This window comes from Parvularcula maris, from assembly GCF_024505085.1.
Classification (GTDB): domain Bacteria; phylum Pseudomonadota; class Alphaproteobacteria; order Caulobacterales; family Parvularculaceae; genus Parvularcula; species Parvularcula maris.
Genome location: NZ_JANIBC010000016.1, coordinates 1 through 57,671, shown reverse-complemented (window position 1 = coordinate 57,671; position 57,671 = coordinate 1). Strand labels below are relative to the sequence as shown.

Sequence of the window (57,671 nt, the reverse complement as noted above, 5' to 3'; positions counted from 1 at the left end):
GTTCTTTTCAAGAACGGTCTAGGCATTGGTCACCTCCATTTTCCAGGTGACCACGAGTAGGAGAAGGAAGAACGAGTGAAAAGGCCGCTAATATATGGAAAGGTTTGCAAAGCCTGCAAAAAACGGAATCGGCCTTCCGTTACCGCATCGCAGCAGAAGGAAGGAACCGGTAGCGCTGGCGGAACCCGGCCTCGGCCTGCAGTTGGTCCGTCTTGCAGTCCCTAGGAAGGCGTCGGGCATCTGCTTCAAGCGAGGAGATGCGGCTCGCCCTGGATAGGCCGAACCACACCCCGACGAAGCGCAGAAGCGTTGAGACCATCACGGTCCGCCCCAATCGCTCCAGCCTCAAGCCGACGAACTCAGCTATGCCTGAGCGCGCGCTTTCCGCACCAGGAAGGCGAGGGCAGGGGCGAAGAGCAGCGCGCCCGCTGGCAGCGGTACGGCGTCGCCGGGTGCTTCGGCGATGCTGAGGGTGAAAGATGGGGGCGTCCCAGCTTCGACCGCGCTGCCGAGAAGCGTGAGGAAGAACCCTACCGCCGGTGACAGGGCGACATCGGTCGTGCCTGCCGCTCTGACGACGAACTCGAGATCAACCAGCGTCAGCGCGCCGCTCAGCTCCTGGAAGATCACACCGCCCGTGATGTTGCTGACGGTGGTCCCGCCCGTTGCACCCGGAGGTTCCTGCTGTGCGTTCGTGAAAGTGAAGGCGGGTCCGAAGGTTCCGCCCAGATAGCCGATGATGCCGGCATCGAAGGTGAGGTCGAACTGGAAGCTGTCGAATGCCGCCTGGGCGTCATCGGTTGCGACCGTGACGATGAAGGTATCACCCACCTCGAGATCGTTCGTGTCGCTCGTGTCCAGAACGACGGCGGCTTGAGCGGCTGAGCCGAGCAGGAACGCCGCTAGGGCGCCCATCCATGTCTTACCATGCTTGATCATCTTCATACTCCCAAATCGGGGCTTCTGACCCCTCTGCTGAAGGTCACTCTACAAGGTCGATATAGGACGGACCCGGAACGCTCCCGAAGAAGTCGGCCATGATGCCTAGGTCCACGCCGTTGACGGCGCCGTCACCATTGAGATCCGTATCGAGACTGAAACTCGGGTCGGTCTTACCGAAATCGGCCGCAAAGATGCCCAAGTCCACGCCGTTGACGACGCCGTCTGCGTTGAAGTCGGCATCGACCACATTGCCGTAGCCGTCTCCATCCGTATCGCGCTGGTCGGCATTGGCGACGAAGATGGCGTTGTCCTCGAAGCTCGCGATTCCATCGGCGTCGTGGTCGGCGAACACGGTCACCTGCGCCGTCGTACGGCGGCCGGCAGCGTCCTCGACCACATAGGTGAAGCTATCGGTGACACTCTGCGCGTCAGAGACGATGTCGAAAGCGCCCATCGCGTCGTAGGTGATCTGACCATCGGGGCGGAGGGTGACCATGCCTCGAGTGTTCTCGGTACCAACCGACACGATACGGAGGGCTTCCGGTGTGTCGTTTGCGAGAACGTCGAGGACCTGCGCACCGGTCCCAGTGACGTAGTCGAACCCGTCATCCACCGCTTGGGGAGGCGGGGAGGCCGAGCCTGCAGTCAGAACCGTATCGCCGCCCTCTTCTGATAGCTCAAAAGAGAACTCTCCCGTCAGTACCAGGTCAAAATCCGCAGTGCCGTCGCCGTCGAGGTCGATCGCGAGGTTGGTGGTGCCGCCCGTCGCCCTGACTTGCACTTGCCCTGGGTCGCCATTGAAATCGGCCGAACCAATGAGGCTCAGGAGCTTCGCGCCGCCTGCGAAAACGAGGAACTCGCTCTCTGCGAGGTCCGTGACGCTGTCGGACTGACCTTGAAGGTTCTCCGTGTCCCAAACGAAGCGGTCGAGGCCCGCACCCCCGGTGAGAAGATCATCGCCGAGACCGCCATGGATGAGATCCTCGCCGTCGCCCCCCATCAGGGTGTCGTCCCCGCCCCAGCCGTAGAGGCTGTCCGCGCCGCCGCGGCCGTCGAGGACGTCCGCATCGCCCAGCGTCTTGTCGCCATGGCCCGATCCTTCGATCCGCTCGCCGATGCTCGTTCCGCGGATCGTATCGTTGCCGATGCTGCCGAGAATGACCTCGAAGTCCGGTGTGACATAGGCGACGTCGAGAGGCTGAGAGGGGTGCGCGCCAAAGACGCGCATGTTGCTGCCGGAAGTCGAGGCCGAGGGGTCCTCGAAGTCGAGCCTGATACCGGTGACCGCTTCCCCCCATACAAGGGTGTCCTGGTCCCCGGTGAGGTCGAGGGTGTCCTCGCCGCTCCCCCCGCTGATGACCTCGATCCAGGCGCTAGTATAGGTGCCCTCCGCCTCGTTCAACGTGTAGACGATGATGTCGTCGCCGCCCTCGCCGTAGAGACGGTCCTGCCCGTTGCCGCCGACCAGGATGTCGTCTCCGGCCCCTCCCCAGATCGTATCGTCGCCGTCCCCGCCGATCAGCAGGTTCGCCCCCTCGTCCCCCCTCAGCGTGTCGAAGCCGTCGCCGCCGATGACGTTCTCGACGTTCGAGATGAAGTCCGTGTAGCGAAGGCCGGTGGCGGGCTGCCAGGTCTTCGCGGTTCCCGCCGCTAGGTCTACCGAGACGTTCGCCCGCTCCGAATCCTGGCCGAAAAGGCCGGGGATCGAGAAGTAGGCCTCGCGCCAGGTGTAGGAGATCGTGTCGATGCCTGCGCCGCCGTCAAGGGTGTCCTGCCCTGCGCCCCCGATCAGGAGGTCGTTGCCGTCGCCGCCATAGAGCTTGTCGTTGTAGAGGCCGCCCCAGAGGGTGTCGTTGCCGCCGCGGCCGTAGAGGACGTCGTGGTGATCACGCCCGGCCAACTCGTTGGCGCCTTCGTCCCCGGCCAGCGTGTCCTGCAGAAGGCCGCCGACGACCACCTCGAAGTTGCTGATGGAGCCGCCAGCGAGCTGGAAATTGGACGAGCTGGCTGCAAGGTCTACGCTGACGCGTATCTGGTTGCGCAGGTCGCCGACCGCGTACCAGAGGACGTCGATCCCGTCCCCGCCGTCGAGAACCCCTGTCCTAGAGAGGACCTGGACGGTGTCGTTGCCCGCCCCGCCCGAGACGGTGTGGCTGATGCCGCCGACCTCTCTCTGCTCGACCACGAAGGCGTCGTCGCCGACCCCGCCGAAGGCCTGGACCCGGTCGCCGTCGACGAGGATGAAGTCGTTCCCTTCCTCACCGAAGAGGAGCTGTTCGCCGCTCTGGTTGCTCGGGCCGCCGATCGTGTCGTCCCCCGCGCCGCCATAGACCGCGAAGTTCCCTGTCATGAACTGCCGGAGGACGTTCGCGTTCACCTCGTCCGCGAAGTCCGTCAGCCGCAGGACTTCGAGGCCCTTGGCCAGAATGGCCGTCTCTGCTTCTCCTGCGGCGCCGAGGCCGTAGCCGGTCCAGGAGAAGGCGGGGATCGGGTCAAAGACCGAAACGACGCCGCGGCCGAAGCCCGAGAGATCGAGCTCGTCCGTGCCTGAGCCGCCTTCGAAATAGAGGGTGAACAGGGCACCGGGGACCGGCTCGCCTAGAACCTCAGTCCGGTCGTTCCCTTCGTGAGCATAGAAGTAGTGGATGCCCAGGGGGGTGATGAGGGCAGTATCATCGCCGGCGTCGCCGTAATAGCGGTCGATCACGCCGCTCGCTCCGCGCGAGACAAAGGTGTCGTTGCCCGCGCCGCCGCCGAGATAGTCGTCGATGTCGCTACCGCGGATCGTATCGTCGCCGCCGGTTCCGGCGATGCCCTGGATGTCAGAGATGGTATCGGTACCGATGACCGATCCGTCCACGCCGTACTTCCTCACGAACCCTTCGTGAAGGTCGGCTTCGATCCGGCTGATGACCCCCTCGACATCGGGCGCCGTGCCGTAGCGGATATCGTCGCGGAGGCGGAGGCCGAGCGCGTTGAAACGGTCCATGAAGGACGGGGAGTAGTCGCCGTAGAAGATCTGGTCGAGGCCCAGTCCGCCCGCGACCGTGTCGCTGCCGCCCCCGGTCGTGATCAGATCGGCGCCGTCCCCGCCGAGGATGAGGTCGTTGCCGAGATCGCCGAGAAGGACATCGTTGCCGTCCCCGCCCTTCAGGGTGTCGTGACCTTCGAGCCCGCGAAGGGTGTCGAAGCCCGCCCGGCCGTCGAGGCTGTTCGCGCGCTCGTCGCCGTAGAAGATATCGCTGTAGAGGCTGCCTCCTACCTTCTCGATCGAGCGGACGATCACGTTGGTCGTGTAGAACATGTGAACGCTTGGGCCGTCCTGCGACAGGTCCAAGAGAAGCCGTGCGGTGCTACCGAAGTCGAGGAAATCTGCGGCGTCGTTCCCCTCGCCGCCGTCCAGGAACTCGAGCCCCACCGCGCCCTTCGCGCCTGCGTTGAGGACATCGTTCCCCGTGCCGCCCAGTAGCGTGTCCGTGCCTGCGCCGCCGTAAAGGTAGTCGTCGCCGCCAAGGCCATCGAAATAGTCGTTGCCCGACGATCCGAACACGAAGTTCCTCTCGCCGTCGCCCGTAAAGGTCTGCCCCTGACTACCGGGCAGTCGGACGATCTGGTCGAGCTCGTCGATGCCGATCGGGTTCTCGAGGTCGGCGAAGCTGAACTTCTCGACGTCGTAGAGGGTGTTCGTTCCCTCGTCCCCCGAAGGGGTGATCGGTGAGAGGTGGTCGACGACGACGACACGGCCTTCTGGGTCGTTTTCAGGGCGAGAGATGTCGTACTGGGCGAAGGAGCCGGTGAAGATCGCCTTGTCCTCACCCGAGAAGTCAACGTCGCCAGGGGCCAAGGCATCCCTATAGTCCCCATAGATCGTATCGTCGCCGCGATTGGCGATGAAGATGTCGTCGCCGCCGTTGCCGATGAGCGTCTCGCTCTCGGTGGTCCCGGCGATGAGGTCGGCGGAGTTCATGCCCTCGCCCGTCCCGTCGCCCTTCTCCATGAAGATGATCAGGTTGGGGTCGGAACTCTCGTCGCCATCGTCCTGGCCGTCACCGGTCATGTTGCGAACTTCGAAGAGGGTTTCTGTGACCTTCGCGTCGAAACTGTCCAGGAACTCAGGCGCCTCCAGCCAGTCCGGTTGGTCGAGGCCTGAGAGAAGATCGGCGATGCGCGTATCGAGGTCGGTGAGCGTCAGATCGAACCCGGACGGAAGGAGTTTTTCGAGCTCGGCCCTGATCGTGTCGAACAGCTTCTCCACCCCTAGAGCGTCGATGACGGGGTCGACCACTGGAGCGACGACGGTGTTGTAGACGAAGTCGGCAGCCGAGAGGATCGGCTCCAGCGGCAGCATGACCTTGCGCAGGATCTCCGTGGGCTGCTGCAGTACCTCGAGATAGCTCTTGATCTCCTGCATATCCGCCTGAACGGAGCGCGCCTCGTCCACCAGGCCGGAGATCTCGGAGATGCCGTCGACAATGCCGAACATGTCGGCAACGGTGGCTTCGAGCTCCAAAAGCCCTGGGAGCGTGGCATCCCCGGCCGCGTTCAGGACATCGAGCGCTTCGTTGGCACCGGCAGCGCCCGTGTCGAGCAGTTCGGCGAGCTTCGCCGACAGGTACTGAATGACGATGAAGTTGTCATCCGCCGCCTGGGTCGCGTCGGAAAGGTCGGTGACGCCTTTGCTTGTCTTGCTCAGCTTGCCGATCAGCTCGTCAAGGTCGCCGATGGCATCGGCTACCTTGGCGCTCGCGGGCTCCAGCCGATGGTCGATCTCGGCAGCTTTGTCCTCGATCTTTTTGATCTGGTCTTCGATGTCGTCGAAGACGTCGTTGAGGCGACGCGCTATGGTCTTGAGAACCGGGTGCTTCGCGAACAGCGTCATCGCTTTGCCGACACCGTCGATGATCTCGCGCACGCAGCGGGCGGTGTTCTCGACGTCTTCGAAGAAGCCGAGGATGTTGTCGATGTCCTCGGCAACGGCCTTGGCCCTGGTGAAAAGACCTCGCACGGAGAGGATGTCGTTGTTGAGCTGTCCCAGGCCATCGACCATCTCGGCGAGTTCCTGGCCTTCGGCAGTGAAGCTCGATGTGGACGCAGCGGCGTTCGGCAGAGAGGCTGCGGTCAGGAGCCAGTCGCTTTTCTGTTCGTGCCAAGCGGGAGAAGAGAGGAGAAAGGGAAGGTCTTCTTCTTCGTCCTCAAAGATCTTTGTTGCGAAGCTCTTCGGCTCTGACATGGTCTTCTCTCCCTGGTGACGGGAAAGCTACAGAGCACCTCGGTCTATGCCATACCGGGATCACACCATTCGTCAGAGCTATCGCTGCGTCATCGGCTCGAGCAGCCCCTCGCGGATCGCGACTGCCATCAGTTGCCCCATGGAGTGAACGTCGAGCTTCCGCATGATGTTGCTGCGGTGCTTGTCCACCGTGTGAATACTGATGCCCAGGCGCCCGGCAATCTCTTGGGGAGAGAAGCCGGAAGCCAGGCCATGAAGAACCTGCCTCTCCCGACCGGAAAGCTGCTTCGCTATGCCTTCGGCGTCCTTGAGGAGTGCGGCCACTTTCGGCGAAGCCACGCGCTTTCCCGCCAGAACTTCCGGCACGGCGTCGGACAGAAGCGACGTCTCCTCCGACTTCAGGAACAGACCGGCGACCCCGGCCTTCCACGCATCCAAGAGGAGCCCCTGTGAAGTCATCCCGGTTAGGATGATGGCGCGCGTATCAGGGCACCAGCGCTTCAGTTCCTCCACGACTTCGATACCGTTGGCATAGGCCATGGACAAATCGAGGATCACGAGGTCCGGCGTGTGCTTTTTCGCCTGAGCCAGAGCCTCGATGCCGTTGGAGGCTTCTCCCACGATCTGGATGTCAGGAACTACTGCCAATACGTTATTGACGCCGCGGCGGACCAGTTCATGATCGTCCGCAATAACAACAGTGTGGACCATCGGTTCTAGTTTCCTACGCCTGCTTCAGCCTTATAGGCAAACAAGAATGCGAACAAGCATCTCGGTCTTTCTGTTCTTCGCCTTGTCTATGCTGATCTGCGCTCATGCAGAAGGAGCCGTAGAAAAGAGCCTCGATATCTCCGAAGCGCGCAATCTGGCACAGCTTCGTCCTTTCATGGCCGGATATCTGGAACCGGGCACCGACATGGCGGCGTCCGACATCGCACGGCTGCCCCTTTCCCGGTTCCAGCCGATCGAAGGCCCCGAACCGGAGTTCGGTTTCACCGACGATACGATCTGGCTTCGGCTTCCGGTTGCAAACCCCGAGCCTGCCGACATCGAGCGGGTCCTATGGCTGCACACGAACTTCATGTCCGAGCTATCGGTATGGAAGGCGGCGGGCGACACGACCGAACTGCTGCTGGAGCAGGGCAGGAACAGCGCCTTCTCCACCAGGCCTATCCGCCTACCGAACCTGGTCGTGCCGTTCACCCTGACGGTCGGGGAGGAGGCCGTGCTTCTCATCCGCTACCGATCCGATGGCAACAGCCACCTTCCGATGAGCATCGAGACCTATGAGGGCTTCGTCGAGAAACACGAGCGGCGAGGCGCCCGCCTCTTCATGTTCTACGGCGCCGGAGCGATCTTCGTGGTGGTGAGCTTCGCCGCCTTCGTCTTCCGGCGGGAATCCGTCTTCCTGTTCTATGCCCTCTACGCCCTGACCGTCATTCTCTACATCATGCAGCGCGACGGCTACGCCTTCATGCTGTTCTGGCCCGACGCACCGGTCGTCAACAACTTCATCAGCCTTCCGCTCGGTTGCGCGCTGATCGGCTTCGGGGCTCTCTTCGGCCGGGCTTTGTTCAGGACCAGGGGCCGGTTCGAGGTCGTCGACAGGGTTCTCCTCGGGATAGCCGCTATCTCGCTCGCGATACCCTTCACTCCCCTCCTGATCGACCAGAGCCAGGCGAAGGCTTACGCCTTCATGTGGTTCTTGATAGCGGCTGTGATCATCATGGCCTGCGCCGTGTTCTGCTGGCGGAAGGTCGGTGAGCGTACGATCTTCTTCGTGATTGGATGGTTCGGTCTGATCATTGCCTCGTTCGCCACGGTCTTCATCAACTTCACCGACATGGCCGGGTCCCGTCAGGTCGTCCTCAACATCATGCGCGGAGCGCTCCTGTTCGACGCGACGATGATGGGGTGTGCGCTGGTCTACGGCTACCTGCAGGTCTGGCGCCGTAGCGAGGAGGCCGATCTAGCGCGCCTCGAGCTTGCGGAAAGACTGGCGGGACTGGAGCGGCGCTACAGCGACCTGAAAGAAGCGGCCGAGGCCCGAGGGCAGCGTATAGCCGATGCGACCCACGACATTCGCCAGCCGCTCTACGCCCTTCGCAGCTCGATCGGGAACCTGCTGAGCGGCCCCCGCGCATCGGCGACCGAGCTGACCGCGGTACGGTCGAGCCTCAACTACCTCGAGGAGCTGATCGACAACCAGCTCACCGACCCCGCGTCCTTCGTCTCGCTCGGCAGAACCGATAGCGAGGAGCATCCGGTCAACTTGATACTGGACGCCGTGGCCTCGATGTTCCGGTCGGAGGCCGAGGGCAAGAACCTCCGCTTCCGGATCGTTGCATGCGGCGGCTCGATGAAGGGCGACCCCCTCAAGCTGACGAGGATCGTTGCGAACCTCGTGGCCAACGCGATCGAGTACACGGACGTAGGGGGCGTCCTCGTAGGCTGCAGGCAACGTCGGGGAAGGCTCGGGATCGAAGTCTACGACACCGGGCGGGGAATCGAGGCCTCGAACCTGCCCCGCCTCTGCCTTTCAGGAGAACGTGGGCAGGAGGACGATGTGAGCGAACCCGGTCGCGGCCGAGGCCTCGCCATCGTCCGTCAGCTTGCGGTTCAGGAGGGGATAACGGTCTCCGTCAGGTCCGCAGCAGACAGAGGAACCCTGTTTCGCATAGAGCCCGATGCCAGCGACCGCCCCCTGGCCCTAGGACCAGGCGCCATGCTGCTTCGTTAGAGCGGTTCGCGGCCTCGGCGGTTCGAAGCGGGATGGAACTCATATGTACGTACAGAAAAGCCCCTACCTTTCCCTCGCCGCGGCGCTCAGCCACTCGCTGCCGCACCAGTTCGTGGTGATGGCAGCTAGGGTGCGCCTGGCCTTGTTGGCTTCGTTGTCGGTGACGAGCATGAAGCGTACCCGGTCGCCTGGTCTCACTTGACCCATGCGCCAGAGGTCGGCGGTGATGACTGAGGCGATGCGCGGGTAGCCGCCGGTGACTTGCGCGTCGGGACCGAGCATGATCGGTACGCCTCCTACCGGGCACTGGATCGTACCGGGAGCGACGGCGGCGCTCTCTATCTGTGTACATTCTTCTTCTAGCTGCAGAGGGTTCTTGCTCAGCCGAATGCCCATTCGGTCGATCTGGCGGTCGGCGAAGAACGGCATCTCGACGAAGCGTCGATGGCTGAGAGGGGTGAGGCTTTCCCATTCGGGTGCCGTGGTAACACGGAGTATATGGGAGTTGGAGAGCGTCGGTAGGAGCTCTTTCGGGGTCGAGGTGTGCTCTACGTTCCGAAGGAGCTCGTTCACCGTCAACTGATCGTTCTTGCGAAGCGCCCGCCCTTGAAGGCCGCCGAAGGACGCCGGCAGGTAGGTGGAGGCGGATCCGAAGAGCTGGTCTGCGTGAAAGCCGCCCGATGCGGCCAGCATGATACGGCTGCCGATCCGTGTAGGGTTGATCTCGAGTATCTCGCCCGCCTCGGCGGTGAGCGTACGGTGCTGCTCAGCGGACCTCCCGCCCAGTACCAGCGAGGCGGGGGCTCCGGTCACGCCGATGACCTGGCGCTTGTGGAACCTGCAGGCGAACGGGCTGAAGGTGATCTCCAGCGCAGGAGCGTCCCAGATATTGCCGCAGAGGCGGTTGGCGAGCGCGAGGGAGAGGGGGTCGGCTGCCCCCGACCACGGCACGCCCTGGTGGCGGTAGCCCAGGCGAGGCCCCGCCTGGATCGTGGTCTGAAGACCTGGGTTCAGAACCTCGATCATGGGGCGCGATGAAAGTGGATGGTGGCGCCGGGAGACAGCAGGAAGGGTTCGTCGGAGCCTCTATCGAAGAGTTTCTTCTCGGTACGGCCGATGATGGGCCAGCCCCCCGATCCGTCCAGGGAGTAGATGCCTGCCTCGTTACCGCCTATCCCGACCGAACCCGCGCGTACGCGCATCCGCGGCTCATCGAGCCTCGGGGCTGCCAGGGCCGGGTCGAGGCCCGACAGATAGGCGAAGCCCGGAAGAAAACCCATCAGGGCGACCTCGTAAAGGGGTGCGGTGTGCTTCTCGATGAACTCTTCAGGAGAAAGACCGTTTCTTTCGCATAGAAGTAGGAGGTCCGGGCCGTCCTCCCCGCCGTAACGGACGGGAATGTCGATATGCGCGATCTGCGCCGCGGCGCGATAGGGCGGCATGCTTTCCGCAGCCTTCAGCAAAGCCTCCGCCACTGCTGCAGCGGTCTGGGACAGGGGGTCGTAGAACACCGCGACGGAACGCAGACCCGCCACGACGTCCTGCCAGTCTCCCTCACTGCGCAGGTGCTCTGCAAGCCGCCTGGCCTCACCGGCATTTTTCGTCGCTATACTGAGCGCTCGGTCGGAGAGGGGTTTGATGTCAGCATGCATAGGGTTCGACGCTCACTCCCGACTGAGCTAGCCCGGCTCGTAACCTCTGAGCCACCTGATCAGCACCAGGACCGTCACCATGGATACAGAGTGTTGCTGCTTTGAGACGGAGCATGCCGCCATCCGCCTCGAGGGGTTTTTCTGTGGCGAGGGCCAGCGCTTGGCTGAGCTGCGCGTCAGGCTCGGAGACGAAAGCGCCTCGTTCGGTGCGCGGAACGAGTGTTCCGTCCTGACGATAGCCGCGGTCGATGAACCCCTCGGCTAGGAAAGCTAGGCGCCCGTGTGATGCTCGCTCGAGAGCGCTGCCTGGTGGTCCGAGAAGGCTAGCGCCTGGAAGAAGGTTCTCGATCAGACGAACGAGGAGCTCGGCTTTGACCTCGTCACCCGTAGCGTCGTTGTAGAGCGCGCCGTGGGCTTTGAGATGGGTGAGCGTATATTCTTCGGTGTCCGCGATCCTGCGAAGGGCGGTGATCTGATCGGTCAGGCTTGCCTCAAGCTTGGCTTGGTCGATGTCGAGCGACCGCCGTCCGAAACCCTCTCGATCGGGGTAAGAAGGGTGAGCGCCGACCCGTACGCCCGCCACTTTCGCCAGCTTCAGTGTCCGCCGCATCGAAACCGCATCCCCGGCGTGACCGCCGCAGGCGACGCTGCAGCTCGTCACGAAGCGAAGGAGCGCTTCGTCATGCTCCATTCCTTCTCCGAGGTCGGCGTTGAGGTCGATCTTCATGGCCATAGGCCGAATGCCCTGAGCAGGCCGCGAAGGCCAAGGAAGAGGGCCGTCAGAACGACGAGCCCGCCCGCTATGTTCGACCACAGACGGTTGCGGTGGCTGCCGAGAAGGTCGCTTCGGTTCATCAGAGCGAGGAGGAAGACGGCCACCACCGGCAGAAGCAATCCGTTGGCGGCCTGGGCGAGAAGGATCAGCGCCTCGGGACGTAGGCCGAGCGCGGCAATCACCGTCCCCGTCAGCAGCACGGTTAGGGAAGCGAGGCGGAAATAGCGCACCCTTTCGGCCTCGCTGCTCGCGAACAGCTCGCCTGCGACGAACCCGGCGGCCATAGGCGCCGTGACGGCCGAGCTCAGACCCGCCGCCAGGAGGCCCGCTGCCATCACGTAGCGGCTCAGCCCGCCAAAGCTCTCGCGAAGAGCGTCCGCCAGTCCGGTCTGACCCTCGCCGTTCCCGGAACTGGCAGCGACGATCAGGATGGCCGCCGAGACGAGACCGCCCAGCAGGATCGCTGCCACATTGTCTCTTCTAGCGGCCGGAACCGACCCGCCGCCGGGCCACCGCTCCTTGGCGGCTGCGGCGTGCAGGAAGAGGTTGTAGGGAACGATCGTCGTGCCCAGCAGCGCCAGAACGGTCAGCAGGCTGCCCTCGGGAAGCTGCGGGCGCAAACCTGCGAAGAGTGCCGCGGGGTCGGGCCTAGCCAAGGCCAGCGCGAGGAGGAACGCGGCGCTCATCAGGGCGACGATCCCCACCAGCACCCCCTCCAACAGCCGGTAGCGCCCAGGCAGCAGCACACTGGCTGCGAGGACGGCAATGAGCACGACGACTAAGCGGCGGCCGATGGTGACCCCTGTAGCTTCGGCGCCTAAAGCTGCTCCGGCGAGGTTCCCCCCCTGATAGGCGGCGTTGCCGAGAAGGATGGCGATGGAGACGAGAGCCAGCGCCGTGTAGCGTAGCATGGGCGTCCGCAGCGAAAGCCTCAGCGCCTCTCCAAGGCCTCGCCCGCCACCCGCCCCAAGGCGCGCTGCCATGTCCTGCAGGACGACGGCTGCTAGAGTAGCGAAGACCAGAGCCCAGAGAAGCGCCATGCCGAAGGTCTGCCCGGCCAGCGTGGCCGTGGTGACGGTGCCCGGCCCGACAAACGCGGCGGCCACCAGCATGCCGGGACCGAACCCCCCGCGCCTCTTCTGCGCCTCCATAGACGACGTCCCCGCTGAAAAGGGCGCCGTATCAGATGCGCCCCCAAGGTTTCAAATAGCAGGCGTGCGATCTTCCAGGCACCGCTAGTCCTGCAGGCAGCAATGCATTGTTACTCAATGTCACCTGAGGCGGCGGGGCCGCGCCCCTTCCGCGAACGCCCCGATTCCCGCCGCTGGCGGCGCAAGAGGCGGCGGCGTACACTCTGAGAAGGGGACGCTCGGCCCCTGCAACAATCGGTCCGAGAGAACATGACTTGCAAAATGACCAACTTCGCTCGACTGTCATGGTTTAGTCATGGAAAACCGGCGGGCAGAGTTTGAGTGTTGGTGACGAAGATCGCAGCGTAGGCGCCAATGGCGAGCGCTGGGCGGTGACAGGCGGTACCGGTCTGGTAGGCCGGGCCGTGCTTCGCTGTCTGGGCGGCAGCCCCGCGACAGCGCTCTATCGCAGCTCTCCCGGCCAAGCCTCCGCCGATTGGATGCGAGGCGACCTCGATGATCGCGATGCGCTGTCTGAGCTATGTAGAGAGGCCGATCGCGTCGTCCACATCGCTGGGTTGACCGCCGGATCCGATGAGGCGCTTCACCACGTCAATGTCCGCGGGGCCGAGAACGTCGCTATCGCAGCCCGTGAGGCGGGCGCCGGGCACTTCGTCCTTATCTCCTCTCAGGCGGCGAGGGAGCCTCAGCTTTCGCCCTATGCCCTGTCGAAACGTCTGGGGGAGGAGGCGGTCCTGCGTGCGGCAGGCCCGGACATGGCGGTCACCATCGTCAGGCCTCCTGCCGTTCTCGGTCACGATGACGAGGCGATGAGACCGATCCTCGCCTCGCTGGGCGCCGGTCTTCTCCCTGTCCCCAGCCTTCGCCGGTGGAAGGAGAAGCGCCTGTCGCTCGTCACGGCGGACGATCTGGCGCGGTTCGTCGTCAGCCTGCCGAAACAGCGGTCGAGCCATCCGGTGGAGCCTGCCACTATCGCCTCCACGAGCTGGTCCGACCTTGCCGAGGCTACAGCCCGGCTCTCCGGGCGCACCGTCAGAACCGTTCCCGTTCCCTCACCGATCCTCTATGTCGTCGGCGCCGCTGCGGAGCTTGCACGGGCCGCGGGGATAGGCGCCGGGGTCATGAGCCGCGGCAAGGTTTCCGAGATGCTGCACCGCGACTGGTCCGCGCGCTCTCCTGGCGAAGGCAGGACACAGGACCTCGCTTCGGTGTTGGCACCGTTTTTATGTCAATCGAATGTATCTGAGCTAGCGGAGATGACCCTCCGATCCGAAAGGCCGCACGCATGACCATCTTCGACAAGTTTCGTCCCTTCCTGGATCGGTACACGCTTGCTGAGCAGATGGAGACCAACCCTTTCGGGATGCCGTTCTCGGCGTTCACCTCGCCGACCCGCGCGGCGGGCAACGGGAGAAGCCTGGTCCTCGCGGGAACCAACAACTATCTCGGCCTGACCTTCGACCCGCGTGTGAAGCGCGCCGCGAAGGACGCCATCGACGCCTACGGCACCGGCACCACGGGCAGCCGCATGGCCAACGGCTCCTACCGCGACCATGTGAGCCTAGAGGAGGGCCTGGCCGACTGGCTCGGCATGCCCAGCGTCGTCGTCACCACCACCGGCTACCAGGCGAACCTAGCCGCCATCGCGACGCTGGCCGGTCCCAAGGACCTTCTGGTCATCGACCGCGACAGCCACGCCAGCATCTACGACGCCTGCACCATGTCTCGCGCGAAGATGGTGCGCTTCGCCCATAACGATCCCAAGAGCCTCGATGAGAAGCTGGCCAAGTACAAGGGCAGCGTCACCGGCTCCACCATCGTGGTGATCGAGGGGCTCTACTCCATGTTCGGCGACGTCGCTCCGGTCGCGGACTTCGTCGAGGTCTGCAAGAAGCACGGCGTCTATATCCTCATCGACGAAGCGCACTCCATCGGCGTCTTCGGCGAGGAGGGCAGGGGCGTCGCGGACCAGGCCGGGGTCCTTGACGAGATCGACTTCTTCACCGGCACCTTCTCCAAAAGCTTCGGCTCGGTCGGCGGTTTCTGCGCCTCCAAGCACGAGGATTTCGGCCGTCTTCAGCCGCTGATGCGCTCCTACACCTTCACCGCGGCTCCCTCGCCGGCGGATGCGGCTGCCGCCAAGGCGGCGCTGCCGATCGTCCGCGACGGCGATGATCTGCGCGACCGGCTTTGGAAGTCCGCACACCGCGTCCACCAGGGCCTCAAGCAGCTCGGCTTCGAGCCCTGCTCGCCGCCGAGCCCCATCGTGGCGGTGGAGATCGGCAGTGACATCGAAGGCATCATGTCGTGGACCCAGCTCATCGAGAGCGGCCTCTACGTGAACCTCGCTCTGCCGCCGACGACGCCGCAGAACGCCTGCCTCCTGCGTCTCAGCCTTTCTGCAGCGCACACAGAGGAGGATATCGAGACGATCCTCTTCGCCTTCGGCAAGCTCGCCGCCACCCGCGAGTCCATGGGCCAGTCCCACGCTGCCGAGTAGGCGACTGCTTTAGCGCCAGGCCCCGCTGCGGACGGCCTTCCACAGGAGGACCGGGGACCATAGAAGCGGTCTCCTCCTCTGGGCATCGGTGAGGTGCAGCCTGACGCCTGAATGCTTCTCGAGCTTGTCCAGCGCGTAGTCGACAGCGTGCTCGAAGGTCAGCGCCCCCTTGATCACCCGCAGGACTGTGATCGGTTTCCCCGTCAGCCTTCGGAGGAACCACCAGCCCCTCGCCGCTCTGCTGCGGCGACCCTGGGGAGAACGATACTGCCCGTCTTCATCTGGAGAGCCGTAGACGGAGGACACCATCCTCTCGAACCAGCCTGGGTTGCTGGCGACGATCTCCTCTGCACGCGCGTAGGGTCGCTCAGCGCGGAGTTCCGTGCGGTAGCACTGCGCCAGACCCTCACGGCAGAACTCACGCGCGGTGAAGGACGGCCCCATGAGCCCTTCGGTGGCCAAGCAGAAGCTCTCCATGCACTGGGCGAGGGCTGTGAGGATGCGTGTCCGTGTCTCCTCGTCACGGGCCTTCACCACCTGGACCGGCTGGCTGAAACGCCCCCAGATGCTCGTTCCTAGCTTGCCTCTCGATAACCGCTCGAAGGCCGAAAGGGTGATGACGGAGTACTTGATCGACACCGTTCTTCCGAGATCGTCCTCGGTGGTCAGCATGAAGACGTCAGGCGGCACCAAGCGAGAGGCCAAGCGGCGGAGAGGGCTTTCGTGAAAGGCTTCGTAGCTGTCGATCAGCACGTAGAGATCGACCATCTTCCCGGCATCGCTGCTGGCTCTGAGGCGCGAGCCGTAGAACAGCATGCCAAGGATCACCGCGTCGCTTTTCTGAAACACAGCCTCGATCGCCGCGGCTGCGGAGGCGGCCACTTCCGGCCCGCCGTCCTGCTGCGACCGCACGGCGCGGTAGATGGGCTCCAAGCTGCTCAAGACGAAGTACGGAAGATCAGGGGGCGGCTCGTGGTCACCTGGAGCGTCGCACTCTCGAACATCTCCCCGTCCAGAAGATAGGTGCCGTCATGCTCGATGGCCGCCGCCTCGACACGTTCACTGACATAGCCGTACTTCTCCAGCCCCGGCCCCGCCGCGCCGACGGCTGCCTTGGCCAGGGCGCCTGTCAGGTTGCGGCTCTCCGCCTTCGCCATCAGCATGTTGATCGGCCCTTCGCCGCTTCCCCAGAACGGGGCGAACTTGCCCGTCAGATGGGGGAGGGTGGTGAGGATCGAGAACCGGTGCTCTGGACCCTCGCTTGTGCTGTCCGTGTCCATCCGAAACGGCGTCGGGGCCAGAATGCGCCTGCGGTGCTCCTTGCTGCCGAGGACGGAGGATAGGACCGCAAGCGCGACCGAGCCCATTCCCGTCACGCCCCGCTCGTGAATGACCTCGCGGCAGTAGATGGCAGCCCGCGGGATCGACCCGCTGGCCAGAAAGAACCCGGTGCGCGTCTCACCGCTCGAGAGCACCAGGCGTAGGGCGGGAAGGTTTGTGTCTCTCCCCGTGCCGGCGATTAGCTTGGCGATTTTCTCCTCCGAACGGGACATGCCCAGGACGGAGGCCACGAGATCGGTGGTGCCGCCCGGCACGATAATCAAGCGGGGTAGGGGCTCGCCGCCGGGTACCCCTTCGAGGAGCGCGTGGGCGACGCCGGTCACGGTCCCGTCCCCGCCCTCCACCGCGATCGTCTCTACACGTTCCAGATACGGCCGTAGCTGCTCGGTCAGCCGGGAGAAGTCGGGCTCGATGATTTCGTCCTTCCTGCCCTTCAGCGCCGCCAGAAGGCTGCCGCCGCGTGCCACCCGCCCGGCGAGCGGGTTGATGACCATGAGGGTAAGGCTCATCGCTCGAGCGTTTCCTGACCGAGCCAGGCATAGAGCCCGCCAAGCGTGAGAAGACCGACGAGGATGCCGATGGTCGGCAGCACAGGCACGACCCCGGACTCGGCAAGGGACAGAAGCACCCCCTCGGCGATCATGTACCCGAAACCCACCGTCAGTACGCCCAGCATCGCGCCGTAGCCGCCATCGCTACGCCCAAAACGCTGCATCAGCGATACGGTGAGCAGTAGGAGCCCGATGGCGGCCAAAGGCCTGGTCAACCGGTGCCAGAACCACGTGTCGTAGCTGAAGCCGGGGCGCGCGCCCGATCCTGTCTTACGGCTCAGGCTCCACATGGTGGCCAGCGACACGTCCCTCGGTGCAGCGATCAGAAGGTCGAGGGAGGAGGGTGTTTGGGGAGAGGACCATGAGCTCCGGCTCGTCACCTCGTCGTCGCTGACCGTGCTGTAGGTGACGGGGTCGAGGAGCCGCCATTGGCGTGGTCCTTCGTAGACGGCTCCTTCGGCGAAGGTGACCCGCTCGACCTGGGCATCTTCTCCGAGCTCGAAGAACTCCACCTCGCCGATGCCGTCGGAGCGCCTTCGGCTGCTGATGCGGATCAGCGTGTCGTCCTCGACCAGCCAGAGCGGGTCATCGTCCGAGATCAGATTGGTGTCGTAGCCGGGGGCCGACCAGCTCTGAAGATGGGCGACGCTGCGCGGCACGGTGATGTCGATGAAGATGGTGGAGAGGACGCTCAACGCGGTCAGCGGCACGAGCAGCACGAGAAGCTGCTGCGCTGCGGACACACCGGATCCGGAGATGGCCACGAGCTCCCGCTGACCGATCAGGTAGAGATAGGTGAGGATCAGAGTGAGCATCAGCGTGATGAGCAGCAGGCGGTCGAAGATCACCGGCGCCCTCGCCAAAAGGTACTGAAGCTGGCTGCCCCCCTCGCTGGCGGCGATCTCCGATGCGTTGGAGAGACCGTCGAGAAGCGCCACCAGGCTCACCGCGCCCAAGGTGACCACCAGCCAGCGCTTGGCGAAGATGCCGGAGAGGTAGAGGGTCAGCCGCCAGAAGGGGGTCATGCGCTTCTCATCCGGCCGAAGGGCAGGCGCAGCTTGGGCAGCGTCATGCCCCTGGTCAGCGTCTCCATGGGCGGCGGCGCGAGGGTGTAGGCGGAGCGCCAGAAGAGCGCGCCCGAGGTGACGGCGACGAGCAGCACCACCGGCCACGCCCCTGCCCAGGGCGGGATGGCACCGGCGGCGGCGGCGCCTTGACCGGCCTCGAACAGCTTCTGGATCACGACCAGATAGAGAAGGCCGAGAGCCACCCCGCCCGACTGGTTCGAGCGGTTGGACACGAGGCCCAAAGGAACGGCGAGAAGCGGGAAGAACAAGATAGCGGCGGCCCGCCCGGCCCTGAAGTGGAAGGCGGCGGCGGCATCGTCGCGCTCTTCCTCGGGCAGCGCCTCGACGGCCTCCCCCCGAAGAAGCTCGCCCATGGTCAGTTCGCGCTCGTCATTGCCCCTGGAGCGGAACATCTCGATCTCGCGGTCGGTCCTGGTGGCGAGCCTGTCGAAATCGACCCGCTCATAGACGCCGCCCTCGCGGCTGGCCTCGACCGAGACGCCGCGCGCCAGGCGGAAACCGGTCTGGCGCGTCTCCTCGTCCAAGCTGATCAGTCCGGCAGGCGCCGTCAGCACCCGAACCCCGCCGTCACTGGTGCGCTCATAGATGAAGACGTCCTCGATCTCGCCGTTCTCGCCGACATTGCGGACGAAGGAGGTGCGGTCGCCGAAGCTGACGAACTCGCCCCGCTGGAACGCGCCCACCACGGTCTCCTGCTTCGCCAGATGCGCCGCCTCGCGGTAGCTGTAGCGGGCCAGGGGCTGCAGGTACCCCTCCACGATCAGCGACCCGATCGCCAGCAGCAAAGCCAGCACCAGGAACGGCCTCGCGATCCTCACCAGCGAGTAGCCCGTCGAGAGAAGCGCGGTGATCTGCTCGAGCCTGGAGAGCGAACTCATCCGGGCGATGGTGCCGATCATCAGGGCCGCGGGAAAGGCCAGGCCCAGATAGTGGGGGATGAGGTTCAGCATCAGCCTCGTGGCATCCCTCAAGGGTGCCGGGCTGGCGCTGGTGATCTCGATGATACGCAGCGACCGCTCCAGCAGCAGTACGCAGAGCGCCAACAGCACCAGGCTGCCCACCATCTTCGCCGTGGAGAAGAAGAGGTGCCTGTCGATGGTACGCAGGAGAAGCATCGGTAGGCTTTCCGAAGGTTGGTGGAAGCGCGCTTGTGAAGGACAGATTACAGGTCTGTCTTGGTTTGGGTAGCGTCTACGGCCTTACCCATAGAGCAAAACATTCGTTTCGAATCGTAAGGGGCTGTCCCGTCATGGAACGGCACCCGCCGTAAGACCGTTGTATCTCCTACCGTTACGCACTTCCCCCGGCGATCAAGGGTCCGATCGGGCGAGACGCCGCACCGGTTCGACGACCGTTGTAATGCGAGCGAAAAGCGGCAACTAATATGACGCTTCGATAACGACGAGGCGACAGTCTTTTGAATCCGTGGCGTGGTCCCACCCCCTTGGTGTGGCGGTTTGCAAGCGGGGAATGCGAGTGGTTGTGACACATTGGAAGGATCAGGAGCATCTCCTCGACCGCATGGACATGGCGGCGCTGAACCGCGCCTATGTCACCTATCCGGGCGTATGGGGCTACTTCCTCCTCACCGTTGCAGCAGTGGCGGCTGCCCTGACCATTGGGGGGATCGGCGTCTTCCAGGTGCTTCTGAGCGTCGGCGCCGTGGTGCTGCTCTACCCGCTGTTCTGGTACGTGCTGCACCGCTTCGTGCTGCACAGCCGCTTCCTGTGGAAGTCCGAGTTCACCGGCAAGGTGTGGAAGCGCATCCACTACGACCACCATCGCCAGCCGAACAACCTGGCCGTCCTGTTCGGCAGCCTGACCCACACCATCCCCACGGTCGTCATCCTGACCGGCTCCGTCGGCTTTGCCATTGGTGGCGTCGCTGGCCTTCTCTGGGCCAGTGCGGCGGGCTTCGTGATGACCATGGTCTACGAGTATGTGCACTGCATCCAGCATCTCGGCTATCTGCCGGACAGCAATTACCTGCGCCGGATGAAGCGCCTGCACCTTCTCCACCACTTCCACAACGAAAAGGGCAATTACGGCATCATCGAGTTCTGGCCCGACCGCCTCTTCGGCACCTTCTACCGCGAGGTCGGCGCGAAATGGCCGAAGAGCCCCGACGTCCGCAGCCTGGGCTATCATGGTGAGGTCGCGCGCCGATATCCCCATGTGGACAGACTCACCGTCGGCGAAGGCAAGAAGCCTTCGGGTGAAGCCCGAGCCGTTCAAGAGCCTGCGTGACCCGAAAGGTGGACGGCGGGCAGCTCGGACTGAAGGTGGTCCGCGTCACGGACCGGGCAGGGCAGGACGACTTTCTCTCCGTGCCCTACGGCCTCTACCGGGATGATGCGAACTGGCACCCTCCCTTGCGGATGGAGCGCCGGGAGCATCTGGAAGAAGTGCTCGCCGATCCGATGTTCGGGGACATGGCGCTCTTCGTCGCCTATCACGGCGAGAAGCCTGTCGGCAGGATCGCTGCCTTCCGCAACCACCACTACGACGCCCGGTACGGCGCCGGACAGGGGCATTTCGGCGCGCTCGATGTCGATCCGGACAATGAGGTCGCGCTCAAGATCCTCCTCTACGCCGCGGAGGATCATCTCCTGGGCATAGGCTGCCGGGAAGCGGCGGGTCCCTACAGCTTCTGGATCTATGACGAAGTCGGTCTTCTCACGGAGGGCTTCGATACCCCCGACATGCTGATGATGCCTCATCACAAGGAGGGCCTCGGCGAACGCCTGAGCGAGGCAGGCTACGAACCGGCAGCCGATCTCCTGGCCTACTATGTCGGTCTGCGCGACCACTATCCGCGCCCGCCTGTGGTCCAGCGCCTCTGCCGTACGGTGGAGAACGATCCCAATCTCCGTGTGCGCCAGGTGCAAAAGCCGGATTTCGACCGAGAGCTCCAGACCGCCATGGACATCTTCAACGATGGCTGGTCGGTGAACTGGGGGCACGTGAACTTCCCTCCCGAAAAGGTCGCGAAGATGGGGGAGAGCCTGAAGCCGATCCTCACCCCCGACCGCTTCTGGTTCGGCGAAGCGGACGGGGAGCCCGTGGCTTTCGTGGTGATGCTGCCCAACGTCAACGAGGCCGCGCGCGACCTCGACGGCAAGCTGCTCCCCTTCGGCTGGGCGAAGCTCCTTACCCGCCTCAAACTCAAGACGCCCAAGACCTCGCGCATGGCGCTGATGGGTCTACGCCGCGAGCACCACAAGTCGCGGGCAGGGGTGGCTCTCGTCTGCAGCCTCTTCGAGGCCGCCTTCGCCGAGGGGCGCAAGCGCGGCGTCGAAGGCTGCGAGCTCTCCTGGGTGCTGGAGCAGAACAAGGACGTCCGCAAGCTGATCGCCCTCTCAGGGGCGGAGGTCTACAAGCGCTACCAGATCGTCACCAAGAACCTGGCCGGACAGGCCTCGTAGCCGTGACGAAGTCTGTGCTGATCCTGGCCGGGCGAAGGCCTGGACCCGACCCGCTTCTGTCCGAGTACGGAGACCTCCCCTCCAAAGCGCTGATCGAGGTCGGGGGGCGGACCATGCTCTCCCGCGTGGCGGAGGCGGTAGGCGCGGCCCTCCCCGAGGCGAAGGTGCTGGTCTCCGGCCTCCCCGCGGAACGTGCGGAGCCTTACGGCGATACGGTCCGGGGCGGGGAGGGACCGGCGGCCGCCGTCCTGGCTGGAGCCGAGGGTGCGGCCTTCCCCCTCCTCGTCACCACGGCAGACCACGCCCTTCTCTCGGTAAAGACGGTCTCCCGTTTCGTGACGGAAGCGCAGGACCAGAAGAGCGATCTCGTCGTCGGGCTTGCCGACCGCCGGACGGTGGAGGCCCGTTTCCCCGGCCACAAGCGAACCTTCATCCGCCTCTCCGACCGTTCCTTCACCGGCTGCAACCTCTTCTACATGCGCTCCGAGAAGGCGCTCGCGGTCGCACGTTTCTGGAGGAAACTCGAGGCGCACCGCAAGAGGCCTTTCAAACTGGCCTCGGAGATCGGGCCGTCCGTCCTGCTCAGGTTCGCCCTGCAAGCTCTTTCTACGGAGCAGCTCTTCAGCCAGCTCGAACGCAAGACCGGCGTGTCCATCGGCGCGGTGTATCTTCCGGCCGAGGCGGCGGTCGATGTGGACAAGCCCTCGGACCTCACCTTGGTCGAAGAGATCCTGGCAGGCCGGGCATGAGGCGGCGACTATCCTTTGGGCCAGGCGCCCATCAGGACCTCGCGCGCGGCGTTCGCCACATGCTCAGGCGTCTGGTTCTTAAGGTCGGGCGGCCCTGGCCAGCCTGTGTCGGTGACCTCTACCCCCTCGAACGCCTTCGCCGCCTCGTAGCGCGGCAGCACATGGTAGTGGACATGGGGGTCCACCATCATCAGCATCAGATAGTTCATCTTCTGGGGGCTGAACGTTTTGGCGAGTGCGGCTTCGATATCCGGCACCACCGCCGCCAGTTCGGCATAGGCCTCCGCCGGAAGCGCGCCGTAGCTGGTGACATCGGCGTGGGCCACGAGCACCATGGCGCCGAGGGTCGCCTGCTTCGGTCTGATCAGCACCGACCAGTGCTCATACGCCTTGATGAGCGAGGCATCCCCGCCGAAGGCTTCATAGGTCGCATGGTGCGGCACAGCGTTTCTCCCCTCTCTTTTCACCGTACATCCGTTCTCTCTTCTAGCCCTAGCATGCTCTTTCAGGGCATGGTGACCGAAAACAGCAGAGCAAAGCCATGAAAGCCATCATCCTCAGCGCCGGGCGGGGTTCGCGTCTTCTTCCCCTCACCGACACTCTTCCCAAATGCCTGCTGGAGATTAGTGGGCGGACGGTTCTTAGCCTGCAGCTCGACACGCTGGCCGCCTGCGGGGTGAGGGAGGCGGTGGTCATCACCGGCTACATGCCGCATCTCGTCGAGGCGGAAGTGGAGAAAGCCTCGGGCATTAAGGTACGGACCCTCTTCAACCCCTTCTACCACATCGCCGACAACCTCGCTTCCTGCTGGATGGCGCGGGGGGAGATGCAGGGCGACTTCCTCCTCATCAACGGCGACACGTTGTTCGAAGAGGCGCTGCTGCGCGACGTGCTGGCCGTGCCGCCGAACGGCATCTCGGTGACCATCAGTAAAAAGAACGACTACGACGACGACGATATGAAAGTCACCCTTAACGGCGAGGCGCTGACGGCCATCGGCAAGACGCTCTCGCCCCAGGAAACCGATGCCGAGTCCATCGGTATGCTGCGCTTTACCGGCGACGGACCCTCCCGCTACGTGGCGGAACTCGAAGCCATGATGCGCACGCCCGAGGGGAACACGTCCTGGTTCCTCAAGGCCATCAACGCCGTGGCCGGTCGCGGCGAGCCGGTGACGACCTGCGACATCACCGGTAGGCAGTTCGCCGAGCTTGATACGCAGGAGGACTACCGCGCCCTCCAAGAGATGTTCCGCAGCGGAGAGTTTCCCTCTCCCGCCCCCTCCCGGTGAAGGCCAAGGGCCAGTCCTTTGCGGTCTTCGATCTGGACCGGACGATCACGAGGCGGAGTACCTGGCGCGCCTTCCTCGACTACGCTTCGAAAGGTCCGGTATCGCGGGGCGCCTCTCTCCTCGGGGAGGCTAGCGCTGCTCTTCGTTACGCCCTTGGCCAAGCGGAGCGGGAGGAGGTGAAGATCGCCGGTCTTCGCGCTCGCCTCGCGGGACGCTCGCGGGACGAGCTGAGGGCTCTGGCAGCGAGGTTCACGGAGGATGTGATGCAAACCGGCCTGCGCCCCTACGCCCGGCAGGCCATCGAAGCCGAAAGGGAGCGGGGCTCATGCCTGGTCCTCGCCACCGCGGCGATTGATCTGGTGGCGGACCGGTTCGGCCAGGCGCTCGGCTTCGACCATGTGGTCGCGACGGAGCTTTCCTGGAACGAGGACGAACGCCTGAGCCCTCATCTGGCCACACCGAACTGCTACGGGACCGAGAAAGAACGCCGGGTGATGGGCATGATCGAGCAGCAGGGCGGGACCCTCGACTTCATGGCCTCCGACCACCACACGGACCTTCCGCTTCTCACGAAAGCGCCGCGCGGTCTGGTGGTGAACCCGAAGCCGGGCTTCGCGCAGGAGGCCTCCGGTTTGGGCCTCGAAATCGCCGATTGGGAAACGCCCTAGGCTTCCAGCCAGGAGGTCTTCTTCTGCGTACCCGCTTGGACGAGCCGGACCAGGTGGAACAGCGTACAGACGATGGTCCAGACGGCCACCAGACCGAACCCCAGGACCGGTAGCCCGATGATCGCCATCACCATGAAGATGAAGGTGTTGGGGTTCCGCCGCGCAGTGATCTCCCGCATGAAGCTGTCCATCGGCTTCCAGACATGGATGTGGAAGCCGTGCACCCGCATGAAGATGCCCTCGATGACCCGCCCCAGGACATAGCCTACCAGGATCACCCAGAGCGCTTCATCTAGCCACGGTGCCCCATAGCCCAGCTTCTGCAGTCCCACATACCATGCCCAGTACCAGAAGGGGGGGTGGATGAGATCGATGCCGTGGTCGAAGACGTTGCCCCATTCGGAGCTCTGCATGGTGGTGCGCGCCAGCTTGCCGTCCACCGTATCCAGGAACGTCATGGCCCACCCCGATATAAATCCGAGAGCGAACTGACCCTGCCAGAAGAACCAGAAGGCGAGGATGACCAGCACCAGGCTCGCGGTCGTCACCATGTTGGGCGTCAGCTTCGCCTTGGCGCACCACTTGGTCACGTAGCGAGCGGGGACGGGCCAGGCATATTTGGTGACGAAGTCCGTCACCCCCTTGTAGGAGCTCTTGAAGAGCTCCTTCTCAGCCTGCGGAACACCTTCGGAGAGAAGGTCGATGGCGTAGGGTGTCTCGCGCTTGCGGAGCTGGTGGTTGTAGCGCCCGGCGAGCTCCTCGGCGTTCTGCGGGGTGAGACCGACGGCCTGCAAAGCGGCTTCGTCCGCCGACGGCGCATCCAAAGCTTCGAGCGCAACGCGGCGCTGCTCGTCGGTCGTGCAGTGGGCGGCCACCAGCTTCGCGTCGCCCGCGGCGGTTCGCTCTACGAGGGCGGCGCCCGGCTGCTGGACGAGAGCCAGGAGGAGCCCTTTCGACAGGACCCACCCGGCCGAGGCCACCATCGCTGCGTCAGCGCTTTCCTCCTGAACCTCCGCTCCGGCCGACCGCCAGGCACGTCCCTGCCACTCCCGCAGCGGCAGTCCGTAGAGCTCCACCGGAAGGTCGCCGTGAAGGGTAAGGGTAGGGCTGGTCTGAGACATCATCGAGGCGTTTCTGAGAGGGGCGAAAAGGAAGGCGAAGAGCTAGCCGCGCGGTCTGGCAGGCATGGTGAGGGCTGCCCCGATAGCGACCAGCAGCGTTCCGCTCAAGACTGCCGCTGCACTGCCGGTATGTCCGTAGAGCCGGGTCAGGGGCAGGAACGCTGCGACCATGACGACCAGCCCAGCAAGTTTCAGGAACACCGGAGCCTTCAGCTTTCCTTGCGCTGTTCTGGCGGAGAGGATGGGGCTGGCCACGGCCGTCATCGTCCCCGCCGCGACCAGCACGGCGGCGGTCATCGCCGCATCGCCATAGGGCGCGCTGAACAGGAACTGCATGACCGGCTCCCCGGTGAGGGCAAGCCCGGTCGCAAGAAGACCACCGGCAGCGGCAAAGGACAGCGCCGTCTTCGCCATCAGCGATCTCGAAGCCTTCGCCTCTCCAGTGGCGTCATAGGCGGCAAAGGCGGGGAAGATGACCCGGTCCACGGTCTTCACCGATTTCGAAAGAAGGCTCGCCACCTCTTCGGCGATCTTGAAGAGCCCTGCCGCCGCGGGTCCCGCGAAGAGGCCGACGAGGAGAAGCGGCAGCTTGCGGGTTCCGGCGTCGAGGCCGCTGCTCAGATTGGTGAGACCTGTGAACGACCACGCGCCCTCGACCGGCGCCTTGAGGCTAGGGGGCGCCGAGAACACCTCGCCGAGAAGCCCTCTGCGGTGGAGCTCCCTCAGCGCCAGGGAGATGGTGAGGAGATAGGTACCCGCCGATGCGGCGAACCACGTGGCGAGGAAGCCTCCGAGCCCCGCTCCCATGGCAGCAGCCGTGAAGCTGCCGACAAGCCGGAGAGAGGGCTTCAAGAGGGTGGATACCGCCAGCAGGTCGTACCGGCTGAACACCCGCAACACACCGTGGCTGGCCGAGGTCTGGCGGAACAGGACGAGGCTGAAATAGGCGAGGGCTAGGCCCGTCGAGACGCCCTCCAGCGCGCCCATATCCGAGGGAAGCAGCAGCAGGACTGCACCTGCGAGACCGAACGCCAGCACCGCTGCCAGCGCGTCGAGGGCGATGCTGAACCGCAACGTCCGGGCGAAGCGATCTCGACACCCCGAGACCAGCGCATGAGAGCCCTCGCGGACCACCAGGAGCCAGCTATCGAAGGTGGCGGTCTCGGTCAGGAACAGGACCACGCCGTGGAGGAACACCACCGTGCCGAACTCGGCCGTGGTCAGGCTTCGGGCGGCGATGGTGATAGCCCCGAGGGCCATGAGGCCGCCGATCGTGTTGGCCGCCCCCATGATCCCTGCATTGCGGCCGACGCGGTGTTGGGGAAGGGAGGGAGCGGTTGGGGCCGCCCCGGTCACTCCGCTTCCCGGAGGTCGATCACGATGTCAGCGCCGCCGGGCTCGATGGCGATCAGGCTCGGCTCGATGGGCGGAAAGCCGAGCCGCAGCTTGGGGTTGTTGGAGAGGCCGAAGGGCTCCTTCGGCATCTTGTTCCACTTCTGGTCGAGATCGCGATCACCGTCCTCGTCGTGATAGACGGCCACCGCCACGAGATCAGCGCTAGCCAGGTTCATGCAGACCGTATGCTCTCCCTCGCTCGCAGCCTCGCGAACCCGGCGCAGGCGGCCCTTCTTGCGAAGGAAGCCGCGCTGCTCGTTGCGGTAGAGCTCCACCGTGAGAATGCCCTCGCTGTGCTGTATCCCGGCGACCGTGACCCGAAGCTGCCGCGCGTTCTCATCACAAAGATCGCCGGCCTCGTCCGGCCTGATATCCAGCTCTTCAGCTAGCGCCCGGCCTGAGATGCTGCCGAGGGCGAGAAGAACGAAGAGGCATGCAGAAAGTCGTCTCATCCGGAGAGCCTAGCGCGGCACGAAGCCTGGCGCGAGCCCCATCGCACGGCTCGATCCTTATCCCTACGTAGCCTGCCGCCGGGTAAGGAAGACTTGCAGGCGAGCCCGTCCAAAGCTCGCCAACCGCTCCAGGCTGCCGGTCAGGGCGATGATGGCAGCCGCCCCCAAGGGAACCAGCCAGATCACCCTTGCCCCGTAACGGTGCACAGGCGCCGAAAGCGCCCCGCAAATGATGGCGTTGGCGGCGATCCCTCCTAGAATGATCGCGGCGAGAAGCAGCGCGCGGCTCCTTCCCTCCGCCCTCCCGGAGAGGACTAGGGCGAGCCCTGCCGCACCCAGGGCAAACCAGACGACGCCCGAGGACAGGGCAATGAACCTCCGAAGCGCCTCGCCCCAATTGCGCTCACCATCGGTGACGAGCTCTCCGCTCGGCTCGACCCGATGAAACAATCCGAACTCCGTACCCTTGAGCGAGAAGCGAAGCGACTGATCGACCACATTTTCGAAGGTCTCACCGATCTGCTCCAGAGGATCGCGTCGCATGGCGGCGGCGATGATCGCTCCCTCTTCGCGGCGAAGGCGACCCAGCTGCTCGGGGGTGGCGATCCGGCTCACGCCTCGCTCTCCCCAGAGAAACTCGCCCACATCGTCGGGAATATCCTCTCCGTAGAGCTCGCACACCACGTAGTCCGCATCGGGGCAGGCCTCGGTCAGGTAGTCATGCGCCGGGCCATCGGCGAGGGCGCGCGCAAGAACGATCGGGTACTGTTTGGGGGCAATGGACGGCTCCTCGAAAGCCACGAGGCCGCCTAGGACCGTCACGGCGATGGCCGCGCAGGAGCCGCCTATGGCGACCCCGAGACCTTTCCTCTGCTCACTGCGGAACCAACCTGGAACGAGGAGAAGAAGCATCACGCTGCCCACACCGAGCCCGATCGCGAGAAGCAGATGGCTGGCATGGAAGAGCACGGAGGCGATCAGCAGAACAGCGAGGCTGGTCCGCACCCACGGGACGATCGTCTTTCCGGGAACGGTCAGAAGCGCCCAAGCTAGGATCAAGATGCCCGCCCATATGTCGGGACCGGCCACCGAGGCTACCGGCCCGGCGGAAGAGAGCGCTGCCGCCCCCGCGGCGAGGGTCATCGGTATGCTGTAGGTCCTGGCCGTCACCGCGAACACGAAGCCGAGGATCGCCGCCTGTGCGCCGGCGAGAAGCCACAGCCGCGGCGCCGCAGACGAGAGGGTGTAGGCGAAAAGGCTGTAATAGGGAGAGCGTACGCCCTTGATGTTGCTCGCTGCACCTTCACCGGCAGCGGCAGCATCGCGTTCTGGCGAAGGGTCGGGTTCGCCTGAAGCCGGGCTCTGAACTTCGGAAGAGGGCGCGTCCTTCGGACTGGTAACGATGCCTGCGAAAGTCGTCACGATCATCTCCCCGCCCCGGTGGTAGGGGCCGAGGTCGGAGAAATGGATCGCGCCTCGGTTGAGCATGGCAGGCAGGAGGAAGATCAGTGTAAAGACTGCCGTCTTGATCCAGTCCCGACCGGCCATGTGAACCTCCCTAGCGTTTATAGACGAAGCTGTTCCCATGCCGCGCCACCTCGGCGAAGCCGTGCAGCTTTCGCAGCTTATGCCGCATACGGTGGATAGGCCCGAGCCCCGTCATGCTGGGGTGGAACTCGATCAGGATCTTCTTCACCGAAGAGAAGTCCGCGTAGTTGATCAGCTCCAGCTCGCCGCCCTGGATGTCGATCACCAGCACGGTCGGTTCGATGGAGGCGAGCTCTTCGGCGAAGGGAAGCACCGGCACCTCGACGGGCTTGGTCTCCCCGCCCGGATCGAAGATCGAGGAGCGTGAGAACTGCGTGCTGACGTGGAAGGTTCGGGAGCCCGCCGTCTCGCCCACCATGGCGACCTTGAGGGTGGGGCTTACGCCGTTGAGCTCGTAATTGTCCCTGATGAGGCTCTCGAGACCCGGATTGGCCTCGAAGGACGTGACGTTCTCCGAACCGACGATCTTGGAACTGAAGATCGCCACCATGCCGATCCCGCCGCCGAGCTCCAGCACGCGGTCGCCTGGCTCGAGGATGTCCTTGAGGATGAGCCGCTCGTGATAGGTGTGGCGCCCGCGCATCAGCTTGCGGATGTTGAACTCCGACATGCGCGGGTCGATCCTGAAGACCATGTCGTCGACTTCGAACGTGCTGCCGAAGGGGGGGAGGGGGGGCTCTTCCTTCTCCGTAGGCTGTCCCGGCGCCATCAGCCCCTTGATGCCGCGATAGACGGGAGGGCTGACCTGCTCGACCGCGCTTCCGATACGGCCTGCTAAGTGGTGCCAGCCGATCCTGGCGCGCTTCCGCCCGTAATAGTAGTTCAGCCCCATGGAGTGTAGTCCCACTTGCAGGGCGGAATGTTCGGTGGGTGCCATGATCTCGGTTCCTAGACGGCCTGCGTGAGGGTCGGTGAAAGCTTCGGGTTCGGTTCGGAGTGTAGGTCTTCGTCGTAGTAAGGCCAGCAGACAGCGTCCTCTTCGATGAGGCTGAGAAGAAGCCGCCGATCGCTGTTCAGCTTACGGTTGAAGAGCTGCTTCGTGGCCCCTGTGACGCTGAAGGCGATCTCGCTCGACAGGTCTCCCGGCAGGAGGTTGCGCGAGCGGTGGAGGAGCGGCTGCAAGAAAGGGAAACGGGCCAGCGGTCGTAGGAGGCTCGAAACCGCCCGCCGGTCGGCACTGGCGTTCTCTTTCTCCAGCGGGAGATCCTTGAAAGGTATGCCGAGGAAGCCGCAGAGGCGGCTGAGCTCTTTCTTCGGCTCCCTGAACAGCCCCTCCGATGACAGAACGAGTATCTGCCTCTTCGGAAACAGCTTCCGGTAGAGAGAGAGCTGATGGCCGTACTGGCTCACCGCCAGATAGCTAGGCTCCTCTCGAAGTGCGCGATTGGCGGGCCGCCACTCACGCCCGGTCACCATGCGGTGGCGGTAGTGAGAGGCCATGCGAGCCCAGGGCTCGCGGATGAGGTAGATCAGCTTTGCTTCCGGGAGTGCCTCGTGAACCCTCCGGGCCGCCCCGGCATAGACAGGGTCGCGCGTATAGGCGTTGGAGGCCTCGCCGACGATCTGATTCGGCCCTGCTTCGGCAAACTGGCGTCGGTACCAATCCTCGCCGAGGTGCCAGCGGTGCTCCTTGGTAAAGTAGCGCAGTTCCTTAGGCGCAAGGTACACATCCGTGTGCCGATCGAGGTATCCGGTGAGGCTGGTGGTGCCGCATTTGGTCCCGCCGATGATGATGAAATCTGGCTGCGCCATGCCCTTCCCCTCGCGCCCTGGGCGCGTCTCCCAATAGAAGTGTGCGCTACCAAAGCCGAGCTTGCAGTTCACAAGATCGGCATACCGGCAAGCGAGTTCAGGCGCTTGGGACTGAGCTTCACGATCCCGTGTCGCCGGTGAAATTCTCTGGAGCGCCCGTAACCACTGGAGGGCCGCTGGAGAACGGCGCAGCTTTACACCGGAACAGCAGATCCGCTGAGCGCAGTTGTCACCTGGGCGCGGGCTGAATCACCCAGAAGAGACCGCAGCGCACCTTTCGCAATGGATAGATTTGCGGTTGTGTGAGTTAGCGATTGGTAAAAGCTGCCTGCTCGTCCGGGCGACAGCACCGCTGGGGAACGAATATGTGGGATGGTTTGGACAGGCCTGACGAGCGCCGCCTCGTGGTTATCGGAGGCGGCCCTGCAGGGCTGACGGCAGCACGGACGCTGCAGAAACTCGATGCGAACTGGAAACCGGAGGTGTTCGAGGCCAACGCCATCGTCGGCGGTATCTCCCGGACGGAGAGCCACGAGGGCTACCGCTTCGACATTGGCGGGCACCGGTTCTTCACCAAGGTGCCGGAGGTGACGGCGTTCTGGAAGGAGATCCTGAAGGACGAGTTCATCACGAGGCCCCGCCTCTCGCGCATCTACTACAACGGCAAGTTCTACTCCTACCCCCTCAAGATCACCAACGCGCTCGGCAATCTCGGACCCGTGGAAGCTGCGCTGATCATGTTCAGCTACGGCAAGGTGAAGGTCTTCCCGCGCCGCCAGGAAGAGACCTTCGACGATTGGGTCACCAACCGCTTCGGCGAGCGCCTGTTCAACACCTTCTTCAAGACCTACACGGAAAAAGTGTGGGGCATTCCGTGCTCGGAGATCCGCGCCGACTGGGCCGCGCAGCGCATCAAGAACCTCTCGGTCACCAAGGCCGTCTGGAACGCGCTGACGGGCGCCAACGACACGGTCAGCCTGATTGAGGAGTTCGAGTATCCCCGCCTCGGCCCCGGTCAGATGTGGGAGGTCTGCGCCGACACGGTCGAGGAGCATGGCGGCTCGGTCCACCTCAAGCACAAGGTCGTCAAGGTCGAGCGCGAGGACATGCGCGTCACCCGCGTCCTGGTGAGGGACGATCAGGGCGAGGAGCGCTGGGTCGAGGGCGACGCCTTCGTCAACTCGATGGACCTGCGCACGCTTCTTCGGGTCATGGACCCGCCGCCGCCCGCCTATGTGATGGAGGCTGCGGAGAAGCTCAAATACCGCGACTTCCTCATCGTCACCCTGGTGCTCGACGACGCCGATCCGTTCCCGGACAACTGGATCTATGTGCACAGCCCCGAGGTGAATGTCGGGCGCATCCAGAACTTCCGCGCCTGGTCGCCGGAGATGCTGCCCAACGACCACACCTCGTCGATCGGCATGGAGTATTTCTGCCACGCTGGCGACAATCTCTGGGAGACGAGCGACGAGGAGCTGATCAAGCAGGCCGGGCGCGAGCTCGAAGCGATCAACCTCGCCCCCGCCTCGAAGGTGCTCGGCGGCAAGGTGATCCGTCAGCCTAAGGCCTATCCCGTCTATGATGGTGAGTACACGGATGCGCTTGGCATCGTCCGCGAGTGGCTGGACGGCTTCGAGAACTTCCAGACCGTCGGCCGCAACGGCATGCACCGCTACAACAACCAGGACCACTCCATGCTGACGGCCATGCTGGCAGCGGAGAACATTCTCGGCGCGGAGCACGACCTGTGGGAGGTCAATGTGGAGCGCTCCTACCACGAGGAGTTCGTGACCAAGAAGGACGATGACGAGAGCGACGGTCAGGATGGAGATACACCCAAGTACTCCGTGGTCATCCCCGCCCACAACGCCGAAAAGACGATCGACAAGGCGGTCAACGCCGCGTGTCAGGCCGTTCCGGCTCCTGCCGAGATCATCGTCGTGGACGATCGCTCCACCGACCGGACGGCGGCGATCGCAAGAAAGCTCGGTGCGCAGGTCATCTCCCATGAGCGGGCCAAGCCCCTTGGCCCCGCCCGCGCCAGGAACCTCGGTGCACGCCAGACGAGCACGGACTATCTTCTGTTCCTGGACTCCGATGTCGAGCTCGAGCCTGACGCTCCTTCGAAGCTGGTGCGCGAGGTCGCTTCGGATGATGGCATCGCCGCGGCCTTCGGCTCCTACGGGACCAGGCAGGCCTGCCCGAACATCGCGGCGCGCTACGCCAATCTACGGCACCACGAGTTCCACCAGACCGGGCGGCGCGAGGCGGCCACCTTCTGGACCGGCCTCGGCGTCATCCGCGCCAGCGCCTTCGCGGCGGTGCAGGGCTTCTCCGAAAGCATCCACAAGCCGGCCATGGAGGATGTGGAGATCGGCTACCGCATGCGCGATCGAGGCTACCGCATCCGCCTGGTGCCCGAGGCGCAGGGCACGCATCTCAAGAACTGGAAGCTGACTCAGCTCTGGCGCGACGACATCATCTCCCGCGCCATACCGTGGTCGACCCTCCTCGTGCACAACCGCGCCCCTGCCTCACTCAACGCGAAAGGCGCGGAGCGGGTGAAGGCCGTGCTCGCCATCATGACACTGTTCTTCGCCGGGCTGACGGTGTTCTCGCCGCCTGCCGGGATCGCAGCAGCAACCGCGTTCATCGCCTATGTGCTTTCCAATACTCACTTCTTCGGCAAGCTCGCGCGTCACGGTGGCCCGCTGACTGCGCTCGGCGGCGTGTTCCTCCACATGGCCTACCACACCTACTCCACGGCCACTTTCGGGCTGGCACTGGCGCGGAAGTGGCTCAAGCTTCCTCCGCTTACGGAGAAGACGCAGACCTGGGTCGCGAGGGCCGTGGCGCAGCCGAGCGGAAACCGAAAGCCATAGCGATATGGGACAACGCGATCAGCAGGGATCGCCCGAGACGGTGCTTGCCCCCGCTTCGCAAGGGGTGGGTGAGAAGCCGCGCGTAGAAGTCAGGCCTGCGAACACTCAATCCGCTGCCGGGCTGCCCTGCGTTCAGCTTGTCGCTGAGCTGCCTGGCGCCGATCCCGTAGCGGAAATGCTGACGCCAGAAGCTTCGGAGGGAGAGGTCGTGAAAGTGCTCGATAGATGCTTCTGGTACCCTGACCGTCTCGATGCCGGCGACGCGGCAACGGATGCAGAAATCCCGGTCCTCGGACGCGATGCGCAGGCTTTCGTCGAAGCCCCCGACGCTTTCGAAGACGTCTTTCCGGCAGGCGAAATTGTTGGAGGTGAAGAAGGCCGTATCGGTGTTGTCGGTCTCGTAGAGGAAGGTGATGATGTCCTGGCTCGCCGCCGCGTAAGGGTTGGAGGTGAGAGCGTTGATCACCGGACCTCCGGCGAGAACGTCTCCCCTCTCACTGAGCACACGGTAGAAAGCCTCGAGCCAACCAGAGACCGGGCGGCAGTCGTCATCGGTAAAGGCGAGAAACGTACCCGCCGCTTCCTTAGCCCCGCGGTTCCGCGCAGCGCCGGGTCCCTGGTTCTCCTGGCGAATGATCCGTACAGGAACCGGACTTTCACTGCCGATCGGCCCGCCCACAGGTTCGGGGGAGCCGTCATCGACGACGATGATCTCGAACGGAGGGCCGGCCAGACCGCGAAGGTGCGCGATGCAGTCCGCGATCTGCTTCGGACGGTTGTAGGTCGGCACGATGATGGAGAAGACCGGGCTCGTCATGCGGGTTTCTTCCTGGCGAGCAGCGCCGCCAGCCTTCGTTTGAGAGGCAGGGGAAGGGCGGTATTCGCCATATGAAATGCAAGCTCCGCCATGCTCGGCCTTCCTTCCCGCAGCGCTGTTGCGAGCAGCGGCAGGAACGCCCCCGGATCATTCGAGCGCGACGCCGCCAGGCTGCACGAGGTCAGCATGAAGGCGGCGTAGCTTCGGTCCGTGAACAGATGACGCCGCTCGCGCGCGAACTCCCTCTCCCACTGCCAGCGCGCCTGGTGGCTGACGCGGACGCGGCTGTCATCGACGGCGTAGACGGACAACGCCTCATCGCCTTCGGTGAAGGCCAGCGGCGCACCAGCTTCGGCCGCGCGCAGCAGCCAGTCGAGATCAACCATACGGGGCAGGTTCTTGTCGAAGGGCACATCATCGAAGAGAGCCTTAGCCGCGAGCAGCGTCGAGGTCTGCACGGCGCCCTCCACCGCCACGCTGCGGTGACGGCAGAAGATATACTCCGAGACCGGCTCGTCCGGCTCCGGGCGCCGCTGCGGCCAAAGAAGATGCTCCGCCTCGCTTCTCACCTCGAAGGGGCAGGACACGATGAGCCTCGGCTCGCCGACGGCGTCGTAGAGCGCCACTTGTTTTTTAAGCTTCTCCGGCTTCCAGAGGTCGTCATCGTCGAGCAGGGCGATCAGCTCACCGCTGGCCGCACGGATCGCATGGTTGCGCGCCTCGGCGTTGCCGAGCTGGCTCTGCGGTGTCAGCACCCTCAGCCGCTCCTGCGGAAAGGCCTTCAGCGCTGCCGCCGAAGCACTACCGCCGCCATCCACCGTGACCACCACTTCAAAATCCTGAAAGCTCTGTGCAAAGACGGACGTGACCGCTTCGCGCAGCTCCTCAGGACGGTTGTAGGTCGGGATGACGACAGAGACCCGCGGACTATCATTCATTCGAGCAGCGTACCCCGTTTCACACGAGAAAAGCAGGTTTTCCCATGCGCGTAGCGTTCTTCGTCGGCGCCTTCCCTATGACCACGGAGACCTTCGTGGTCAACGCGGCCAAGAAAGTGCTCGATGCCGGGCACGAGCTCGACATCTATGCCGTCGATCCGATGTTCAAGCAAACCTCCGAGGTCCAGGGAACAGTCGCCGAGTACGGCATGACCGACCGGGCCTACTCGCCCAACGTGCCCCAGGGCGCAGGCAAGGTATGGGGCCTCGCGGCCGCCTTCGGCAAGGTGCTGCACGCGCGCGGACCTGCGGCGCTGAACCTTCTCACCCGCCCCAGCCCCGATGGAGCCCGGACCATGGCGAGGGCCATCTTCGACGCTTCGGCGCTCCAGGGCAGGGCGGAGTACGACGTCATCCACGTCCACTTCGCCACCTTGGCGGGAAGGGTGCTGCAGCTGCGCAGGGCCGGGCTCTTGAGCGGGAAAGTCCTGGTCCATTTCCGCGGCGGCGACATCTCCTCCTATGTGAGAGCGCAAGGCGAAGATGTCTACGATGCCGTGTTCCGCGAAGCCGACGGTTTCGTGGCCAACTGCGCTCACTTCCGCGACAAGGCGATCGGCCTGGGCGCCCCGGCGGACCGCATCGGCATCCTGCCTTCGGGTCTCGACCGCTCCCGCTTCAGCTTCAAGGAGCGGCACCTGCCTGCCGAGGGGCCGGTGAAGCTCATCGCCGTGGGCCGCCTCGTGCCGAAAAAGGGGCTCAAGGACGCGATCGGCGCCATGCCGCTGATCGAGGCGAAGAGCGGGACAGAGCTCACCCTGATCGGCGACGGCCCGCTGCGAGACGAGCTGGAAGCACAGGCCGCCAGCCTCGGCGTTGCGGACCGCGTCCACTTCCTCGGCGCCAAATCCCTCGATGAGGTGAGCAGGGCGCTCATGGACAGCCACATCTTCCTAGGCCCCTCGGTCACCGCCCCCGACGGCAACCAGGACGCACCGATCAACACCCTCAAGGAAGCCATGGCCACGGGCCTGCCTGTCGTCGCGACCCGGCATGGGGGCATCCCGGAGCTGGTCGAGGACGGGCTCTCCGGCTTCCTCGTCCCCGAGCACGACCCCGAGGCCCTCGCCGCCGCCGTCACGAGGCTCATTCGGCAGGCGGAACGCTGGCCGGAGATGGGACAGCGCGGCGCCTGGAAAGTCGCCAAGGACTACGATCTCGAGAAAACAGGCGAGCACATGCTGAACATCTACGCATCGCTCGCGAGCGAGGAAGGGATACCGCTATGACGCCTACCAACGACGAGACGCCCCGCGCCACGATCGTCGTCACCCCGCGCGAGCGCTTCGGCCTCGCCCGGCAGTCCCTCGAAAGCCTCTTCGCCGAGACCGACACGCCGTTCGACCTCGTCTATGTGGACAGCGGTACGCCGCGCAAGCTCAAGACCTGGCTCGAAGAGCAGTCCAAGGAGCGAGGCTTCACCCTGGCCTCCTTCCCCTCGATCCTGCCGCCCAACCGTGCACGGAATGTCGGGCTGGAGAGGGCCAAGACGGACTATGTGGTCTTCGTGGACAACGATGTCATCTTCTCCAAGGGTTGGCTCTCCGCCCTGATCGAGTGCGCCGACGAGGAGGGGGCCGACGTGGTCGCGCCCCTGACCTGTGAGGGGCCGGAGGTCCACGCCGTGGTCCACCAGGCCGGCGGCGCCTATGCGCAAGACAAGGACGACTTCTTCGCCCGCCCCCGCGGCGAGCGGGCCATCGTCGATCAGATGACCCACCACAAGGAGCGGCGCGAGGCGCTCCCCGCCCTCGAACGCCAGGAAACCGGCGTCTGCGAGTTCCACTGCGTGCTGGTCAGGCGCTCCGTGTTCGACAAGATCGGCCCCCTGGACGAGGGCATGGTCGCCACCAAGGAGCACATGGACCTCTGCATGAGCGTCCACCAGGCTGGCGGAAAAGTCTTCTTCGAGCCGAAATCGGTCATTACCTACCTCTTCCCCACCCGTCAGCACGCGATGCAGATCGCCGACTTCCCGTTCTTCCTGGTCAGGTGGTCGCCGGAGTGGCAGCGCGCCAGCCTCGACCATTTCCGTGAGAAATGGGGCCTGGCTGAGGACGAGTACTTCCGCAGCCGCTACAGCAAGCTCGGCTGGCGCCGCCGCGAAGGGGTGAGCAAGACGCTCCTGAAGAAGGCCCCCGTCCTGGGCAAGAACCGCAAGTTCGTCGAGTTCGGGGCCAAGTTCGTCGATCCGCTGGCGGCCTGCGCCGCCAAGGCGCTCGTCTGGCAGCAGGCCCGCACCGAAGGCAAGGCCAGACGAACGCAAAGCGCCGGATGACCGCCGAGCCTAACACCGAAGGTCTGCCGACGGAGAAAGCGCAGCGTATGCGCTTGGCGGTCTTCTACACGCTGCTGTCGAGGCCTGCCGTCCTGGTCCTCACGGGGCTGAGCGTCGCCGTCGTGGCCCGTGTGCTCGATCCGGCGGCGTTCGGTGTCTACGCCATCGCCTACGCGGTGTTCGGCATCCTGTCGGAGATCGGTCTTTTCGGTCTCAAGCCCTTTCTCGTGACCAGAGAGAAGATCGACCGTGCGGTTATGGCGCGGGCGGTGGGAACGTCGCTCTTTGCGGGCTTCTCCCTGTTCCTCCTCAGTGGGGCGGCGCTCTTTCTTCTACCTTCAAGTTTCGTGCCCGCCGGTTTCACGCCCACCCTGCTTTTGTTCTGCGGAGCGCTGTTCGTTCAGCCCCTCGCCCTTGCCAGCGAGGCGGTGCTCGAACGTCGGCTTCGGTTCGGTTTCATCAGCCTGCTGGCCGTCGCCGCGAGCGCCGTTAACGCTGGCGTCGCCATCGCCCTTGTGTTGAGCGGTTGGGGGATTGCCGGGCTGGCCGCGGCGTTCCTGGCCGAGAAACTGTTCCGTACGCTCGCGTTTCTCATCGTCTCGCCGGAGGGCCGGGTCCGGCCGGTTTTCAAGGGGGAGCGTCAGGTCCTGGTTTTCGGCTCCTCCTACTCCGTCTCGACGACGCTGCCAAAGATCTCGGGGTTCGCCATTCTCGGCTCGCTGAGCGCCATTCTGGGTCTGCCTGCCGTGGGCCTCTACAACCGCGCCGAGACCGTGGTGAGCCTCGTGGACCGGGCGGTGATGAGCGCCATCAAGCCGACCATCCTGCCGATCTTCACGACGGCCATGCGCTCAGGCGTGCCCAAGGCCGAGATCTATACCCAGAAGCTCCGCTACCTGACGGCGCTTCTATGGCCGTGTTTCGTCGGCATGATCGTTCTCGCCGAGCCACTGATCCTGACCCTGCTGGGTGATCAGTGGAGAGAAGCCGTGCTGCCAGCGCAGGTCTTGCTGGTCGGCGCTCTAGCCGTCCCCTTCAACAAGATGAGCCTCAAGCTCTTCGTCGCCTTCGGCATCCTGGCCGTCTACACCCGCATTCAGGTCGGATACCAGCTTCTCCGCGTAGCAAGCGCGGCCGCCGGGGCGGTGATGTTGGGGCTGCCGGGGGCGGCGCTTGGTCTGGCGGCGGCCACGATGGTCAAGGCCGTGCTGATCATCTCCGCGCTGCACCGCGAAACGGGGCAGTCATGGAGCGCGTTCATCCGTATCCAGCTCGAAGGGGCGCTGGTCGCAGGGTTCGCTGCAGCGGGCTCGTGTCTCGCTTTCGTCGGTCCGGAGAGGGACGTGCTGTGGCAGTTGCTCACGGGCGGAGCGGGGGCCGGCATAGCGATGCTTCTAGGGCTTCTCGCCGTCAGGCACCCCGCCCTGGCGGACCTTCTTCACCTCCTGCGCAGGCGCTCCGTACCAGGTATGCCTGCAACCAAGACACCTTCCTTCGTTCGTTAGGGGATATCACGTGGAAGACAACGATCAGGTCGACGAGCATATCGCCGCCAAGAACGCACGGTGGAGCTTCGGAGGGAGCGTTCCGACGCATTTCGAGTCCCACATCGAGAAGTCCGTACCCGGATACAGGCACGGCCACGAGACCGTGGCGAGGCTCTCGGACTTCTTTCTCACCGACGGCTCACAGGTCTACGAGATCGGCTCGTCCACCGGCGCGCTGTCCCGCCGCATCATCGACTGGAACGACGGCAAGCGCGTCAAGCTGACAGGCATCGAGATCGAACCCGCCATGGTGGAGCAGGCCCGTGAGCTGTCGTCGGGCTACGATCAGATCACCTATGAGGAGGGGGACGCGCTCTCCTTTCCCTTCGAGCCCGCCGATCTGATCGTCGCCTACTACACGGTCCAGTTCATCCGTCCGGCGGTCAGGCAGCAGCTCTTCGACAAGATCTACGAGTCGCTCAACTGGGGCGGCGCCTTCATCCTGTTCGAGAAGGTGAGGGGTCCCGATGCACGCTTTCAAGATATCCTGACGACGCTGTATACGGACTTCAAGCTGTCGAACGGGCTTAGCGAGAAGGAGATCGTGCAGAAGACACGCAGTCTCAAAGGCGTCCTCGAACCCTTCTCGTCCCAGGGCAACCGCGACATGCTCACGCGCGCAGGTTTCGTCGACACGATGACCGTGTTCCGAGACCTCAGCTTCGAGGGTACGCTGTCGATCAAGTGACGGTCTGACCCAGCAGGTCCCGAAGCAACCCTCTGGCTGTTATTGAGTACCGTACGTCAAATGGCGTATGCGTGCCGCCCGCGCCTTCCTTATCTTCACGATTGGGTAAGTGAAAACCGGGGGCGGCGTCATGCCTTTGTTTCGTGTTGTGGGCCTTGTTGCGGCCTTCCTGCTCGCTACCGTGGGGGGAGCTAGAGCGGCTACGATCGTAGAGGCTAGTGGCATCGTGCTACCGCCGCCTCCCGGTGCCCAGTCCGGGGATATCGTCGGTACGCTGCTATCAGGGGAAAACATCACCATCACGAATGGTGTGCTGAACGGCGGCGTCGTCAGCGGGCTGACACTCGCCGTGACGAGCGGGACGGGCGTGCCTAGCCTGTTCGCACTGCAGGAAGGTACGGCTTCGGCGAGCCAGCAGGTTTTCTCGGCATCGTTCGTCTTGCAGGGGCCTGGGCTCGGCCTTCCGGCGCTCACGGACCTCGTCGTCACCCTGACGTCGCAGAGCTCCTTTCCGGCCCTCTCACCGGCCAACCCGGTGCTCATCAGCGTCGCAACCTTGGACGCCGATCCGGTTCCCGTGCCTGCCGCCGCGCTGCTCTTCGCTCCCGTTCTTCTCTTCCTCCGCCGCCGGATAAGCTGTTCGAGCGCCTGATCTCACACCAAAGGAAAACCCATGCTCGTGACCGTCGATGATAGTTTCAGCGCAACGGTCGGCGAAGCGCTGACCGTCGATCTCTTCGGCAATGATCAGTTCCCTGCCGGTGCGGAGGTGCCTCGCATCTCGTCGATCGGCGGCGTGGACGTCGCTGTCGGCGATACCGTTACGCTGCCCGACGGCAGCAAGGTGACCGTCGGCGCCGGTGGTATCGTCACGATCATCGGGGGGACGCTCGGCCTCCTCTCGTTCGAGTACGAAGTCGCCATCGACGAGGACCCCGGCTTCGGCTCCACCTTCTCCTTCGGCATCCCCGGCTTCTTCAGCATTCGCGCCATCGCGCCTGAGGACGGTGCGGTCGTGGATGGCGGGGTGCTCGGTGCCCGTCTCGGCCTGGGGGTGGCGGGCGGCGGCGACTTCAATGGAGACGGCCTAGCCGACTTCATCGTTGCAGCGCCCGTCCATGGTTTCGCAGGACTGGAGGCAGGCAGCACCTATGTCGTCTTCGGCAGGGAAGGCGGACTGCCTGAGGACTTCGCCCTAGCCGATCTCGACGGCACCAACGGTTTCGTCATCAGCGCGGACGTGGCCTACCTCTCCAAGCTGGGCAGCCGCGACGCGGCCCTGACCATGGCCGACCTCAACGGAGACGGCTTCTCCGACGTCATCATCCGGGGCGAGGACGGTGCACCCAGCGTCGGGGAGGACAGGGTCTCCTACTACGTGGTCTGGGGCCGGGACGTGGCCGCGGACCCCAGCTCCGCCAGCCTCGACCTGACCGCCAGTCTTCCTGCGGGGGTTACCGGGCTGCAGAACCTCGTCACCTTCTTCTCGCCCGACACGGACGAGGTGGTCTCGGCGGGAGACCTAGACGGCGACGGCTTCGACGACCTCATCCTGGCATCGGAGAACCAGGCGAAGAACATCATCCTCTACGGCCAGGCGACCATAGCCGACGGGCTGGTCGATCTTAGATCCTTCCGTCAGCAGATCGTCGATCTCGGCTTCGAGGGGTCCTACAACACCGAGAACGCAAGGGCCGCCGTGGCGGGTGACGTCGATGGCGACGGCATTCAGGATCTCCTCTTCGGTATCTACGACCCAGGCAATGCCACCTCTACCGTCTCAGAGCTGGAGCAGGTGCAGCTCATCTATGGTGACCCCCTCCTGGGACGGACGACCTTCATCGGTCCGGCGGGGGACAACCAGACGGGCTTCGCCGTTACCGGGATGGCCGACTTCAATGGAGACGGCCTCGCCGATATCGCCATCGGTTCGCCTGAGCAGGGCGGCGGCGTGGTCTATGTGGTGTTCGGTCGAGAGGGTGGCTTCGGCAGCCAGGTCGACCTCGCTGGTCTGGACGGCACGGACGGCTTCGTCATCAGCAGCACCGACAGCAATGCCGAGTTCGGCTACAGCATCGACGGCAGCAGCGATCTCAACGCCGACGGCTACAGCGACTTGATCATCGGCGCGCCACTATCTCAGCGCGGCTTCGGCACGCCGAGCGGCGAGGTTTTCGTGATCTTGGGCGGACCGTCCGCCTACGCTGCATCCTATCTCGATACGGACGTTGCGTTCATCCTCGACGGTATACGCTTGGGGTTCGGGGACGGGATCGAGCGTATCGGCACCAGCGTCGCAGGTGTCGGTGACATCGACGGCGACGGTGTCGACGACATGATCATCGGCGCCCCCGACTGGAGCGCGGGGGAGGGGACAGCCGAAGGCCGGTTCCGGGTCCTCTACGGCGAGGCAGAGCTAGAGGAGCAGACCTCGACGGCCACCGTCACCGTGGACGTCACAGGTAGCGGTGATGCCGGGCCGGGCAACGACACAGCCGCCACCGCCGCCTCCCAACCGGTCGTCATCGACGTTCTGGCCAATGATCCCGCGGGGAGCCAGCTATTGTCCGTCGAGGGCCAGGAGCTGGCCGAGGGCGAGACCCTGACCTTGGCGTCGGGCGCCACCGTCACCCTCCTCAGCGGCGGCAGGCTCAGCTACGATCCTAACGGCGCCTTCGATGATCTGGGTACGGGTGAAGAGGAGCAGGATGTGTTCTCCTACTCTCTTCAAGGCGACACGTCGCTGTCCCTGACGGCGCTCGGTTCCGGCTCGGGCCGTGTCCTCAACGGCGCGATCGCCGGGGGAGGCGTTGGACAGAGGGTCGCCATCGTCGGCGACGTGAACGGCGACGGTATCGACGATTTTGTCATCGGCGCACCGGAGCTGACCGACCCGTCTCTGAAGTCCTCAGGCGCAGCCTATCTGGTGTTCGGGCAAGCCGGCGGTGCTACGCTTGATCTCGGCAGCGGCACAGGCTTCGCCCGGCTCGCCGTTCCCGAGACCCCGCTGAACGCCCCCTTCGTCGATGCGACCTTCGATATCGGACAGTCGGTATCAGGAGTAGGCGATGTGAACGGTGACGGCTTCGACGATTTCGCCGTCAGCGGTCCGGGTGAGGTCGATCCGACCGTCTGGATCGTCTACGGAAGAAGCGAAGCCTTCCCTTCACAGATCGACCTCATGCCTTTGGGCGGCAGTACCGGTCTCACCACTCTGGAGTCCGCGGACGCCTTCTCCGAGCTCGGCACGGCTATCGCAGGGGGGCGAGACATCAACGGGGACGGCCTGGACGACTTGGTCATCGGTGCCCCCGCCGCCAACGAGTTCGGCCGCGGCGGGGCCGGGGCGGTCTATGTCATGTTCGGTGCCGAAGGCAGCGGCCCCACCGGCGCCCCCGAGGAGGTCGATGGCAGCGACGGCTTCACCATCTTCGGTCTGGGTTTCAACGGCTTCTCCTTCCCCGAGAGGTTCGGAGCTGCCCTCGATCTCGCGCCCGACCTGAACGGCGACGGTCTGGCGGACATTCTGATCGGCGCGCCCGGCTCGAACGGCGTTGGAGACAACCTCGTCAACGGCGAGGCCTATATCGTCTTCGGACGCAGCGACGGAGCCGCGAGCTTGGACCTGCGCAACGGTCTGTCGGACGGTATCCTGACGATCTCGACCGGCAGTATCTTCTCCGAACTCGGAACGTCCATCGCAGCGGTCGGAGACGTCAACGGGGACGGACGCCAGGACATCGCCGTCAGCGCGCCAGCGGTCTCCAGCGACCAGGGCCGGGTATACCTGCTGTTCCAGCCCGAGGGAGGCTTTAACGGCGACATCTCTCTTGACGTCCTCACCCCGGAGCAGGGGGTGATCATCGACGGTCCAGCCGAAGATGCGCGGTTCGGCTCGTCCATCACCGGCCTCGGCGATATCAATGCCGACGGCCTCGATGACTTCGCGATCGGTGCCGAGGGCTCGGGGCAGGCCTTCGTCATCTTCGGATCGGCCAGTTGGGCAGCCTCGACCGATGCCGCTACCCTCGTGTCGAACCAGGGTCTGGTACTCGAAGGGGCCAGCGCTTCCGACGCGGTCGGCGCGGCCCTCGCTGGCGGCGGCGACGTGAATGGCGACGGTGCGCCCGATCTCGTCATCGGCGCACCGGCTTCCGATCCCTCGAACGTGGCGGATGCCGGTTCGGTCTATGTCGTCAACGGAGGAGCAGGGTTCGGCGCGGTCAACCCGAGCGCCACCGTAACGGTCACCGTCAGCGGCGAGAACGACCCGCCGCTCTCACCCGGCGCTCTCGCCGTTCAGGTGACGGAGGACCAGCTCTCGACCTTCGACCTTCTGGACGGGGTTATCGACGCCAATAACGACCCCCTCAGCATTGCCGCTATCACAGGGCAGTTGCCTTCCTGGATCACGGTCGACCAGGGAGCCGCCACGGTGACGGTCGACGGGGCGGATGCTGCGCTGCAGGAGCTCGCCGCCGGTGAGCTGCGTACGGAGAGCTTCTCGATCACCATCGAGGACGGCCAGGGCGGTTCGGTCGAGCGCACGGTCGACATCACGCTCGTCGGTACGAACGACCCGCTGCAGGCTACGGATGTCGGTCTTTTCGCTAGGGAGGGCACGGGGCTCTTGACCGCCGATCTGTTCGACGGGGTGACCGATCCCGATACGAACGATCAGGTGCTGATCACCGCCCTTCCTGCCGATCTTCCGACAGGTCTGACCGTCAACACGGCCTCTGGGCTACTGACCTTCGATACCGATCATCCCGACTTCAACGATCTGCGTTCCTGCGACACGCTAGAGATCAGCGTGACGGTGGAGCTCGGGGACGGGCAGGGAAGTTTCGTCGAGCGCCAGATTACCATCCAGCTCGTCGGGGAAGACGACCCGATCTTCGGCGGAACAGGCGATGATATCTTCCTCGATACCGACTGTCCCGATATCTTCGTCGGCGGCGCAGGAAACGATTTCGCCGATCTCTCCGTGTTCGAAGACAGCGGCGATCAGTTCTTCGGCGAGGCGGGGGACGACAGGGTCATCGCAGCGGGCGAAAACTTGATCATCGATATGGGTACCGGTTCCGACACGGTCGAGCTACGTGGCCGTATCGAGACGATCTTCGCGACAGCATCGAGACTTACGGCCGATGAGGAGAACCGCCTCGTCTTCGGGGAGGGCCTCGATCTCGGCTTCAATGTGAGCCTTCAGGGCTTCGAGGTGGTGGAGTTTGCAGGGAACGGTATCTACGCCTTCTCGACCCTACTCTGGACATCACTCCGGGTTTTCGACCAGGCACCCTTCCGTACGGACCTCGATCCGGCCCTGATCGGCAGCGACCTCTTCTTCAACCTCCGCATTGACGGGCAGAGCTCTTTCGGCTCGAACGCGGCCTTGCAGATCGCTCCCCCCGTGCTGAGCGCTGACGCGACGCTGTTCGTCACGACCGAATGGGAGTACGCTGACCTCATCGCCTTCGACTTCTCGTCGACCGACTTCCAAGACAACTCGTCGCTGGACTTCTCTGCCGCGGATGCTTTCGGCTCGCCAAGGTTGATCGAGGTTCGAAGCGGCGGCGGCGACGATCTCCTTACCGGCAATCGAGGTTTCTCGCGGTTCTTTGGCGGGGACGGCAACGATGTCCTCGTCTCCTTCGACCGTAGTCAGTGGCAGGACTACCTCCAGTTCGGCATCAACTTCACCCCGCTCTTCGAGGGTGCCGTGAGCGAGCTGTTCGGCGAGGCTGGCAACGACACACTTTGGGGCGTGGGGTCGGACCTTTTCGGCGGCGACGGAGAAGATACGCTGATCCAGCTCGGCTCTCAGCCCTTGTTATCGGACGTCTCAGGCCAGCCCCTCGTTCCGGTAGCAGATGGCGGGAACGGCAACGATCTCATCGTCACTGACCAACCCTTCGCGCGAGGCGGCTCAGGGGACGATACGATTTCGGTTCGTGCCCCGGCCTTCAGCCTCAACAGCTTGATCGACCTCGATGGCGGCACGGGTACTGATGAGTTGCGCATCCTGGCACCGACCGCGTTCGAGATTGCCGGTGAGTTCCTGGAGACCTTCCCAGTCGGGGATGTCGATCTCAGCAGCGGCTCGATCACCGGGTTCGAGCGGACGATCCTTGCGCCTCTCCGCACCTACATTCTCAGCGCCGCGCAGCTCGACGGTATGGGGACGATCTCCTTCGACAGCACGCCCCTCCAGTCCGGAGCGGCCTTCTCCGTCGACCTACGTTTCGCCAGCGACACAATACCAGGACCGATCGTCCCGATCATCGACCTCGCCCAGACCGGGCGTATCGGCATCGTGTTTGAGGATGCGCAGGGTGCCGGGCGCACGGTCGACCTACGTTCGATCACCGTCCAGACGCCTGACATCGCCAATGACATGAGCATCAGCGTCTTCCTCGGTACGGGGAGCGATACGCTGACGGCTTCGGCCTTCGACGACACCATCACGACCGGGGGCGGTTCCGATCTGGTGTTGGCCGGGGCAGGGAACGACGAGGTGGCCGTCAACCTTGGTTCAGCCGTCATCTTCGGCGAGGCAGGCAATGACAGGCTGGTCGGCGGCGCACAGCGGGACGTGCTCGACGGCGGCGACGGCGATGACGAGCTTCTAGGCTTCGGGGGCGATGACAACCTTCTAGGCGCAGCCGGACAAGACATTCTCAACGGGGGAGACGGAAACGACCTCCTCGATGGGGGAGAGGGGAGCGATCAGCTTCATCCGGGTCTAGGCACGGACATCGTCATCGGCGGCGGCGGACGTGACAGCTTCGACGGCAGTGTCGCAGAGCTCGACGGCGATACGATCATGGACTTTGCCGTGAACAACGAGGTAGTCAGCGTGCGCGGCATCCGATTCACCCAGGCAGACATTCTATCCGTAAGCGGTGTAACCCTGGCGGCGGACGGATCGACGGGCACCAGCCTTTCACTTCAGCGAGACGAGAACGCGGTCATCACCGAGCTGACGCTTCTCTTCGGCGGAATGGCGGCATCCTCCACCAATTTCATCGTGACGAGCACGAGCACGAGCGCCGGCGGGGGCGATAGCACGTTCATCCGCGCCACCGACCTCAACGTCGTCTCCCTCACCAGCGATATCTCGCAGGTGATAGGCACGGCTTCGTCGGATATCTTCTATATTCCGCTGACGGAGCTGAACTTCGCTACCGTCACGGGGTTCCAGGCCGCGTCCGGCCAGACCCAGGGCGATCAGCTCCTGATCGCCGCCGACAATCTGTCGCTGGACCAGGTGAGGCTGACCTTCGGCTCGGCGATCCTCACCATCGACGCCGACGGCGATGGTTTCGACGAAGACGACCCGGTGGTGACCCTCGAAGGCGACTTCTCGAACACGAGGTTCGAGATCGAGGATGACGGTTTCGGCGCGCTGCGGGTCACCGCGGTCGACCTCGCGCCGTCAGGCAACGATGGCAACGACATCCTCACCGGGGATGCGCTGGCCGAGCAACTGGTCGGCGGGCTCGGAAACGATACGCTCAGCGGGGAGGGCGGAGACGACGAGCTCTTTGGCGGCGCAGGCAATGACTATCTCCTGGGCGGAGCCGGTGACGACCTCTTGAGCGGCGGGAAGGGCCTCTACGATGTCCTCGACGGAGGTGAGGGGGCCGACACCTACCTCTTCGGTGACGAGCTCTCGAACGGCTTGCGAGAGACGACCCGTATCCTCTGGGGCGAGGGCGACGTCATCGACCTAGGTGGTCAGCAAGTGGTCAGCAGCTTCGCCTTCGGCGGCAGCGTCTACCTCTATGCAGGGCCGGATTTCGATCTCATCCAGGTCATGGGCGCCCAGGCCATGGACGATATCACCTTCGTCTAGGTCCGCTTGCGGCGAGCCCTGGGCGCCGTTACCCTGCAGACTGGCGAGAGGAGTGCGTGCTGAGCGGGGACGGTGACCACCCGGTGCTGAGCGACCTCGAGATCATCGAGGCGAGCTACCGCTGCGCTGCCGACCCGGCGGCGCTCGATGAGTTCCTCGAACGTTGCGGCGCGCGTTTGGACGAGCAGGATCTAGGCACCCAGCCGGGCTTGCTGGAACGGCAACTTAAGAGCGTGGCATCACTGCTTTCCCGAATGCCCGACCCCTCCCCCGAAGACGAGGCCGAAGCGGTGTTGAGGCAGAGCCGCAGTGCTGCGGTGCTGATCAACGCGGCAGGCTCCGTGTCGGACCTCAACGAGGAAGGCGCGCTTATGTTCGGCGCCCGGCGCGGCGCCGAGGCGAGGGGGAGCTGGCTCGATCCCGGCAGCGAGCAGGAGTACGAGCGGTTGCTCCGTATGCTGCGTCCCGGTGCCAACAGGGCGCAGGTGGTGCTCCGCATCACCAAGCCCAGCGGAGAAGCCGGCATGGCCGAAGGCTTCGTCGCTGGCGAGGCAGCGCAGCATGTCCTGATCCGCGCGCTCTCCGTCGAGTGGACGGGAAAGGTCGCCGAGACCCTCTCTTCCGCCTTCGATCTCACTGCAGCCGAGATCGACGTCAGCCGCATGATCTTCGAGGGCAAGGCGGTGGAGGAGATCGCCGCGGAACGACAGAGCGCTCCGCGTACGGTACGGACCCAGCTTCGCTCCATCTTCGCCAAGACCGGCATGGCCCGCCAGTTAGAGCTCAACCGGCTGCTCAATGCGTTGGCCGCAAGATCCGAACAGATCGAGGGAGCTACCGGGAGGTGGCGCGATCCGCTCGGTCGCGAGAAGATCGTCAGAGCTCCCGACGGAAGAGCGATCGCGCTGACCTTCATGGGGCAGGCTGACGGTTACCCGGTCCTTCTGACCCACGGTGCGTTTACAGGATACATGCTGCCCGAGCAGGTGCAGCACCACGCGAAAAAGTGCGGCCTGAACCTGATCGTGGTGATGCGGCCCGGCTTCGGCAACAGCGATCCGCTTGAAAGAGAAGGCGCCATCACGGCTGGCGCACGCAGCTTAAAGGATGTCTGCGATATACTGAACATCGAGCGTTGCTCTGCAATCGGACTGATGAACGGGCTGACGCCTATCGCGCGTTTCGCCTCACAGGACCCGGCTTTGGTCGAGAAGGTTCTGAGCATCGGGGCTGCGGTTCCCCTCAAGCCGCCCATCGGGTTCTCTCACTTGCCGGGTGCGGTGAAAACCATGTTGCGCTTGGCCAGCATCGGCTCGGTGGCGACGGAGGTTGCGGCGCTGGCATCGCTGAGACTGGTGCGCTCCAAGGGCATGGCCGAGGGCATCGTCCGCATGTTCGGGCACAGCGAACCCGATCGCCGCTCGACCAGCGATCCGCGTACCCTCTCTCTGATGGCTGCCTCGGCGTCCATGCTCAGCGCGCAGGGGCATGCGACGTTCACGAAGGATCTGGGTCTGATCGCCGCGGATTGGAGAGAGGACCTCCGCACTCTTCAGTGCCCGGTACGCATGCTCTGCGGTGAGCAGGACCCTGTCTATCCCCCAGCCAAGGTGAAGGCGGTCCAAAAAGCCTATCCTACATTCGAGATAGAGACCGTCCCCGACGCGGGCCAGTTGGTCATGTACCAGGCGGGCGAGCCCCTCCTTAGAGCCCTAGACTGGCTTAGACCTAGCTCATCCGAAGCCTAGGCTGCTCGGGAGTCCGATAAAAAGAATATGCCGTATGGATAAGTACGGATGAGAGTAAGACGCTTCACTCGCTTAGGATGATAAGACGCGATCTTTCAACTAAATGCACGCACTAAGTTGCGTCTATTCCACTGGTCCCCTTGCGTTAGTACCAAGGGATCGCAGAAGAATATGTTTTTGATATACAATATCACTTTCGAGTGAGTTGAAACTGCCTTCCGCCACCGTGTTTGTGTCCTGGCTGCAACAGCTACTCTAGGGGCGACCGATACACAGTGTTGTTACATTGACTGCGATTAACCATCGTCCGTAGCATCTGCATGCGGCGTGCTGACACATCCGTCCTCTTTGGACGGCTCGTGCTGGACGGTACTCGGCGATGAAGCAGGGGACTGAAGACCGCAGCAAACTGAGGAGTTAGTATGAGACAGTCACGTATCGTGGGAAGGCTGTTCGCCTCGACGGCATTGATCAGTGCCGCCGCGTTGGCCAGTCCCGCCCTCGCCCAGGACGCGGACGACAGCGTTACCGAAGGCGACGTCATCACCGTCACCGGTTCGCGCCTACAGGATGCCAACATCGAGGCATCGAGCCCTGTTACCACGGTCGATGCCGAGCTCTTCGACATCCGCGGCACCACCGATGTGGTGGATCTTGTCAACACGCTGCCCTCGGCCTTCGCTGACCAGACCACAGCCTTCGCCAACGGCGCCACCGGTACCTCGACCGTGAACCTTCGTGGTCTCGGCGCTATCCGTACCCTGGTCCTGGCCAATGGTAAGCGTCTGCCTCCGGGCTCGCCTCTAGCAGGCGGTTACCCCAGCGATATCAACCTCATTCCCTCGCAGCTCGTCGAGCGTGTCGAGATCGTCACCGGTGGTGCATCGGCCGTGTACGGCTCGGACGCCATCGCTGGCGTGGCCAACTTCATCCTGCGCGACGACTTCGAAGGCTTCGAGATCGACGGCCTCTGGGGCTTCAACCAGTCCAACAACGATTCGGGCCTCTTCGAGGACGCGCTGACCGCGGCGGGCATCGACCCGATCCAGGGAAGCACCACCGACAACGACACGTTCGACATCTCGGGCATCTTCGGTGCCAACCTTGATTCGGGTCGCGGCAACGTCACCGGCTACTTCCGCTACTTGAGCAATGACGGCATTCAGCAGGGCGACCGCGATTTCGCACGCTGCGCTTTGGCTGGCGGCGCGGAGCCGTTCTGCCTTGGCTCGAACCAGGGGCCGTTCCCGACCACTTTCGTTCTCTCGCCCACCGGCGAGCCGGGCGATTTCGACCCGCTCGTCGGTGCCGATGGCAACCCGATCCTCGACGGTGATGGCGAAGTCGTGACTGCAGGCGCCTTCTCTCTGACTGAGAGCGGCGGACTGACCCAAGGCTTCAACAACGCCTTCAACTTCAACCCGGACAACCCGATCCGCCGCCGTGTAGAGCGCTTCAACGCAGGGTTCTCGGGCCATTACGATATCACCGACAACATCACCAGCTACCTCGATTTCGGCTTCACCAAATCGAACTCGCCCCAGGTGATCGCGCCGTCGGCGGCCTTCGGCAACTCCATCAACCAGGTGAACTGCGACAACCCGCTTCTCACGCCGGAGCAGCTTGCGCTGATCTGCGGCACCGTGGACGGCGACGGCAACTTCTCCCGCGCCACCGAGGACGATGACGGCGTCCAATTCGGCCAGGCCGAGGTTCGCCGCCGCTTCGTCGAGGGCGGAGGCCGGACCGACGACCGTACCCTGACAAACTTCCGCGTGGTCGGCGGTTTCCGCGGTACGCTGAACGATGTCATCGACTGGGATATTTTCGGCCAGTACGCCGAGACCAGCCTCAACCGTCTGCAGACCCGCCAGGTTGCCGCGATCGAGCTTGGACGCTCGCTCGATATCGTCGAGGACGAAGACGGCAACTTCGTCTGCCGGTCTGTCGTGAATGGTACAGACCCGGCCTGTATCGCCTTCCAGACTGCCTACGATCCGAATGCGACCAACGCGCCCGGTCTTGCGGACTATATCGACACCCCGACCCTGACCCAAGGCTCGACCCAGCAGACCGTCGTCGGCGGCACCGCCCAGACCGACCTTGGCAATTTCGGCATCGCCAGCCCGTTCGCCGAGGACGGCATCAACTTCCTCGTTGGCTTCGAGTACCGCCGCGACCAGTTGATCGCGCAAGCTGACGCCACCAACCAGCAGGGCCTCCTCGTCGGTTCCGGCGGTGCGGTTTTGCCAACCAACGGCGAGACGGAGGTCTATGAGGGCTTCTTCGAAGCGGCCATCCCGGTCATTCAGGGCGTGCAAGGCATTGAGGAACTGGGTCTGACGGCCGCCTACCGCTACTCCGACTACCAGTCGCGCGACATCCTGAACGATGTCGACGGCGGTGATTTCGGTGTCCACACCTACGCGCTCGGCGCAACCTGGACCCCGGTTTCCGACATCCGGATCCGCGGCCAGTACCAGCGTGCGGTCCGTGCACCGAACGTCTTCGAGCTGTTCAACCCGGTCAACACCAACCTCAGCTCGCTCTCCGACCCTTGTGCCGGCTTTGCGGGTACGGCCGACGCACCGACGGCTACCGCCGAGCAGTGCGCCCGGTCCGGTGTTTCCGCTTCGCAGTTCGGCGCCATTCCGCCGGACTCCGGTCAGCTCAACATTCTGACAGGTGGCAACACCGATCTCGAGCCCGAGGTTTCGGACACCTATACGGTCGGTGTGGTCTATCAGCCCAGCCAAATTGGCGGTCTGACGCTGTCTGTGGACTATTTCGACATCACCGTCGAAGAGGCCATCGGCACCGTTCCGGTCGCAACCTCGCTCAACGGCTGTATCTTCGACAACAACCCGACCTTCTGCGCTCTGATCAACCGGGGTACGGACGGCTCGCTCACCCAGGTACCTCGTGACCAGGCGGCGATCACCGCCACGAACGTGAACATCGCTGGTTTTGCGACCAACGGGTTCGACTTCACGGCGACCTACTCCTACCCGCTCGGCCAGTACGGCGATCTGAGCTTTGACTACAACGCGACCTACCTGCTCAGTTTCGACACGACGCCGCTTCCGGGTGCCGGGACCTTCGACTGTGTCGGCTTCTACGACTCGAGCTGTAACGATCCCACCTTCGACTACCGCCACAACACGGTGATCACGTGGCAGTCGCCCTATGATGTAAACCTCAGCATGGTGTGGCGGACCTTCTCGGCCATCGACCGTGTCGACAGCATCGATTCGGACACGGGCGAGATCACTCCGGTGGACAACGACTTCGTCGGTACTGAGCTCGACGCCACCCATTACTTTGATCTCTCGGCTACTTGGGAGGTCAACGACACACTCACCCTTCGGACGGGCGTGAACAACGTGCTCGACACCGATCCGCCGGTGGTGCCGCAGTTCGGCCCCTCGCCGACCTCGAACACCGAAGGCAACACGGTGGCCGGTGTCTACACCGCGGAAGGCCGCTTCATCTTCTTCGGAGCGAACGTGCGCTTCTAATGTCGCGCACGGGGGCCGCACTGGCGGCTCTCTTCACAACAAGCAACGAACGGGGGGCTTCACGCTCCCCGTTTGGTTTCAACCGGCCTATACCAGCCTCGAAAGCAGCCGGTCAGGCCCCCGTCACATCCGTGGCGATCGTCAGGCGCTCGGCCTGGCCGCTGATCGGCACCACCCCGTGCCACAGATAGGACGGGAAGAGCACGAGCCGCCCCGGCTCCGGTTTCACCAGATACTCCGCATCGAGCTCTTCGGGCAGCACCAGACCGGGTTTGCCGAAGCGCAGCCAGCCTTCGGGCGCCGCCCCCGCCCGCTCGTAGGCAAGGTGGCAGGCGGAGGAGAAGAGGCCGCCTGGGTGGATGTGATCGCTATGGTGCCCGCCAGGCCCCAGCCGCACGGACCAGGGCTTGAGACGCCGTTTCACCTCCGCGAGGGGCGGCGGTTTCATCCCTTGGGAGGCGAAGTGCGCTCTGACCGGTCCGGCCACCGCGTCGGGCCAGGCCTCCAATGCCGGACTGCCAAGCCCTGCGAGGTTGCCGAGCTGGCTGCCGCCGCCCTTCACCGACTGGTTGAAGGGGTTGTTCCGAAATGTGTGCCGAGCGCCCAGATCGGCCTTCAGGTCGTCGAGATAGCCGGAGAGGCTTCCCCAGCCGTAGGGCACGTCGATTTCGTAGCTCCCTATCTTGGCCGTGTAGTCATAGAGCTCGAGATAGCGCTCATCCCCCTTGAGCCGCCAGATCACAGCCTGAAGGGCGGCGGCAAAGACCCGTTCCGTCCCGATCGCGCCGCAGCCGGACATGGTCAGAAGACGCTCCGCCTCTTCCAGGTCGCCTAGCGCTAACCTTACCTGAGCCAAGAGTTCGGTCTCGCTCGCAGCCTGACCGCTCAGGGCGAAAGCCGCCTCGGCATGGGGGAGGGCCGACATCGCGTCGCCGCTGCGAAGAAGAAGCCGAGCTGCCAGGTAGCGCACCTCCGCCGATTCGGGGGCGAGCGCCGCTGTATCCAGGGCTAGGGCGACCGCGCGCTCCTCCTGCGCGACCTGCTGCAGCACCTCGCAGACCACCAGACGGAGGCCGAGGTTCTGCGGCTCTCGCTGGAACGCGGCGGCCAGCGGGGTCGCCGCTGCCTCTGCGTCGCTGGTCCTCATCCAGATGAGCTGCGCCAGCTCGCGATGGGCCGAAGGATCGCCAGGGCGCTGGGCAAGGGCCTGACGGAAGGCAGCCTCCGCCTCGTCGAGCCTTCCCAGATGAAGGGCGGCCCTGCCCCTGACTAGCTGCGTCTCCGGTGCCTTGAGGCCCAGCCCCGCCGCCCTGTCTGCAGCGTCCAGCGCTTCTGCGTGGAAGCCCTCATTGCCGAGAGCTCCGGCCAAATTGTGCCAGGCGATCCGGTCGCTTGGGTTCCGGGCCAGGTGCTTTCTGAACAGCGGGATCGCGGCCAGTGCCTTGCCCTTCGCGTTCAGCGTTCGCGCCTTTGCATGCCAGTCCATCGTCTCTTTCCCCGCTGGTCCCCCACTCTGCCCGGCCGGAGGCGCGCCGCAAATGCCTAGCTGCTGCCCGTGTGATGCCCAACCGGCTTGCCTCTCTGGCGCGGTGCTGTTTGAACCCTGAGGCTTGCGAGTATGCCCGAGGGAGCTTCTGGAATGGCTGACAAGAACTTCGACCTCATCGTGATCGGTGCCGGACCGGGCGGCTATGTGGCGGCGATCCGTGCCAGCCAGCTCGGCATGAAGACGGCCATCATCGAGCGCGAGCATCTGGGCGGCGTCTGCCTCAACTGGGGCTGCATCCCCACCAAGGCGCTTCTCAGGACGGCCGAGGTATACACCAACATGAAGCACGCAGACGCTTTCGGCCTGAAGGCGGAGAATATCGGCTTCGACCTCGACGGCGTGGTCCAGCGCAGCCGCAAGATCGCGAAGCAGCTCGCGGGCGGCGTCGGCTACCTGATGAAGAAGAACAAGATCGAAGTGATCATGGGCGAGGCCAAAATCGCAGGTGCCAACGGCGCAGGCCCTGCGGTCAAGGTCAAGGCTTCGGACGGCAAGGAGCAGACCCTGTCCGCCAAGCACACCATCATCGCCACCGGTGCCCGTGCACGGACGATCCCCCAAGCGGGCCTGGAACCCGACGGCAAGCTGATCTGGACGGCGAAAGAGGCAATGGTGCCGGACGAGTTCCCGAAGCGGCTGCTGGTCATCGGCTCGGGCGCTATCGGCATCGAGTTCGCCAGCTTCTACAACGCCCTAGGCTCGGACGTCCATGTGGTCGAAATGGTCGAGCGCATTCTGCCTGCGGAGGATAAGGAGGTCTCAACCTTCGCGCGCAAGACCTTCGAAGGGCAGGGGATCAAGATCTCTACCGAGGCGAAAGTCGACAAGGTCGAGAAGGCTGGCGAGGTGGTCAAGGCCACCATCACCGGCAAGGACGGTAAGAGCACCACGGAGGAGTTCGACCGGGTCATCCTTGCCATCGGCATTGTGGGCAACACGGAGGGCTTGGGCCTCGAAGAGGCAGGCGTGAAGATCGAGAAGAACCACATCGTCGTGGATGAGTGGCTGTCCACCGGCGTGAAGGGCCTCTACGCCATCGGCGACGTCACCGGCGCGCCCTGGCTAGCACACAAGGCCTCGCACGAGGGGATCATCTGTGTCGAGAAGATCGCGGGCAGCAACTCCGTACACCCCCTCGACGTCAAGCGCATCCCCGGCTGTACCTACTGCAACCCGCAGGTTGCCTCCGTCGGCCTCACCGAGGAGAAGGCGAAGGAGCTCGGTCACAAGGTGAAGGTCGGCAAGTTCCCCTTCCAGGGCAACGGCAAGGCCATCGCCCTCGGCGAGCAGGAGGGCTTCATCAAGACCGTTTTCGATCAGAAGACCGGCGAGCTTCTCGGCGCCCATTGCATTGGCGCGGAGGTCACCGAGCTGATCCAGGGCTTCGGCATCGCCATGACGATGGAGGCCACCGAAGAGGATCTCTTCCACACCATCTTCCCGCACCCCACCCTCTCCGAGATGATGCATGAGAGCGTGCTCGACGCCTACGGACGGGTGGTGCATATCTGATCTGATGAACCGTAGGGCGGAACGCGAAGCTTTCCGCCACAGGCGTTGTAACTAGCTTGGCGGAAAGCTTCGCGTTCCGCCCTACGAAGGCCTTCTATGCTTCAAGCTCCCCCCGGCCACATCCTCCTAGGCGCCGACCACCGCGGCGCCCCCGTCACCCTGCCGCTCAAGATGGCCAACCGGCACGGCCTGATCGCCGGGGCAACGGGTACGGGTAAGACCGTCACGGTACAGATCATGGCGGAGGCCTTCGCGCGGGAGGGCGTGCCGGTCTTCGTCTCCGACGTGAAGGGCGACCTGGCCGGTCTCGCCAAACCGGGCGCTGACAAGGACTTTTTGACGAAGCGCGCCAGCGACATCGGCCTCGAGGGCTACGGACCAGAGGACTTCCCCGTCCGCCTCTGGGATTTCTACGGCGAGGGCGGTCTGCCGATCCGCGCGACGGTGACCGAGGTCGGACCGCTCCTTCTCTCGCGCATGCTCGACCTCAACGACACGCAGGAAGGTGTGCTGGCCATCGCCTTCCGCGTGGCCGATGAGGACGGCCTGCCGGTGGTGGACCTCAAGGACCTCCGCTCACTCCTGAACCACTTTGCTGAGCAGCGTGCGGAGCTTTCTGCCATGTACGGCAATGTCTCTCCCGCTTCGGTGGCGGCGATCCAGCGGCGCCTCATCCAGCTCGAGGACCAGGGGGGCGACCTCTTTTTCGGCGAGCCCGCTCTCGATGTGCGCGATCTGATGCGCACCGCCAGGGACGGTATGGGTGTGCAGAACGTTCTGAAGGCGGACCGTCTGATGCAGGCCCCCCGCCTCTACGGCGCCTTCCTCCTCTGGCTCCTATCGGAGCTTTTCGAAGAGCTTCCCGAAGTCGGCGATCCCGACAAGCCGAAGCTGGTCTTCGTCTTCGACGAGGCGCATCTTCTCTTCGATGGCGCGTCGCGCTCGCTTCTTCAGAAGGTCGAGCAGGTCTGCCGCCTGATCCGTTCCAAGGGTGTCGGCGTCTTCTTCGCCACCCAGGACCCAGGCGACATCCTCGACGGCGTGGCGGGACAGCTTGGCACCCGCGTTCAGCACGCGCTGAGGGCCTTCACCCCAGCCCAGGCGCGGCGGGTGAAGGCTGCGGCGGAAAGTTTCCGTCCGAACCCGGACTTCAAGACCGGCGATGTGATCACTGAACTGGGGGTAGGGGAGGCGCTGGTCTCGACCCTCCAAAAGAAGGGTATACCCACCCCCGCTGCCCGCACGATGATCCGTCCGCCTGCGTCACGCCTTGGCCCCCTGACGGCGACAGAGCGGCGCGAGATGCTGCGAGCTGACGAGCTTGCAGGGAACTACGCCAAACCCGTGGACAGGCGCTCGGCCCACGAAATCCTCGCCGAACGGGCAGAGGAGCGCGCCAGGGCTGCTGAGCAGGCCGAGAGCGCAAAGGCAAGGCAGTCCCGCGAGCGCAAGACCAAGAAGCGCCGCTCCACCAGGATGTCCACCTCGGAGCGTATGCTCACCCAGGCCACGAGGACAGCCACCAGCACCATCATGCGTGAGCTGATCAGAGGCCTACTCGGCGGCCTCAAACGGCGCTAGCTCCGTAGGGCGGCTCGCGGAAGCGTGCCGCCGTTCGTAGGCGCAACCGCGTCACGGCGGATCACCTACGGTGTTCCGCCCTACGGTCTCCCCCTTGCCTCCAAGACCCACATCTCCCCTCCACGCCCTCCCCTGGTCGCGCAGCGATCCACGGGACCCATCACCGGGCGGTTTAAGCAGTACGCAGGCGGCAGGAGATGGGTCCCACGGTCTCCGCTGCGCTTCGCCGCGGGAAGACGAAGTAGTGGTTCATCCGTAGGAAGGTTCGCGGAAGCGTTCCGCCGCGCCCCGTCCCCCTCAGCCTGCCGGCAGCTCCCCCAC

At 64.4% G+C, this 57,671-nt stretch carries 40 protein-coding genes; 19 read left to right on the top strand and 21 right to left on the bottom strand.

Annotated elements, in window-relative coordinates; genetic code table 11:
- Positions 1-363 precede the first annotated feature (363 nt).
- The 3 genes from NOG11_RS13225 to NOG11_RS13215 form a co-directional block, all read right to left on the bottom strand.
- The gene (locus NOG11_RS13225) at positions 364-939 is read right to left on the bottom strand and encodes a cohesin domain-containing protein (RefSeq protein WP_256620254.1); all 576 of its coding nucleotides are present in this window, start codon (positions 937-939) and stop codon (positions 364-366) included.
- A gap of 43 nt (positions 940-982) precedes the next feature.
- Positions 983-6,172, bottom strand: a complete 5,190-nt coding sequence (locus NOG11_RS13220) for an Ig-like domain-containing protein (RefSeq protein WP_256620253.1) — start codon at positions 6,170-6,172, stop codon at positions 983-985.
- Between the two features lie 78 nt (positions 6,173-6,250).
- Positions 6,251-6,883: a response regulator gene (locus NOG11_RS13215; protein ID WP_256620251.1), complete on the bottom strand. Its 633-nt coding sequence runs from the start codon at positions 6,881-6,883 to the stop codon at positions 6,251-6,253.
- Positions 6,884-6,929: 46 nt separating this feature from the next.
- Between NOG11_RS13215 and NOG11_RS13210 the strand changes: the two genes are divergently transcribed.
- A complete protein-coding gene (locus tag NOG11_RS13210) occupies positions 6,930-8,912 on the top strand; it encodes a sensor histidine kinase (RefSeq protein WP_256620250.1) in 1,983 nt (660 codons plus the stop codon).
- Between the two features lie 63 nt (positions 8,913-8,975).
- On the opposite strand, the gene NOG11_RS13205 is transcribed toward NOG11_RS13210, so the two are convergent.
- Genes NOG11_RS13205 through NOG11_RS13190 form a run of 4 tightly spaced genes read right to left on the bottom strand, consistent with a single transcriptional unit; the run spans position 8,976 to position 12,490 of the window.
- Complete coding sequence (locus tag NOG11_RS13205; protein ID WP_256620249.1) at positions 8,976-9,938, bottom strand: 5-oxoprolinase subunit C family protein; 963 nt, start codon at positions 9,936-9,938, stop codon at positions 8,976-8,978.
- Positions 9,935-10,564: a 5-oxoprolinase subunit PxpB gene (pxpB, locus tag NOG11_RS13200; protein WP_256620248.1), complete on the bottom strand. Its 630-nt coding sequence runs from the start codon at positions 10,562-10,564 to the stop codon at positions 9,935-9,937. Before pxpB ends, NOG11_RS13205 begins: the two co-directional genes overlap by 4 nt.
- A complete protein-coding gene (pxpA, locus tag NOG11_RS13195; RefSeq protein ID WP_256620247.1) occupies positions 10,554-11,297 on the bottom strand; it encodes a 5-oxoprolinase subunit PxpA in 744 nt (247 codons plus the stop codon). The genes pxpB and pxpA overlap by 11 nt, the downstream gene beginning before the upstream one ends.
- On the bottom strand, positions 11,288-12,490 hold the full coding sequence (locus NOG11_RS13190; RefSeq protein ID WP_256620246.1) for an Nramp family divalent metal transporter: 1,203 nt from the start codon (positions 12,488-12,490) through the stop codon (positions 11,288-11,290). The genes pxpA and NOG11_RS13190 overlap by 10 nt, the downstream gene beginning before the upstream one ends.
- Before the next feature lie 317 nt (positions 12,491-12,807).
- Here NOG11_RS13190 and NOG11_RS13185 point away from each other — a divergent pair, with 317 nt between their 5' ends.
- Positions 12,808-13,779 (top strand): NAD-dependent epimerase/dehydratase family protein, encoded by a 972-nt coding sequence (locus NOG11_RS13185; RefSeq protein WP_256620245.1) that lies wholly within the window; start codon positions 12,808-12,810, stop codon positions 13,777-13,779.
- Entirely contained in the window at positions 13,776-14,990 is a 1,215-nt protein-coding gene (gene spt, locus NOG11_RS13180; RefSeq protein WP_256620244.1) for a serine palmitoyltransferase, read from the top strand. The genes NOG11_RS13185 and spt overlap by 4 nt, the downstream gene beginning before the upstream one ends.
- Before the next feature lie 9 nt (positions 14,991-14,999).
- Here the strand turns inward: spt and NOG11_RS13175 are convergent, their stop codons facing one another.
- The 4 genes from NOG11_RS13175 to NOG11_RS13160 are packed head-to-tail and all read right to left on the bottom strand — an operon-like array spanning position 15,000 to position 19,085.
- Positions 15,000-15,932 (bottom strand): hypothetical protein, encoded by a 933-nt coding sequence (locus tag NOG11_RS13175; RefSeq protein ID WP_256620243.1) that lies wholly within the window; start codon positions 15,930-15,932, stop codon positions 15,000-15,002.
- Positions 15,929-16,840, bottom strand: coding sequence for a diacylglycerol kinase family protein (locus NOG11_RS13170; RefSeq protein WP_256620242.1), 912 nt, complete (start codon positions 16,838-16,840; stop codon positions 15,929-15,931). The genes NOG11_RS13175 and NOG11_RS13170 overlap by 4 nt, the downstream gene beginning before the upstream one ends.
- Entirely contained in the window at positions 16,837-17,907 is a 1,071-nt protein-coding gene (locus NOG11_RS13165) for an LptF/LptG family permease (protein WP_256620241.1), read from the bottom strand. The genes NOG11_RS13170 and NOG11_RS13165 overlap by 4 nt, the downstream gene beginning before the upstream one ends.
- Positions 17,904-19,085 (bottom strand): LptF/LptG family permease, encoded by a 1,182-nt coding sequence (locus tag NOG11_RS13160; protein ID WP_256620240.1) that lies wholly within the window; start codon positions 19,083-19,085, stop codon positions 17,904-17,906. The genes NOG11_RS13165 and NOG11_RS13160 overlap by 4 nt, the downstream gene beginning before the upstream one ends.
- Before the next feature lie 361 nt (positions 19,086-19,446).
- On the opposite strand from NOG11_RS13160, the gene NOG11_RS13155 reads away from it, so the two are divergent.
- The 3 genes from NOG11_RS13155 to mobA are packed head-to-tail and all read left to right on the top strand — an operon-like array spanning position 19,447 to position 22,144.
- The gene (locus NOG11_RS13155; protein WP_256620238.1) at positions 19,447-20,217 is read left to right on the top strand and encodes a sterol desaturase family protein; all 771 of its coding nucleotides are present in this window, start codon (positions 19,447-19,449) and stop codon (positions 20,215-20,217) included.
- On the top strand, positions 20,214-21,395 hold the full coding sequence (locus NOG11_RS13150) for a hypothetical protein (protein ID WP_256620237.1): 1,182 nt from the start codon (positions 20,214-20,216) through the stop codon (positions 21,393-21,395). Before NOG11_RS13155 ends, NOG11_RS13150 begins: the two co-directional genes overlap by 4 nt.
- Positions 21,396-21,397: 2 nt before the next feature.
- Positions 21,398-22,144: a molybdenum cofactor guanylyltransferase gene (gene mobA / locus NOG11_RS13145; RefSeq protein ID WP_256620236.1), complete on the top strand. Its 747-nt coding sequence runs from the start codon at positions 21,398-21,400 to the stop codon at positions 22,142-22,144.
- A gap of 8 nt (positions 22,145-22,152) precedes the next feature.
- On the opposite strand, the gene NOG11_RS13140 is transcribed toward mobA, so the two are convergent.
- Positions 22,153-22,587 carry an HIT family protein gene (locus tag NOG11_RS13140; RefSeq protein WP_256620235.1) on the bottom strand — a complete coding sequence of 145 codons (435 nt, stop codon included), beginning with the start codon at positions 22,585-22,587 and terminating at the stop codon, positions 22,153-22,155.
- A 98-nt stretch (positions 22,588-22,685) separates the two neighbouring features.
- Here NOG11_RS13140 and NOG11_RS13135 point away from each other — a divergent pair, with 98 nt between their 5' ends.
- Entirely contained in the window at positions 22,686-23,435 is a 750-nt protein-coding gene (locus NOG11_RS13135; RefSeq protein WP_256620234.1) for a phosphocholine cytidylyltransferase family protein, read from the top strand.
- Positions 23,432-24,103 carry an HAD family hydrolase gene (locus tag NOG11_RS13130; protein WP_256620233.1) on the top strand — a complete coding sequence of 224 codons (672 nt, stop codon included), beginning with the start codon at positions 23,432-23,434 and terminating at the stop codon, positions 24,101-24,103. Before NOG11_RS13135 ends, NOG11_RS13130 begins: the two co-directional genes overlap by 4 nt.
- Here the strand turns inward: NOG11_RS13130 and NOG11_RS13125 are convergent.
- From NOG11_RS13125 to NOG11_RS13100, 6 genes are all read right to left on the bottom strand, one after another.
- Positions 24,100-25,227 (bottom strand): CDP-alcohol phosphatidyltransferase family protein, encoded by a 1,128-nt coding sequence (locus tag NOG11_RS13125; RefSeq protein WP_256620232.1) that lies wholly within the window; start codon positions 25,225-25,227, stop codon positions 24,100-24,102. The genes NOG11_RS13130 and NOG11_RS13125 overlap by 4 nt on opposite strands.
- Before the next feature lie 39 nt (positions 25,228-25,266).
- Positions 25,267-26,484, bottom strand: a complete 1,218-nt coding sequence (locus NOG11_RS13120; protein WP_256620231.1) for a lipopolysaccharide biosynthesis protein — start codon at positions 26,482-26,484, stop codon at positions 25,267-25,269.
- Positions 26,485-26,576: 92 nt separating this feature from the next.
- Positions 26,577-27,071 carry a DUF2141 domain-containing protein gene (locus tag NOG11_RS13115; protein ID WP_256620230.1) on the bottom strand — a complete coding sequence of 165 codons (495 nt, stop codon included), beginning with the start codon at positions 27,069-27,071 and terminating at the stop codon, positions 26,577-26,579.
- Positions 27,072-27,134: 63 nt separating this feature from the next.
- Complete coding sequence (locus NOG11_RS13110) at positions 27,135-28,619, bottom strand: hypothetical protein (protein WP_256620229.1); 1,485 nt, start codon at positions 28,617-28,619, stop codon at positions 27,135-27,137.
- A 10-nt stretch (positions 28,620-28,629) separates the two neighbouring features.
- Entirely contained in the window at positions 28,630-29,496 is an 867-nt protein-coding gene (locus tag NOG11_RS13105; RefSeq protein ID WP_256620228.1) for an FkbM family methyltransferase, read from the bottom strand.
- A gap of 11 nt (positions 29,497-29,507) precedes the next feature.
- Entirely contained in the window at positions 29,508-30,371 is an 864-nt protein-coding gene (locus NOG11_RS13100; RefSeq protein WP_256620227.1) for a sulfotransferase family protein, read from the bottom strand.
- 365 nt (positions 30,372-30,736) lie between these two features.
- Here NOG11_RS13100 and NOG11_RS13095 point away from each other — a divergent pair, with 365 nt between their 5' ends.
- On the top strand, positions 30,737-33,256 hold the full coding sequence (locus NOG11_RS13095; protein ID WP_256620226.1) for a glycosyltransferase: 2,520 nt from the start codon (positions 30,737-30,739) through the stop codon (positions 33,254-33,256).
- Here NOG11_RS13095 and NOG11_RS13090 read toward each other — a convergent pair.
- Both NOG11_RS13090 and NOG11_RS13085 read right to left on the bottom strand, forming a co-directional pair.
- On the bottom strand, positions 33,189-34,073 hold the full coding sequence (locus NOG11_RS13090; protein ID WP_256620225.1) for a glycosyltransferase family 2 protein: 885 nt from the start codon (positions 34,071-34,073) through the stop codon (positions 33,189-33,191). The two genes, NOG11_RS13095 and NOG11_RS13090, sit on opposite strands and share 68 nt — an antisense overlap.
- Complete coding sequence (locus tag NOG11_RS13085) at positions 34,070-35,011, bottom strand: glycosyltransferase family 2 protein (RefSeq protein ID WP_256620224.1); 942 nt, start codon at positions 35,009-35,011, stop codon at positions 34,070-34,072. The genes NOG11_RS13090 and NOG11_RS13085 overlap by 4 nt, the downstream gene beginning before the upstream one ends.
- 44 nt (positions 35,012-35,055) lie before the next feature.
- Between NOG11_RS13085 and NOG11_RS13080 the strand changes: the two genes are divergently transcribed.
- The 8 genes from NOG11_RS13080 (at position 35,056) to NOG11_RS13035 (ending at position 52,708) form a co-directional block, all read left to right on the top strand.
- Positions 35,056-36,300: a glycosyltransferase gene (locus tag NOG11_RS13080; protein WP_256620223.1), complete on the top strand. Its 1,245-nt coding sequence runs from the start codon at positions 35,056-35,058 to the stop codon at positions 36,298-36,300.
- Positions 36,297-37,349, top strand: a complete 1,053-nt coding sequence (locus NOG11_RS13075; RefSeq protein ID WP_256620222.1) for a glycosyltransferase family 2 protein — start codon at positions 36,297-36,299, stop codon at positions 37,347-37,349. The genes NOG11_RS13080 and NOG11_RS13075 overlap by 4 nt, the downstream gene beginning before the upstream one ends.
- Entirely contained in the window at positions 37,346-38,854 is a 1,509-nt protein-coding gene (locus NOG11_RS13070; protein ID WP_256620221.1) for an oligosaccharide flippase family protein, read from the top strand. Before NOG11_RS13075 ends, NOG11_RS13070 begins: the two co-directional genes overlap by 4 nt.
- Before the next feature lie 10 nt (positions 38,855-38,864).
- The gene (locus NOG11_RS13065) at positions 38,865-39,584 is read left to right on the top strand and encodes a methyltransferase domain-containing protein (protein WP_256620220.1); all 720 of its coding nucleotides are present in this window, start codon (positions 38,865-38,867) and stop codon (positions 39,582-39,584) included.
- Positions 39,585-39,810: 226 nt separating this feature from the next.
- Entirely contained in the window at positions 39,811-40,236 is a 426-nt protein-coding gene (locus tag NOG11_RS13060) for a hypothetical protein (protein ID WP_256620219.1), read from the top strand.
- A 21-nt stretch (positions 40,237-40,257) separates the two neighbouring features.
- On the top strand, positions 40,258-47,442 hold the full coding sequence (locus NOG11_RS15045) for a VCBS domain-containing protein (RefSeq protein WP_305889098.1): 7,185 nt from the start codon (positions 40,258-40,260) through the stop codon (positions 47,440-47,442).
- 56 nt (positions 47,443-47,498) lie between these two features.
- On the top strand, positions 47,499-49,190 hold the full coding sequence (locus NOG11_RS13040) for a bifunctional helix-turn-helix transcriptional regulator/alpha/beta hydrolase (RefSeq protein ID WP_256620218.1): 1,692 nt from the start codon (positions 47,499-47,501) through the stop codon (positions 49,188-49,190).
- Positions 49,191-49,612: 422 nt separating this feature from the next.
- A complete protein-coding gene (locus tag NOG11_RS13035) occupies positions 49,613-52,708 on the top strand; it encodes a TonB-dependent receptor domain-containing protein (RefSeq protein WP_256620217.1) in 3,096 nt (1,031 codons plus the stop codon).
- 112 nt (positions 52,709-52,820) lie between these two features.
- On the opposite strand, the gene NOG11_RS13030 is transcribed toward NOG11_RS13035, so the two are convergent.
- Complete coding sequence (locus tag NOG11_RS13030) at positions 52,821-54,194, bottom strand: 2OG-Fe(II) oxygenase family protein (protein ID WP_256620216.1); 1,374 nt, start codon at positions 54,192-54,194, stop codon at positions 52,821-52,823.
- Positions 54,195-54,347: 153 nt separating this feature from the next.
- Between NOG11_RS13030 and lpdA the strand changes: the two genes are divergently transcribed.
- Positions 54,348-55,769: a dihydrolipoyl dehydrogenase gene (lpdA, locus tag NOG11_RS13025; protein ID WP_256620215.1), complete on the top strand. Its 1,422-nt coding sequence runs from the start codon at positions 54,348-54,350 to the stop codon at positions 55,767-55,769.
- A gap of 96 nt (positions 55,770-55,865) precedes the next feature.
- The gene (locus NOG11_RS13020) at positions 55,866-57,350 is read left to right on the top strand and encodes a helicase HerA-like domain-containing protein (protein ID WP_256620214.1); all 1,485 of its coding nucleotides are present in this window, start codon (positions 55,866-55,868) and stop codon (positions 57,348-57,350) included.
- Positions 57,351-57,671 lie beyond the last annotated feature (321 nt).

Excerpts from the sequence above, each read along its gene's own strand:
- NOG11_RS13115 (WP_256620230.1), bottom strand. The coding sequence starts at position 27,071 with ATGAGACGACTTTCTGCATGCCTCTTCGTTCTTCTCGCCCTCGGCAGC.
- NOG11_RS13225 (WP_256620254.1), bottom strand. The coding sequence starts at position 939 with ATGATCAAGCATGGTAAGACATGGATGGGCGCCCTAGCGGCGTTCCTG.
- NOG11_RS13160 (WP_256620240.1), bottom strand. The coding sequence starts at position 19,085 with ATGCTTCTCCTGCGTACCATCGACAGGCACCTCTTCTTCTCCACGGCG.
- NOG11_RS13095 (WP_256620226.1), top strand. The coding sequence starts at position 30,737 with ATGTGGGATGGTTTGGACAGGCCTGACGAGCGCCGCCTCGTGGTTATC.
- NOG11_RS13035 (WP_256620217.1), top strand. The coding sequence starts at position 49,613 with ATGAGACAGTCACGTATCGTGGGAAGGCTGTTCGCCTCGACGGCATTG.
- NOG11_RS13105 (WP_256620228.1), bottom strand. The coding sequence starts at position 29,496 with ATGGCACCCACCGAACATTCCGCCCTGCAAGTGGGACTACACTCCATG.
- NOG11_RS13030 (WP_256620216.1), bottom strand. The coding sequence starts at position 54,194 with ATGGACTGGCATGCAAAGGCGCGAACGCTGAACGCGAAGGGCAAGGCA.
- pxpB (WP_256620248.1), bottom strand. The coding sequence starts at position 10,564 with ATGCATGCTGACATCAAACCCCTCTCCGACCGAGCGCTCAGTATAGCG.
- pxpA (WP_256620247.1), bottom strand. The coding sequence starts at position 11,297 with ATGGCCATGAAGATCGACCTCAACGCCGACCTCGGAGAAGGAATGGAG.
- NOG11_RS13090 (WP_256620225.1), bottom strand. The coding sequence starts at position 34,073 with ATGACGAGCCCGGTCTTCTCCATCATCGTGCCGACCTACAACCGTCCG.
- NOG11_RS13220 (WP_256620253.1), bottom strand. The coding sequence starts at position 6,172 with ATGTCAGAGCCGAAGAGCTTCGCAACAAAGATCTTTGAGGACGAAGAA.
- spt (WP_256620244.1), top strand. The coding sequence starts at position 13,776 with ATGACCATCTTCGACAAGTTTCGTCCCTTCCTGGATCGGTACACGCTT.
- NOG11_RS13215 (WP_256620251.1), bottom strand. The coding sequence starts at position 6,883 with ATGGTCCACACTGTTGTTATTGCGGACGATCATGAACTGGTCCGCCGC.
- NOG11_RS13135 (WP_256620234.1), top strand. The coding sequence starts at position 22,686 with ATGAAAGCCATCATCCTCAGCGCCGGGCGGGGTTCGCGTCTTCTTCCC.
- NOG11_RS15045 (WP_305889098.1), top strand. The coding sequence starts at position 40,258 with ATGCTCGTGACCGTCGATGATAGTTTCAGCGCAACGGTCGGCGAAGCG.
- NOG11_RS13075 (WP_256620222.1), top strand. The coding sequence starts at position 36,297 with ATGACGCCTACCAACGACGAGACGCCCCGCGCCACGATCGTCGTCACC.
- NOG11_RS13125 (WP_256620232.1), bottom strand. The coding sequence starts at position 25,227 with ATGATGTCTCAGACCAGCCCTACCCTTACCCTTCACGGCGACCTTCCG.
- NOG11_RS13080 (WP_256620223.1), top strand. The coding sequence starts at position 35,056 with ATGCGCGTAGCGTTCTTCGTCGGCGCCTTCCCTATGACCACGGAGACC.
- NOG11_RS13120 (WP_256620231.1), bottom strand. The coding sequence starts at position 26,484 with ATGGCCCTCGGGGCTATCACCATCGCCGCCCGAAGCCTGACCACGGCC.
- NOG11_RS13165 (WP_256620241.1), bottom strand. The coding sequence starts at position 17,907 with ATGACCCCCTTCTGGCGGCTGACCCTCTACCTCTCCGGCATCTTCGCC.
- NOG11_RS13020 (WP_256620214.1), top strand. The coding sequence starts at position 55,866 with ATGCTTCAAGCTCCCCCCGGCCACATCCTCCTAGGCGCCGACCACCGC.
- NOG11_RS13210 (WP_256620250.1), top strand. The coding sequence starts at position 6,930 with ATGCGAACAAGCATCTCGGTCTTTCTGTTCTTCGCCTTGTCTATGCTG.
- NOG11_RS13100 (WP_256620227.1), bottom strand. The coding sequence starts at position 30,371 with ATGGCGCAGCCAGATTTCATCATCATCGGCGGGACCAAATGCGGCACC.
- NOG11_RS13070 (WP_256620221.1), top strand. The coding sequence starts at position 37,346 with ATGACCGCCGAGCCTAACACCGAAGGTCTGCCGACGGAGAAAGCGCAG.
- NOG11_RS13110 (WP_256620229.1), bottom strand. The coding sequence starts at position 28,619 with ATGGCCGGTCGGGACTGGATCAAGACGGCAGTCTTTACACTGATCTTC.
- NOG11_RS13085 (WP_256620224.1), bottom strand. The coding sequence starts at position 35,011 with ATGAATGATAGTCCGCGGGTCTCTGTCGTCATCCCGACCTACAACCGT.
- NOG11_RS13190 (WP_256620246.1), bottom strand. The coding sequence starts at position 12,490 with ATGGAGGCGCAGAAGAGGCGCGGGGGGTTCGGTCCCGGCATGCTGGTG.
- lpdA (WP_256620215.1), top strand. The coding sequence starts at position 54,348 with ATGGCTGACAAGAACTTCGACCTCATCGTGATCGGTGCCGGACCGGGC.
- NOG11_RS13205 (WP_256620249.1), bottom strand. The coding sequence starts at position 9,938 with ATGATCGAGGTTCTGAACCCAGGTCTTCAGACCACGATCCAGGCGGGG.
- NOG11_RS13170 (WP_256620242.1), bottom strand. The coding sequence starts at position 16,840 with ATGAGCCTTACCCTCATGGTCATCAACCCGCTCGCCGGGCGGGTGGCA.